The sequence below is a fragment of the Streptomyces sp. NPDC004609 genome (assembly GCF_042873655.1).
Taxonomy (GTDB): domain Bacteria; phylum Actinomycetota; class Actinomycetes; order Streptomycetales; family Streptomycetaceae; genus Streptomyces.
In genome coordinates this window covers 115343-168486 of record NZ_JBIALS010000018.1, presented here as the reverse complement: position 1 = coordinate 168486, position 53144 = coordinate 115343, and the positions used below count along the sequence as shown (strand labels likewise).

Genomic DNA, 53144 nt, shown 5'->3' with positions numbered 1-53144 from the left:
ACCGGGATCGTGCCCGTTCCGTATGCCCGCAACCCGGACCACACCCCCCAGACCGGACGACTCACCCCAGAGCGACTTCATGCCGGGACCCTGCCCTTTACGTCGTCGACTTGAGCGCCGGATTCCGCTGTTTTTCGGTCATGGCCGGATTGCAGCGTTGTCTGGATGGCGAGATTTGTGGGGTTGCGTGTAATCCCGTCTGTGGCCATGCTCATGACTTGTTCGGATCAACATTCAGATGACCAGGAGTCAATCTCGAAGATCCAGGAACGTGATTAAGTCCGCCGTGGCTGCCGGTGTCATCGTCATGGCTGCCGCAACTCCAGCGCTCGCCGGCACCGTCAACGTTGGCGGTGGCACTTGGTCTTACGGCACAAGCTGTTGCAGTATGTGGTCAAACTACAAGCACGTGACAGCGAACCACTCGTCTTCGGTCCAGGGTGATTACTGGGCCTATAGCGGCTGCACCGCGCCGGGCCTTGGGTATTGGCCTCGGTGGGGAATGACTCCAGTACGGGCCGGGCGTATTGGGAAAAGGGTTGCACGTTGTAGTCCTGCGTTTGCGAGTCCCTCGGTAGTCGCGGTCAGTTTCGCGCCTCATGCCATGCGGGCTGGCTGAGCTGGCCGGGAGCCCGGGTAGCTTCGCTGTACGGGTTCTCGGTCGCCCCCGGTCGCACCCACCTGGCCGGGCTGTTCATGATCCCCTTTTTGAGAGCTGCTTCGTTCCCCTGAGTGCCCTGATCTAGGAAACCAATGCTGCACCGAGGTATTAAGTTCGTCCACGCCGCTGTGTTGGCCTTCTCCGCGGTGCTGGCGTTTCTGTTCTTACGGGGGCTGGACGAGGACGGGGTGCTGGGAAATTCGGCTCTGATTTGGGTCTTCGAATCCGATGACTCGGTGAGCGGTGCTCAGGTCGCCCAAGCGATAGCGTCGTTTTCGGACGACCACGGAGTTACGGTGGCTCGTGAGGTGCCCGATATCAGAGCCCCCGACAGTCGTCGGCATCTTTATCTGGCCACGGGTAATCGGCGGTCCGGTGCGGGGGCGTGGTTGGACGAGGGCTATCAGGCGTTCAGCCGGAATTACGCGACGGACGTGCACCCGATCGCCGAGCTTGGACAGCGTGATCCTCGGGGCCAGTACTATGTGTTCGGGGCACCTGCTGCTGCCGATGCGCTGGTTGCCGAATTCGCCGACCTCGGCCTTCGTGCAAGCGTGTCCCACCCTCTCTCGTACACCACACTGACCGCTGCCTATACCGGTGGTGTCCTGTACTGGTCCTTCTGGGTGGTTGCTCTCGCTGCGGTGACGATGACCGGCGCGAGCGTGCTGCTCGGTGCAAAGGCATACGGGGTCCTGCGGCTGCAGGGCTTGTCCTTCGCCGACCTCCTTGTTCGTGATGTGAGGCAGCTCGCGGTGCCCTGGTCGGTAGCGGCCGGTGCTGTGACAGCCGGGACGATCGCTTTCCTCGGCTTCTACAACGGCCTTGCCTGGCTGGGGATGTTCGCCACCATAGCCGCGGGCCTCGCCGGCCTGTTCGTTCTCCTGGTACTGGCCGCCCACGCGGCCGTGCTCGCACTCACCTTCAAGGTTGACGTACTGCGTGCCCTCAAGGGAGAGCTGCCTGCCCGGGCGGCATCCGTCGGTATCTAACTGGTGCGTATCCCTGCACTGCTGCTCGCTCTCGGTATCGCCATGGACGTCGCAGCGGCGGGTCAGGACGTACTTGCGCGCCAGGATAGCCGGGAGGCCTACACCGAAGCAGGTGATGCTGTCACCATCCGCCTCAACGGCAGCCTGCACGGTGAGGCGGACCAGATGATCAAGGAGGTGGGTCCGTGGTTGCGCCGAGCCGATGAGGAAGCAGGATCGTTCTGGCTGGGCGGCGGGATCTCCAGAGCCTTGCCACGGATTCGGCGCTTCCGCCGGGTGAGGTGCTTGTCGTGAATGACACCTTCCTGGCAAAACAGCCGGTCCTCGACCCGACGGGACGGCGCTACACCCCGGTGCCCCGGGATGGCAAGGCGCCGGACAGTCACCCAGTACGGCTCATCCTCCCCGAATCCCTCGGCCGCCAGGCAGCGGCCATCACCGAAGCGATCCCCTATGTGCTGTCTTCGAGTTTCAACCGGCATACCCAGCTGGTGACGCTCCGGGCGAAGAGCGGCCAGCGGCTCTTCGCATACAACCCCGGAAACCAGGTCTACAACGCGGCCCACAGCCCGAAGGAGGATCGGTCCCTTGTACGCGATCCGGTTCTGGTCGTAGTCCCCAACGGGTCGAAGTTTCTCTCTGACGACAGGTACACCGCATTAGCCACTCAGGAAGGAGTTGTCTTTCCCAACCCCGATGACGTCCTGAGTGTCATCGAGGCTGACAAGGCGAACAAACTGCAGACCTACGTGACAGCCGTGCGCCCCGTTGCCCAGAACTTCGCCCTGAAACTGAGGGATGCTGTCAACGAGTTTCGATTGCAGCTCTTCAACCTCGTGCTGGCTGTGACCGTCCTCCTCATCGCCGGCGTCGGCGTCTGCATCATCTACTCGCGCAAGAATGCCCAGGCCATCTTCGTGCAGCACATCAGCGGTTGGAGATACGTGGTCACCCACCGCTTCATCCTGAGCGTAGAGGTGGCCCTTGCGGTTCTCCTCGCCACGCGGGTGCCTTTCGAAACATGGCTGCAGAACCAGGAGTTGGAGAAGGTCGCTGCTTCTGGTACCCCTCTTCTCCACCCTCTCGTCCACCTCACTGAACTGGATCTCGGTATCATCGCCGGGCTGGTCGCCGTCGAACTCGGCGCCGTGCTTCTCGCCCTTGCGGTTTTCCACCGTCACATCGTCAGGGAAGGGGTGACCGAGGCATGAGTCCCGCACATACGACCCTCTGCCACCCAGCAGGAGTGCTGCCGTGATCGATATCGAGAATCTGTCGAAGTCCTTCGGCTCACGGACCCTGTGGTCTGATGTCACCTTTACCGTCAGCCGCGGCGAGATGCTCGCCGTTGTCGGCCCCAGCGGATCGGGAAAGTCCACACTCCTCAACTGTCTCGGCCTGCTCGCCAGGCCGAGCGCGGGAGCGATTCGTTATGAGGGCAAGGACATCACCCGATGTGGCCGACGTGAGATCCGTGGATTCCGCCGCGACGTTCTCGGCTACCTCTTCCAGAACTACGCCCTGATCGAGAACGCGACCGTCGCCGAAAACCTGAAGGTGGTCGCCAAACCCCGGCGGTTCTCGCGCGGCGAGGCCGACACGGCAATCGCCGAGGCTCTCGAACGCGTTGGCCTGGGAGGGCGGGAGAAGGAGAAGATCTACCACCTCAGTGGTGGAGAACAGCAGCGTGTGGCCCTCGCCCGGCTCATGGTCAAGCAGCCGGCCCTCGTGCTCGCGGACGAGCCGACCGGTGCCCTCGACGACGCCAACACCACCATGGTCGTCGATATCCTCCGTGAGATGAGCGAGGCCGGATGTGCCGTGGTCATCGCCACCCACAGCGGCTACGTCCGCGACCGATGTGACGCCGTCCTCGTCGTAGAAGGTCCTCCCTCGTCGACTCTCCGTAGGGGCCGACGTGCACCGGCCGGCACCGCGAGAAGCTGAGCGGTGTCGTCCGTGTCGGCCAGGTCACCGGTCTGCGTGAGCGATGCGTGAGTGATGACTGAGCACCGCGACCTGGGGTTTTCCGCCCGCGATCGCGGCAAGTCCGCACGGCCGGAGCGGGCGTCCGGGACGGCCGGAGCGGCAACCTCTGAGCAGGGGCCGCGCACGATCACGGCCGAGGTTTGTGTCGCTGCCCCCATGGTGCGGGAGCGGGGCTGCCTCCGCCCCTCCTGGTGGGGGTCACCCCTCGCCGGCCGCCCCTATGGCCTGCGTCACTCCGCGCTCTCCACCTGGCTGAACGCCGGGGTCGACCCGACGGAGGTCGCGGAAAGGGCCGGCAACAGCGTGGAGGTCCTCCTGGCCCGCTACGCGAAGTGCCTGTACGGCAGAAGCGAGGTCGCCAACCAGCGCATCGAGGGCCTGCTGGTGGAGTACCGGTAGCCGAGGCCGCCGCACCAGCCCCGGACATCGTCCTGGGCTGCGCCATTGTCCGGGCTCCGGCCTGCGGAAACGGCAAGATCATCGCGTACGAAAGCGTCACACGGTCTGGCCGACCGCTGCTCTTCCCTGCCTCTGGCTGCCCCGACATGCAAACTGCCCGATCAGCGTTTTGGCTGGTCGGGCAGTCTTTCGGGCACCTGAACTGCGGTGCCCCCGGCAGGATTCGAACCTGCGCACACGGCTCCGGAGGCCGTTGCTCTATCCCCTGAGCTACGGGGGCGCACTGTCGCCGTCCGGAGGTGACCTCGGCGGTGACGGGTAGAACACTACCAGCATCGGGAGGGTCGCCATGAACAGGTATTTCGGGTCGGGGAGGGGTGCGGGGGCGGCGGGGCGAGGGGCGCGGGAGGGTGGACTCGTGTCGCTCGCGAGGGGTGGAAGTGGGGAAAAGCCGGACGCGGTGCCTGGTGCCCACCTACTCTCGAGTTGTGTCAGGTGCGTCCGGCCGTGTGCTCGTTGTCGATGACAACCGGGTCATCCGGCAGTTGATCAGGGTCAACCTTGAACTTGAGGGCTTCGAGGTCGTGACCGCGGCCGATGGTGCCGAGTGCCTGGAGGTCGTGGAGCGGGTGCGGCCCGATGTGGTCACGTTGGACGTGGTCATGCCACGGTTGGACGGGCTGCGGACCGCCGCGCGGCTGCGGGCGGACCCGGAGACCAGTCATCTGCCGGTGGCGATCATCAGCGCGTGTACGCAGTACGAGGTGGAGAGCGGCCTCACCGCGGGTGTGGACGCGTTTCTCGCGAAGCCCTTCGAGCCGGCCGATCTCGTGCGGCTGGTACGGCAGTTGATGCGCAGGGAGGGGCCGCCGTCGTTAGACGGCCGGCACGGGGCCGGGCGGGCGGGAAGCACACGGGGCTGACCGCATCGCGAAACCGGTTCGCTCTGCGCCCCCTTTCCTCCCCTACGCTTGTCCCGTGACCCCCGCCGAGCTCTCCCGTACCGTGCTGCACGCCGTGTGCCGTGCGGTGGAGGACGGTGCGCTGGTGGCGCCCGTGCCGGAGGGCGTCAAGGTCGAGCGGCCCCGGCCCGGGGGCTGCGGGGACTATGCCACCAATGTCGCCCTGCGGCTCGCCGCCGCGGCCGGGCAGCCGCCCCGCGCCGTCGCCGAGACCCTGCGGGACCGCATCGCCCGGGAACCGGGTATCGCCGCCATCGAGATCACCGGGCCCGGGTTCCTCAACATCACCCTGGAGGAAGGGCTCCAGCAGGCGCTCGTCCGGCGGGTACGGGAGCAGGGCCTCCGGTACGGGTACCGGCCCGCCGCCCTCCCGGTACGCGACACCAGCGCAACCTCCGCCCTCCCGGCACGGGACACCCGCGCTGTACGGGACACCCGCGCACCCTCCGCCGACGCGGCTCCCGCCCCCGGGGACCGCGCCCGGGTCTGGGCCGACACCGTCCGGCGGATCCGCCTCAGTCAGGGCCTGGACACCGACGGGGCTCCCGTACCCCCTCCGGCTCCTGCCGCCCCCGGTGCACCGGCCACGGCCCCCGCCCCCGGCGAACAGGGCACCCCCGCGCCGCCCGCCGCCACCCGGAAGGCCACCGGCGGCGGTCCCCTCGCCGATGCCGTTCGCTGGGCCTTCCTCTCCGCCGCCGCGCACGACCGGCCCCGGGGCACGGAGCGGCTGTTGCGGCAGCACGAGAGCAATCCGCTCTTCACCGTCCGGTACGCCTACTCCCGCAGCCGCGCGCTCACGCGCGGGGCCGCCCGGCTGGGGTTCGACGGGGAGCCGCTGGAGTATGTGGAGACCCGGCTCACCGGCCTCGTCGCCGACTACCCGGGGATCCTCGCCTCCGCCGCCCGGCTCGGGGCGCCCGACCGGCTCGCCAGGCATCTGGAGAGCACCGCCGACGCCCTGCTCGGCTTCCAGCACACGGTGCTGCCGTCGGGCGAGGAGAAACCCACGGCCGCCCACCGCTCACGGCTGGCCGTCGCCGAGGCAGCCGGAACGGTGCTCGCCGGTGGCCTGTCCCTGCTCGGCATCAGCGCACCCGCACATCTGTGAGCACGTGAGAGAGACACCATGAGCCGTTCCGCACACCCCGCCGGGCCCCGCCACGCCGACGTCTATCCCGAGGGGCACTACTCCGCGCCGCCGGCCGACCTCAATCTGCTGGACGGGAAGGTGTGGGCCCGTACGGTCGGCCGCAACGACGACGGGGTCGTCACCGTCGGCGGGGTCGAAGTGACCCGGCTGGCCGAGGAGTTCGGCACCCCCGCCTACCTCCTCGACGAGGAGGACTTCCGGGCGCGCTGCCGCGCCTGGGCTGACGCGTTCGGCAGGGACGCCGATGTGTTCTACGCGGGCAAGGCGTTCCTCAGCAAGGCCGTCGTGCGGTGGCTGCACGAGGAGGGACTCAACCTCGACGTGTGCTCCGGGGGCGAGCTGTCCACCGCGCTCGCCGCCGGAATGCCGCCCGAGCGCATCGCCTTCCACGGGAACAACAAGTCGCCCGAGGAGATCGAGCGGGCGATCCGCGCCGGGGTGGGACGGATCGTGCTCGACTCCTTCCAGGAGATCGTGCGGGTCGCGCACATCGCCGAGGGGCTCGGCAGGCGCCAGCGCGTCCAGATCCGGGTCACGGTGGGGGTGGAGGCGCACACCCACGAGTTCATCGCCACCGCGCACGAGGACCAGAAGTTCGGGATTCCGCTCGCCGGGGGACAGGCGGCCGAGGCCGTGCGCAGGGCGCTCACCCTCGACGGGCTGGAGCTGATCGGCATCCACTCCCACATCGGCTCGCAGATCTTCGACACCTCCGGCTTCGAGGTGGCGGCCCACCGGGTCGTCGGCCTGCTGAAGACGATCCGCGACGAGCACGGCGTCGAACTGCCCGAGATCGACCTCGGCGGTGGCCTCGGGATCGCGTACACCCCGGACGACGACCCGAGCGAGCCGCACCACATCGCGAAGGCGCTCACCGAGATCGTCACCCGCGAGTGCGACGCGGCCGGGCTGCGCACCCCCCGGATCTCCGTCGAGCCGGGCCGCGCCATCGTCGGGCCGACGGCGTTCACGCTGTACGAGGTGGGCACGCTCAAGCCGCTGGAGGGGCTGCGGACGTATGTGAGCGTCGACGGCGGTATGTCGGACAACATCCGTACCGCGCTGTACGACGCCGAGTACAGCGTCGCGCTGGTCTCCCGCACCTCCGACGCGCCGCCGATGCTCGCGCGGGTCGTCGGCAAGCACTGCGAGAGCGGTGACATCGTGGTGAAGGACGCGTTCCTGCCCGCCGACCTCGCGCCGGGTGATCTGATCGCGGTGCCGGCGACCGGTGCGTACTGCCGGTCGATGGCCAGCAACTACAACCATGTACCGAGGCCGCCCGTCGTGGCGGTGCGCGACGGCGGGGCGCGGGTGATCGTCCGGCGCGAGACGGAGGAAGATCTCCTGCGTCTTGACGTCGGTTAGTTGAGATAGATGTCTCGAATGCCGGACGGGGGATAGAAACTGCCGTCCGGTGAGTGAGACTGGTCCACACCGTAGTAGTGATGAGAAGCGAGGTCGGATGATGCGTACGCGTCCGCTGAAGGTGGCGCTGCTGGGCTGTGGAGTGGTCGGCTCAGAGGTGGCTCGCATCATGACGACGCACGCCGAGGACCTCGCGGCACGGATCGGCGCACCCGTGGAACTGGCGGGGGTGGCCGTCCGCCGCCCCTCCAAGGTGCGGGAGGGGATCGACCCGGCGCTGATCACCACCGACGCCACCGCCCTCGTCAAACGCGGTGACATCGACATCGTCGTCGAGGTCATCGGCGGCATCGAGCCCGCCCGTACGCTGATCACCACCGCGTTCGAGCACGGCGCCTCCGTCGTCTCCGCCAACAAGGCGCTGCTCGCCGAGGACGGCGCGACGCTGTACGCCGCCGCCGAGCAGCACGGCCGGGACCTCTACTTCGAGGCCGCGGTCGCCGGGGCGATCCCGCTGATCAGGCCCCTGCGCGAGTCCCTGGCGGGCGACAAGGTCAACCGGGTGCTCGGCATCGTCAACGGCACGACCAACTTCATCCTCGACCGCATGGAGCGCTCCGGCGCGGGCTACTCCGAGGCGCTCGACGAGGCCACCGCGCTCGGGTACGCGGAGGCCGACCCGACCGCCGACGTGGAGGGCTTCGACGCCGCCGCCAAGGCCGCCATCCTCGCGGGGATCGCGTTCCACACCCGCGTACGCCTGGACGACGTGTACCGCGAGGGCCTGACCGAGGTCACCTCCGCCGACATGGCCTCCGCGAAACGCATGGGCTGCACCGTCAAGCTGCTCGCGATCTGCGAACGGGCCGCCGACGGGCAGTCCGTCACCGCGCGGGTGCACCCCGCGATGATCCCGCTCAGCCATCCGCTCGCCTCCGTGCGCGAGGCGTACAACGCCGTCTTCGTGGAGTCGGAGGCCGCGGGTCAGCTGATGTTCTACGGACCGGGTGCGGGCGGTGCGCCGACCGCGTCCGCGGTCCTCGGCGATCTGGTCGCCGTCGGCCGCAACAAGCTCGCCGGGGCCACGGGTCCCGGCGAGTCCGCGTACACCCAGCTGCCCGTGAGCCCCATGGGCGATGTCGTGACGCGCTACCACATCAGCCTCGACGTGGCCGACAAGCCGGGTGTGCTCGCCCAGGTCGCGACGGTCTTCGCCGAGCACGGGGTGTCGATCGACACCGTCCGCCAGCAGGGGAAGGACGGCGAGGCTTCGCTCGTCGTCGTCACCCACCGCGCGCCGGACGCGGCCCTCTCCGGGACCGTCGAGGCGCTGCGCCAGCTCGACACCGTGCGTGGTGTCGCCAGCATCATGCGTGTTGAAGGGGAGTAATCAGCAATGACCCACCAGTGGCGCGGCATCATCGAGGAGTACCGGGACCGGCTCCCGGTAACCGACACGACCGCGGTTGTCACGCTCCGTGAGGGGGGTACGCCGCTCGTTCCGGCCCAGGTTCTCTCCGAGCGCACGGGCTGCGAGGTGCACCTCAAGGTCGAGGGCGCCAACCCCACCGGGTCCTTCAAGGACCGCGGCATGACGATGGCGATCACCCGCGCCAAGGAGGAGGGCGCGCAGGCGGTCATCTGCGCCTCCACGGGCAACACCTCCGCGTCGGCCGCCGCCTATGCCGTACGGGCCGGAATGGTCTGCGCGGTGCTGGTGCCGCAGGGAAAGATCGCGCTCGGGAAGATGGGCCAGGCGCTCGTCTACGGCTCGAAGATTCTCCAGGTCGACGGAAACTTCGACGACTGCCTGAATCTGGCCAGGAATTTGTCCGAGAATTATCCGGTGGCGCTGGTCAATTCGGTCAATCCGTACCGTATCGAGGGCCAGAAGACGGCCTCCTTTGAAATCGTCGACGCACTCGGCGACGCCCCCGACATCCATGTGCTGCCGGTCGGCAACGCCGGCAACATCACGGCGTACTGGCGGGGGTACAAGGAGTACGCGGCGGACGGGATCTCCACCCGCACCCCGCGGATGTGGGGCTTCCAGGCGTCCGGTTCCGCGCCGATCGTCCGGGGCGAGGTCGTCAAGGACCCCTCCACCATCGCCACCGCGATCCGGATCGGCAACCCGGCCTCCTGGAAGCAGGCGCTGGCGGCACGCGACGAGTCCGGCGGCTTCATCGACGAGGTGACGGACCGTGAGATCCTGCGCGCCTACCGGCTGTTGGCCTCCCAGGAGGGTGTCTTCGTGGAGCCCGCGTCCGCGGCGTCCGTGGCCGGTCTGCTGAAGGCCGCCGAGGCCGGCAAGGTCGACCCGGGCCAGCGGATCGTCTGCACGGTGACCGGGAACGGCCTCAAGGACCCGGACTGGGCCGTCGCCGGGGCACCGCAGCCCGTCACGGTCCCGGTGGACGCGCCGACGGCCGCGGAGCGCCTCGGACTCGTCTGAGCACCCGGGCCGCCCGGATCCGTACGCCCGGCGTCGTACGGCCAGGACCGGCCCCGCGACCCGCCACCGCGTGCGACGCGGCGGCGGACCGGGGAACAGACGCACGCCCCCTACCCCGGCGGAAAGTGTGCCAAGCCGGGCATCGGCGCACGTAGAGGCACAGGAGGCTCGCGACACGCATCGTGCGCCTCCTGTGCGCCCTATGTCGCCACAGAACCTTCCTTCGATAGGCTGTACAGAACCCGCCCCGCCGCATGCATATGCCGCGGTGTAGTTGCCGTTACGGCCCACGGGTGTTCATCCTCTCGAATCCCACAGTCCAGAGTCAGAACCAAGGAGTGTCATCGAGCGATGGCCGGTCCAGCGTTCCGCGCCGCCGCCGTCCGGGTGCGCGTGCCTGCCACCAGCGCAAACCTCGGCCCCGGCTTCGACGCCCTCGGGCTGTCCCTGGGGCTGTACGACGATGTCGTCGTACGGGTCGCGGACGCCGGGCTGCACATCGACATCGCGGGCGAGGGCGCCTCGACACTGCCCCGCGACGAGAGCCATCTGCTCGTACGCTCGCTGCGTACGGCCTTCGACCTGCTCGGCGGGCAGCCGCGCGGCCTTGAGGTCGTCTGCGCCAACCGCATCCCGCACGGGCGCGGTCTGGGCTCGTCGTCGGCCGCGATCTGCGCCGGCATCGTCGCCGCCCGCGCCGTGACGATAGGGGGCGACGCCCGGCTCGACGACACCGCCCTGCTGGAGCTGGCCACCGAGATCGAGGGCCACCCCGACAATGTCGCCGCCTGTCTGCTCGGCGGCTTCACCCTCGCCTGGACCGACGGGGGAGCGGCGCGCGCGATCAGGATGGAGCCCGCCGATTCCGTCGTTCCGGTGGTTTTCGTCCCCGAGAAGCCGGTGCTCACCGAGACGGCCCGCGGACTGCTGCCGCGTACCGTTCCCCATGTGGACGCCGCCGCGAACGCCGGTCGCGCCGCCTTGCTCGTCGAGGCTCTGACCAGGCGTCCCGAGCTGTTGCTGCCCGCCACGGAGGACCGGCTCCACCAGGAGTACCGCGCCCCGGCGATGCCGCAGAGCGTGGACCTTGTCAACCGATTGCGCGCCGACGGCGTCCCAGCGGTCATCTCCGGTGCCGGCCCCACGGTGCTGGCACTGGCCGAGAGCAGTGAGGCCGAAAAAGTCGCACGACTCGCCGGGGAGGGATGGGCGGCCAACCGGCTCGCCTTCGACGCGGTGGGCGCGAGTGTCCTGCCGCTCGTGCCGCCCGGCTCGGGTACGCCCGGCGCGGGAACGCACGAGGGGGAGCCGGGCTCCGGGTGAGCCGTGTACGGAGTGGGCCGCCTTCACGGGGATTCACCGACATTGCCCGTGAATCGCGGTGAATCGCAGTGACACGAGATTGCCGGTGAAGGAGAGGGGGAATGTTTGTTGGAGCCGGTAGTGTTAACCTCAAGTCTGCAACCGAAGCCTTTGTGGCTCGGAGCTTCGCGTCCCGAATCGGGACCACCATTCTTCCGGGAGCCTCCCAAACTGCCTGAGCAGCCTGCCTGAGCAGTTTCGAGCACGCTCCGGAACCGGCACGACACCTCCCGCTCCGTCTAGGAGTGGGCCGAGCAGGGGGATCTCGGGCCGGGCTTGTATGTATCTGCCTCTCCGCCGTACCCAGACCCGGCGGGGACCACCGCCCCGGCACGGTCACACACCAGGACCGCCGTCGGACAGCACAACCGGTCGCCGAGCCAGATGGCCGACGCCCGCTCCAGGGAAGGACCCTTCGTGAGCGACACCACCGATCTGATGGGCGTGACTGCCGACAACAGCGTCGACACCCCCGCGCCCGCCGCAGGTGCTGCCTCCGGCACCACCTCACGGCGCCGCCGTTCCGGCACCGGCCTCGACGGCATGGTCCTGGCCGAGCTGCAGCAGGTCGCGTCCGGCCTCGGCATCAGGGGCACCGCGCGTATGCGCAAGAGCCAGCTGATCGAGGTCATCAAGGAGGCGCAGGCCGGCGGCGGAGCCACCACCACGGCCAAGTCCGCCGAGGCCAAGGCCCCGGCGGCCAAGAGCGCCGAGGCCGAGACCAAGCCGAAGCGCCGTGCCACCTCCAAGACGCGTACGGGCGACGCGTCCGCCGCCTCGGACGCCGCCCCCGCGGCCGAGAAGGCCGTGGCCCAGCAGCAGATCGACATTCCCGGCCAGCCGGCCAGCGACGACCAGCCGGCCACGGAGCGCCGCCGTCGCCGCGCCACCGCGCAGGCGGGCAGCCCCGAGCCCCAGGCCGAGGCAGCCGTCGATGTGAAGGACACCAAGGCCGAGGACCGGCCGGACGCCAAGGCGGAGACCGCCGTCGCCCCCTCCGCGCAGCCGCAGGACGGCGAGGGCCGCCGTGAGCGCGGCCAGCGCGGTGACCGGGCCGAGCGCGGCGACCGCCGGGACCGCGGCGAGCGCGGCGACCGGCAGCGCGACCGCGGCCGCGGCAAGGGCGACGACCAGCAGCAGGGTGGCCAGCGCCAGCAGCAGGGCGGCCAGCAGCAGCGCCAGGGCGGCGGCAGCCAGCAGCAGCAGGACGACTTCGACGACGACGGAGGCGGCCGCCGCGGCCGCCGCGGGCGCTACCGCGACCGCCGTGGCCGCCGGGGCCGTGAGGACTTCGCGACTGGTGAGCCGCAGGTCTCCGAGGACGACGTTCTGATCCCCGTCGCGGGCATCCTGGACATCCTCGACAACTACGCGTTCATCCGTACGTCCGGCTACCTCCCGGGCCCCAACGACGTGTACGTCTCCCTCGCCCAGGTCCGCAAGAACGGCCTGCGCAAGGGCGATCACGTCACCGGCGCGGTCCGGCAGCCGAAGGAGGGCGAGCGCCGCGAGAAGTTCAACGCGCTGGTCCGGCTGGACTCCGTCAACGGCATGGCACCCGAATCGGGCCGCGGGCGGCCGGAGTTCAACAAGCTGACCCCGCTCTACCCGCAGGACCGGCTCCGCCTGGAGACCGACCCGGGCGTGCTGACCACCCGGATCATCGACCTCGTCTCGCCCATCGGCAAGGGCCAGCGCGGTCTGATCGTGGCCCCGCCGAAGACCGGCAAGACCATGATCCTCCAGGCCATCGCCAACGCGATCACGGTCAACAGCCCCGAGTGCCATCTGATGGTCGTCCTCGTCGACGAGCGTCCGGAAGAGGTCACCGACATGCAGCGGTCGGTGAAGGGCGAGGTCATCTCCTCGACCTTCGACCGCCCGGCCGAGGACCACACCACCGTCGCCGAGCTGGCCATCGAGCGCGCCAAGCGCCTCGTCGAGCTGGGTCACGACGTGGTCGTCCTGCTGGACTCCATCACCCGCCTGGGACGTGCGTACAACCTCGCGGCCCCCGCCTCCGGACGCATCCTGTCCGGTGGTGTCGACTCGACCGCGCTCTACCCGCCGAAGCGCTTCTTCGGCGCCGCGCGCAACATCGAGGACGGCGGCTCGCTGACCATCCTGGCCACCGCGCTGGTCGACACCGGCTCGCGCATGGACGAGGTGATCTTCGAGGAGTTCAAGGGCACCGGCAACATGGAGCTCAAGCTCGACCGCAAGCTCTCCGACAAGCGCATCTTCCCGGCGGTGGACGTGGACGCGTCCAGCACCCGCAAGGAGGAGATCCTGCTCGGCAGCGAGGAGCTGGGCATCGTCTGGAAGCTGCGCCGGGTGCTGCACGCGCTCGACCAGCAGCAGGCGATCGAGCTGCTGCTGGACAAGATGAAGCAGACGAAGTCGAACGCCGAGTTCCTGCTCCAGATCCAGAAGACCACGCCGTCCGTGGGCCCCAACGGCGACTGACGAACGGCAGCGGCCCGCAGGGTCCGCCGCTACGCACTGTGCCCCGCCACCCCACCGGATGGCGGGGCACAGCCGTGTCCGCCCCCGTGAGAGTTTCCGGCACCGCGCAGGGCTCCCACCGCTCCCCGAAGCCCCAGGTGGGCCTTGTGGGCACGGCCCGGGGCCACCGGGGAAGCCTGCCCCGCCCCCCATTGACTTCTCACGGAGTTCTCACGCCCGGGTGCAACCCTTTGCGGCGCGGACACGTCCTACCAATGGCGGAACAAAAATCGACATTACAGACAATGCGCATCTGATCAACGGCGAGGAGTAACGCAGGCCGACGAGAAAGAAACCGAACGGGACCCGAGGAGAGCATGGCCGAGCAGAGCAGTGATGGGGGCCGAATACGTGTCGGCCGGCGGCGAAGCCAGCGCTCCAGGGGACGCAGAGCGGCCGTCGTGGTCGCGTGGTCGGTGGTCGCACTCCTGCTGATCGGCGGATCCGGACTCGGTTACGTGTACTTCAAGCTCAACGGCAACCTCCAGGGCGTCGACATCAACGCGCAGCTCGGAAAGGACCGCCCCGGGAACATCGACAACGGCTCCATGGACATCCTCGTACTCGGCTCCGACTCTCGCTCCGGAGCCAATGCCGAGTACGGCACCGACGAGGGCGGCGCGCGCTCTGACACCGCGATGGTCGTCCACGTCCACGAAGGTCACCGCACGGCCAGTGTGGTCTCCATACCCCGCGACACCCTGATAGACCGCCCGCAGTGCACCGCCGGTGACGGCACCGCGGTCCCGGGCGAGCATCGCGCCATGTTCAACACCGCGTACGAGGTCGGCGGGCCGGCCTGCGCCGTGAAGACCGTCGAGAAGATGTCCGGCATCCGCATGGACCACTACCTCGAAGTCGGCTTCAGCGGATTCAAGAAGCTCATCGACGAACTGGGCGGAGTGGAGATCACCACCACCCGCCCGATCAAGGACCCCGACAGCCATCTCGACCTCGCGCCCGGCACCCACACCCTCGACGGTGAGCAGTCACTCGGTCTCGTACGGACCCGCAAGAGCGTCGGCGACGGCAGCGACCTCGGGCGGATACAGCTCCAGCAGGCGTTCATCAAGGCGTTCATCGCCCAGGTCAAGGAGATCGGCGTGCTCTCCGACCCCGGCAGACTCCTGGACGTCGCCGACACCGCGACCAAGGCGATCACACCCGACTCCGGGCTGGACTCGGTGACGGAGCTGATGGGCTTCGCACGGAGCCTCGGTGGCCTCGGACCCGAGGACCTGCAGATGGTCACCCTCCCGGTGGTGTACGACCCCGTGGACCCCAACCGTGTCGTGCCGCTGGAGCCCGCGTCCCGGCAGGTGTGGGCCGCGCTGGCGCAGGACCGGCCGATCCCGGCCGCCGCGCTCAAGGACTCCGCGGGGGACAAGGGCGACGCGGGCACCGTCGTCCGGGGCAGCACCGCCGCGGCGAACGGCCCCGCCCACGAGCGGGCGGGGCACGCCCCGGGAACGCCGGGAACACCCGGAGCGGACGGCGCGGCGCGGGTGCCGCGGACACCGGGAGTGGATCGGGCGGCGGGGGAATAGTTCCGCCACGACCCCGGTTTTGGGAGATACGGCCGGTCCTGGCAGACTGGTACGTCGGCTCCGGTTCACGTGCGGGCAATCCGCCCGCGCGACCCGGCGCCCTCCCGAAACTAGGAGACACCTTGAAGCGCGACATCCACCCCCAGTACTTCGAGACCCAGGTCAGCTGTACCTGCGGTGCCTCGTTCACGACTCGCAGCACCATCGAGACCGGCACGATCCGTGCCGAGGTCTGCTCCGAGTGCCACCCGTTCTACACGGGCAAGCAGAAGATCCTCGACACCGGTGGCCGCGTGGCCCGCTTCGAGGCCCGCTTCGGCAAGGCTGCCGGCTCCGCCAAGAAGTAGCGAGCCAACTGCGCCGGTCCCCGGCCGCCCCACCTGCGGCGGCCGGGACCGGCGCTTTGCCGTCCCGCACCACCTTCGTAGAAACCAGGAGCCCCCGATGTTCGAGGCGGTCGAGGAACTGATCGGCGAGCACGCCGATCTGGAGAAGAAGCTCGCCGACCCTGCCGTCCACGCCGACCAGGCGAACGCGCGGAGGCTGGGCAAGCGTTACGCCGAGCTGACCCCGATCATCGGCACCTACCGCTCCTGGAAGCAGACCGGGGACGACATCCAGACGGCGCGCGAACTGTCCGCCGACGACCCCGACTTCGCGGCCGAGGTCAAGGAGCTGGAGAAGCAGCGCGAGGAGCTGACGGAGAAGCTGCGGCTGCTGCTCGTACCGCGCGACCCCAGCGACGACAAGGACGTCATCCTCGAAGTCAAGGCCGGTGCCGGCGGCGACGAGTCCGCCCTCTTCGCCGGCGATCTGCTGCGGATGTATCTGCGCTACGCCGAGCGCGTCGGCTGGAAGACCGAGATCATCGACTCCACCGAGTCCGAGCTGGGCGGCTACAAGGACGTCCAGGTCGCGGTCAAGACCAAGGGCGGCCAGGGCGCCACCGAGCCCGGCCAGGGTGTGTGGGCGCGGATGAAGTACGAGGGCGGGGTGCACCGCGTCCAGCGGGTGCCCGCCACCGAGTCCCAGGGCCGTATCCACACCTCCGCCGCGGGCGTGCTCGTCACCCCCGAGGCCGAGGAGATCGATGTGGAGATCAACCCCAACGACCTCCGCATCGACGTCTACCGCTCCTCCGGGCCCGGCGGCCAGTCCGTCAACACCACCGACTCCGCGGTGCGCATCACCCATCTGCCCACCGGTGTCGTCGCCTCCTGCCAGAACGAGAAGAGCCAGCTCCAGAACAAGGAGCAGGCGATGCGTATCCTGCGCTCCAGGCTGCTCGCCGCCGCGCAGGAGGAGGCCGAGAGCAAGGCCGCGGACGTGCGCCGCAGCCAGGTTCGTACCGTCGACCGCTCCGAGAAGATCCGTACCTACAACTTCCCGGAGAACCGCATCTCGGACCACCGGGTCGGTTTCAAGGCGTACAACCTGGACCAGGTGCTCGACGGTGACCTCGACGCCGTGATCCAGGCGTGCGTGGACGCCGACTCCGCCGCCAAGCTCGCCGCCGCGCAGTAGACGCGTGTGACCTTCCCAACGAACCGGGTGGAGGACGACCAGTGAACCTGCTGCTTGCCGAGGTGGCCCAGGCCACCCAGCGGCTGGCCGACGCGGGCGTGCCGTCGCCGCGCTTCGACGCGGAGGAGCTGGCCGCGTTCGTGCACGGTGTGAAGCGGGGGGAGCTGCACAACGTCAAGGACGAGGACTTCGACGCCCGCTACTGGGAAGCCGTCGCCCGCCGCGAGGCCCGGGAGCCGCTCCAGCACATCACCGGCCGTGCCTTCTTCCGCTATCTGGAACTCCAGGTCGGGCCCGGTGTCTTCGTGCCCCGCCCGGAGACCGAGTCCGTTGTCGGCTGGGCCATAGACGCCGTACGCGCCATGGACGTCGTCGAACCGCTGATCGTCGACCTGTGTACGGGTTCGGGGGCCATCGCCCTCGCCATGGCCCAGGAGGTCCCGCGCTCGCGCGTCCACGCCGTCGAACTCTCCGACGACGCGCTGATCTGGGCCCGCAAGAACGCGGAGGGCTCCCGCGTCACCATCCACCAGGGCAACGCGCTCACCGCGCTCCCCGAGCTGGACGGCCAGGTCGACCTGGTCATCTCCAACCCGCCGTACATCCCGCTCACCGAGTGGGAGTACGTGGCCCCCGAGGCCCGTGACCACGACCCCCAGATGGCGCTCTTCTCCGGCGAGGACGGCCTCGACACCATCCGCGGCATCGAGCGCACCGCCCACCGCCTGCTGCGCCCCGGCGGCCTCGTCGTCATCGAGCACGCCGACACCCAGGGCGGCCAGGTTCCGTGGATCTTCAACGAGGAAGCCGGCTGGACGGACGCGGCCGACCACCCCGACCTCAACAAGCGCCCCCGCTTCGCGACGGCACGCAAGGCGACCCCGTGACGACCCCGCCGTTCTCCCCGGAGACCCCACCCCCACACCACCCCCACCCTCCCGCGGGTGCCGCAGGCCAGAACCCCCCCAGCCCGGGGCCCCCGGCTACGGCGTCCCCGCACACCGTGGCGGTTGTCGGGTCGGGGATTCCCGGGTGTGCCGCGCGTGGGCTGAAGGCGCGCGCGTGTGCGGAAGGGGCGTACGTGCGGTGGCCGGGGGTTCCCGGGTGTTTCGCGCGTGAGCCGAAGAGGCGCGCGGGTACCGAAAGGGAGAACGCGCGGAGGCCGCGAGGAACGAGTGGTCGAGCACGATCGACCGTCGGTGCACGCTTGAGCGCCTCGGAGGCGAACCGAGCGCCAAGTCAAAGACGCGCACGATCGACCGTCGGTACACGCTTGAGCGCCTCGGAGGCGAACCGAGCGCCAACAAACACAGAGGAGGCTCCCTGATGGCCCGGCGATACGACTGCAACGACGCTACGGACCGTAAGAGCGGCCTGCGCGAGGCCGCGTCCGCCGTCCGCCGGGGTGAGCTGGTCGTTCTGCCCACCGACACCGTGTACGGGCTCGGTGCGGACGCCTTCAGTTCCGAGGCCGTCGCCGATCTGCTGGCCGCCAAGGGCCGGGGACGCAATATGCCCACCCCTGTCCTCATCGGCTCTCCCAACACTCTCCACGGCCTGGTCACGGACTTCTCCGAGCAGGCGTGGGAACTCGTCGACGCCTTCTGGCCGGGGGCGCTCACCCTGGTTGCCCGGCACCAGCCGTCGCTCCAGTGGGACCTCGGCGACACCCGTGGCACAGTCGCGATCCGGATGCCGCTGCACCCGGTCGCGATCGAGCTGCTCACCGAGGTCGGCCCCATGGCGGTGTCCTCGGCGAACCTCACGGGGCACGCCGCGCCCGAGGACTGCGACGCCGCGCAGGAGATGCTGGGCGACTCGGTCTCGGTGTATCTCGACGGCGGTCCGACGCCCGGCATCGTGCCGTCCTCGATCGTCGACGTCACCGGTACGATGCCCGTTCTGCTGCGTGCGGGCGCCCTCGACGCGGACGAGCTGCGCAAAGTCGTACCCGACCTTGAGGTGGCCCCTTGATCGCCCCTGAGGGGCGTGGCATAGGTGAGGCCGACACCGGCGACACGTTCAGAATCCTCCATGTCAGCACCGGCAACGTCTGCCGCTCGCCCATCACCGAGCGGCTGACGCGCCATGCCCTGAGCGATCGCCTCGGTGATCTGATGACCAGCGGGCTGATCGTGGAGAGCGCGGGGACCTGGGGGCACGAGGGTGCGCCGATGGAGGCCAACGCGGAGGTCGTCCTCGCGGACTTCGGGGCGGACGCGAGCGGGTTCGTGGGCCGGGAGCTGCTCGACGAGCATGTGATCCGCGCGGATCTGGTTCTCACCGCGACGCGGGACCACCGGGCGCAGGTCATCTCCATGGGCCACTCGGCGGGGCTGCGGACCTTCACCCTCAAGGAGTTCACCCGCCTGGTGCGGGCGATCGACCCGGCCACGCTGCCGGATCCGCGGGACGAGGGCATGGTCGAGCGGGCGCGGGCGCTGGTGAGGGCGGCGGCTGCGCTGCGGGGGTGGCTGTTGGCGCCCAGCCCGGACGCGGACGAGGTGTACGACCCGTACGGTGCGCCGATCACGTTCTTCCGCTCGATCGGCGACGAGATCAATCAGGCGCTCGACCCGGTTGTCACCGCGCTCACGGGTATCCCGACGCGTTTCTGCCCCTGACCCCGCGGCTCGGGTCCGTCCCCAACCACCGGACGGACCGCGCGGACCGGCTCCGACGTACCGTGACGACTGGCTGCGACTGACCAGGGCGGACCGGCTCCGACATACCGCGACGACCGACCGGCTGCCACTGACCAGGACGGACCGGCTGGCGACTCACCAGGACCGACCGGCTCCCACTGACCAGGACGTACCGGCTCCGACGGGGCGGCGTAACCCGGGTGGCGCGGGGACCGGGCGGTGGGGTGCGCGGCGGCCTACATTGGAGGGGCAGCCCGACCCTCCGCGCCCGGAGCCCCCCATGGCCCCCATGCCCACGCACCTCAGCACCGCCCCCACCCCCCTCGACGACCTCCGCCGTCAGGACCCCGAGATCGCGGATGTGATCCTCGGCGAGATCAGGCGCCAGAGCGACACCCTCCAGCTCATCGCCGCGGAGAACTTCACCTCGCCCGCCGTGCTCGCCGCCCTCGGATCGCCGCTCGCCAACAAGTACGCCGAGGGCTATCCCGGCGCCCGGCACCACGGTGGCTGCGAGTTCGCCGACGCCGCCGAGCGCATCGCGGTCAACCGCGCCAAGGCGCTGTTCGGCGCCGAGCACGCCAATGTGCAGCCGCACTCCGGTTCCTCCGCCGTGCTCGCCGCCTACGCGGCACTGCTGCGGCCGGGCGACACCGTTCTCGCGATGGGTCTCGCGTACGGCGGCCATCTCACCCACGGGTCGCCCGCGAACTTCTCCGGCCGCTGGTTCGACTTCATCGGCTACGGCGTGGACGCGGAGACCGGGCTCATCGACTACGACCAGGTGCGCGCGCTCGCCCGCCGGAACCGCCCGAAGGCGATCGTGTGCGGTTCGATCTCCTATCCGCGCCACCCGGACTACGCCCTGTTCCGGGAGATCGCCGACGAGGTCGGCGCCTATCTGATCGCGGACGCCGCCCACCCGATGGGCCTGATCGCGGGCGGCGCTGCGCCCAGCCCGGTCCCGTACGCGGATGTGGTGTGCGCCACAACACACAAGGTGCTGCGCGGACCGCGCGGCGGACTGATCCTCTGCGGTGACTGGCTGGCCGAGCGCGTCGACCGGGCGGTGTTCCCGTTCACCCAGGGCGGCGCCCAGATGCACACCATCGCCGCCAAGGCGGTCGCTTTCGGCGAGGCGGGGACCCCGGCGTTCACGGCGTACGCCCACCAGGTCGTCGCCAATGCGCGGGTGCTGGCGGCAGGCCTGGAGGCGGAGGGCTTCGCGGTGCTCACCGGTGGCACGGACACCCATCTGATCAGCGCCGATCCCGCTCCGCTCGGCCTGGACGGCAGGACCGCGCGGGGCCGTCTGGCGGCGGCGGGGCTGGTCCTGGACACCTGCGCCCTGCCGTACGGCGACGGGCGGGGGATCCGGCTGGGCACGGCCGCGCTCACCACCCAGGGCATGGGGGAGCGGGAGATGGCGCGGATCGCCCGGCTGTTCACCACCGCGATCAGCGATGAGGGCGCGGCCGCCGGTACGGTACGTACCGAAGTGAGCGGGCTGACGGGTAGATTTCCGCCTTGTACGGGGTAGCCGAGAGCGGAGCGCAACCGTCATCGGCCCCCGGATGTCCTCAACCATGCGGCCACCACGGCTAGGGTGTGGGGCTGAGATGGCCGGCGATTCCTGTGGGGCAGCCCGTGCGTGATTATCTGCTGACGCTCTGTGTCACGGCCGCGGTGACCTATCTGCTGACGGGTCCCGTGCGGAAGTTCGCCATCGCGACCGGAGCGATGCCGGAGATCCGCGCCCGTGACGTACACCGAGAACCGACACCGCGGCTCGGTGGCATCGCCATGTTCTTCGGGCTGTGCGCGGGGCTGCTGGTCGCGGACCATCTGCAGAATCTGAACAGTGTCTTCGAGCTGTCCAACGAACCCCGCGCGCTGCTCTCCGGTGCCGCCCTGATCTGGATCATCGGCGTCCTGGACGACAAGTTCGAGATCGACGCCCTGATCAAGCTCGGCGGCCAGATGATCGCCGCGGGCGTGATGGTCATGCAGGGTCTGACGATCCTGTGGATCCCCGTGCCGGGTGTCGGCATGGTCTCGCTGACCGACTGGCAGGGCACCCTGCTGACCGTGGCCCTGGTGGTGATCACCATCAACGCGGTGAACTTCGTCGACGGTCTGGACGGTCTGGCCGCGGGCATGGTCTGCATCGCGGCCGCCGCGTTCTTCCTGTACTCGTACCGCATCTGGTTCGGGTACACGATCGAGGCCGCCGCCCCCGCGACCCTCTTCACCGCGATCCTGATGGGCATGTGCCTGGGCTTTCTGCCGCACAACATGCATCCCGCGCGGATCTTCATGGGCGACTCGGGGTCGATGCTGATCGGCCTGGTGCTCGCCGCGGCGGCGATCTCGGTGACCGGCCAGGTCGACATGGACGCGCTGAAGCTCTTCGAGGGCGGCACCCGCGAGGTGACCCACGCGGCGCTGCCGGTCTTCATCCCGCTGCTGCTGCCGCTGACGATCATCGCGATCCCGGTGGCGGACCTGGTGCTGGCGATCGTGCGCCGCACGTGGAACGGGCAGTCGCCGTTCGCGGCCGACCGCGGCCATCTGCACCACCGGCTGCTGGAGATCGGGCACTCGCACAGCCGCGCGGTCCTGATCATGTACTTCTGGTCGGCGCTGATCGCCTTCGGGGTCGTCGGGTACTCGGTGCACTCGGCGTCGCTGGTGATCGTGATGGTCGTCGTGGGGCTGAGCGCGGTCGGCCTCGCGCTTCTGCTGCTGCCGCGCTTCACCCCGCGGGCGCCCCGCTGGGCCGAGGCATTCGTCCCGCCCCGCTACCGCCGCCGCAGGGCCCGGGCCGGCCGGTCCGGCACCCTGCCCGCGTACGGGGCCGGAAAGGCCTCTCCGGAGCCCGCCGGGGGCACCCCGCAGCCGGCGGCGGGTGCCGGGGCGTCCGGCACGTCAGGGGCGTCCCAGGAGCCGGGGGAGCAGCCGGTGAGGTTCCCCGCGGGTGTCAACGGAGCGACCGCGCTGAGCGCCCGTTCGCGCTTTTCCGACCGGAGGAAGGCCGGAACGCGTGGGTGACACACTCCACATTCCGTCCCGATACCAGACAAGCCGCCGCTGAATCATGCGCACACGCGCGCGTTAGCTCTCCTGTGTGAGAGTTGGCACACCATTGGGTAAAGACCTCTTCAAATAGCTTGTGATACGATTCACGAGAACCGGCGACAGAGCCGAAAGACCGTAGTGCGACGGTCTGTTGGCCCCGAGGACCCGACTCGGATCCGGATTACGCTCGTCCATGACGACACCATTGCCCCCATCAGCAATCGGAGCTGCCGCCATGCCGTCCAATGACGCACGCACCCTCCTGAACACCGCCGTACCCACCGTTGCCGCCGGCGTGATCGCCATCGCGGTCAGCGCGGTCGTCGCCGGTGGCAAGGGGGCGCTCGGGGCGGTCTTCGGCACGCTGGTGGTCGTCCTCTTCATGGGGATCGGCCTCGTCGTGCTCCAGCGCACCGCCAAGAAGTACCCGCACCTGTTCCAGGCCATGGGGCTGATGCTCTACATGGCGCAGCTGCTGCTGCTCTTCGTCTTCCTGTCCGTCTTCAAGGACACCACCTTCTTCGATTCGAAGGTCTTCGCGCTCACGCTGCTGGCGACGACCATCGTGTGGGTCGCCGCGCAGGCCCGCGCCTACATGAAGGCCAAGATCCTCTACGTGGAACCAGACGGTGCGAACGGTGACAAGACGCAGAAGGCGGGGTCGTCGGCGTGAAAGGTAGGGGCGGGATAAATGGCCTTTCGTGTTCCTGCTATCGTCCGGTGCCAACTGCGGCAATGCGGGCGCGGGCATCTGAGCTGACGCCTGCTCATCCGCGAGGCTCACTGCCCGCCAGCCGCCCCCACATCCGTAACACCAGTCCCGTGCCGAACCGCGGCTGCGCGCCGCGCCGACACAACGAGGTTGCCGTACCTATGCGCCACGCTGAAGGAGCCCGCGGTGAGTGCTGACCCCCAGATGCTCGCCTTTGAAGCGGACTGTCAGATCTTCTCTGAGTCCAAATGTGGATTCCCAGCCCCAGGGCTCCACACCTTCATGTACGAGCCCCTCTTCACCGTCGGTGGGTTCGAGTTCGACAAGCCCATGCTGCTCGCCTTCGTGAGCACGTTCATCGTGGTCGGCTTCTTCTGGGCCGCCTTCAACAGGCCCAAGGTGGTGCCGGGCAAGCTCCAGCTGGTCGGCGAGGCCGGTTACGACTTCGTCCGCCGCGGTGTGGTCTACGAGATCATCGGCAAGAGGGACGGCGAGAAGTACGTCCCCCTGATGGTGTCGCTGTTCTTCTTCATCTGGATCATGAACCTGTGGTCGATCATCCCGATCGCCCAGTTCCCGGTGACGTCGCTGATCGCCTACCCGGCGGTCCTCGCGCTCATCGTGTACATCGTCTGGCTCAGCATCACCTTCAAGAGGCACGGCTTCGTCGGTGGCTGGAAGAACATCACCGGCTACAACAAGGAGCTCGGCCCGATCCTTCCGCTGGTCGTGGTGCTGGAGTTCTTCTCGAACCTGCTGATCCGGCCCTTCACCCACGCGGTCCGGCTGTTCGCGAACATGTTCGCCGGCCACCTCCTGATCGTGATGTTCTCCCTCGCCACCTACTACCTCCTGAACGGCATCGGCGTCCTGTACGCCGGCACCTCGTTCATCCTGGTCATGGCGATGATCGTCTTCGAGCTGTTCATCCAGGCCGTCCAGGCGTACGTCTTCGTCCTGCTGGCCTCCAGCTACATCCAGGGCGCGCTCGCCGAGCACCACTGAGCCTCACTCCCTCCGCACCACAACCCACTCCCAGACGTCCGGTGGCCAACCCCCACCGGGTCCTTGAAAGAGAAGGAAGAACCGGCATGTCCGCTCTCCAGACCCTCGCCGCCGTCGAAGGAAACGTCGCCTCCATCGGTTACGGTCTCGCCGCGATCGGCCCCGGCGTCGGCGTCGGCATCATCTTCGGTAACGGCACCCAGGCCCTCGCCCGTCAGCCCGAGGCTGCCGGTCTGATCCGTACCAACCAGATCATGGGTTTCGCCTTCTGTGAGGCGCTCGCCCTCATCGGCATCGTCATGGGCTTCGTCTACTAGGACGCGGTCCGGACAGCCCAACTCTTTTCACGGAAGGCACTGATGTGAGCGCTCTGTTCAATATTGCGGCAGCGGGGCAGGAGCAGCCCCCGCTCATCCCGCATCCCGACGAGCTCGTCATCGGCCTGATCGCGTTCGCCATCGTCTTCTTCTTCCTCGCCAGGAAGCTCCTCCCGAACATCAACAAGGTTCTGGAAGAGCGCCGGGAGGCCATCGAGGGCGGCATCGAGAAGGCCGACGCGGCGAAGACCGAGGCCGAGAGCGTACTGGAGCAGTACAAGGCCCAGCTCGCCGAAGCCCGTCACGAGGCCGCTCGGCTGCGCCAGGAGGCGACCGAGCAGGGCACCGTGATCATCCAGGAGATGAGGGCGGAAGGCCAGCGGCAGCGTGAGGAGATCGTCGCTGCCGGTCACGCCCAGATCGAGGCCGACCGCAAGGCCGCGGCCGCCGCGCTCCGCCAGGACGTCGGCAAGCTCGCGACCGAACTGGCCGGCAAGCTCGTGGGCGAGTCCCTTGAGGACCACGCGCGCCAGAGCCGGACGATCGACCGCTTCCTCGACGAACTCGAAGGCAGCACGTCGAAGGCCGAGGTCGGCCGGTGAACGGAGCGAGCCGCGAGGCACTGGCCGTCGCACGGGAGTCCCTCGACGCGCTGACGGACAACACGTCCGCCGACGCGGCGAAGCTCGCCGACGAGCTGGCCTCTGTCACCGCTCTGCTCGACCGCGAGGTGTCCCTGCGTCGGGTCCTGACCGACCCGGCGCAGTCCGGGGAGGCCAAGGCCGAGCTGGCCGGACGCCTCCTGCGCGGTCAGGTGGGCGGGGAGAGCGTCGACCTCGTCTCCGGCATGGTCCGCTCCCGCTGGTCCAGGTCGCGCGACCTGGTCGACGCGGCCGAGGAGCTGGCGGCCGTCGCCGACCTCACCGCGGCCCAGAAGGCGGGCGCGCTGGACGACGTCGAGGACGAGCTGTTCCGGTTCGGCCGGATCGCGGACTCGAACCCGCGGCTCCGGGCGGCGCTGACCGACAAGTCCGCGACGGCCGCCGCCAAGGGCGAGCTGGTGCGCAGCCTGCTGGGCGGCCGGGCCCACCCGGTCACCGAGCGACTGGTCGTCCGTCTCGTCACCGCGCCCCGGGGACGTAGCCTGGAACAGGGACTCCAGTCCCTGTCCAAGCTCGCCGCGGCGCGCAGGGACCGGATGGTGGCGGTCGTCACCTCGGCGGTACCGCTCACCGACCAGCAGAAGCAGCGCCTCGGTGCGGTGCTGGCGAAGCTGTACGGTCACGCGATGCATCTGAACCTGGACGTGGACCCCGAGGTCCTCGGCGGGCTCTCGGTGCGCGTCGGTGACGAGATCATCGACGGGACCGTCGCGGACCGCCTCGGTGAGGCGAGCCGCCGGATGGCCGGCTGACAGCCGCCACCAACTGAACAGCACGACAGCAGTACGAGCGGCCCGGTTGGGCCGTGCAGAAATTGCAGAAGATTCCTGGGGGTCGGCCCCCAGACCCCCAGTAAGAAACTTCGGGCCCAACAAGGAGAGCAGGGAACCCAGATGGCGGAGCTCACGATCCGGCCGGAGGAGATCCGGGACGCGCTGGAGAACTTTGTCCAGTCGTACAAGCCGGACGCGGCCTCGCGCGAGGAGGTCGGTACGGTCAGCGTGGCCGGCGACGGTATCGCGAAGGTCGAGGGTCTGCCCTCGGCCATGGCGAACGAGCTGCTGAAGTTCGAGGACGGAACCCTCGGTCTCGCCCTCAACCTCGAAGAGCGCGAGATCGGTGCGGTCGTCCTCGGCGAGTTCAGCGGCATCGAGGAAGGCCAGCCGGTCACCCGTACCGGCGAGGTGTTGTCCGTCGCCGTCGGCGAGGGCTACCTCGGCCGCGTCGTCGACCCACTCGGCAACCCGATCGACGGCCTCGGCGAGATCGAGACCGAGGGCCGCCGCGCCCTCGAACTTCAGGCCCCAGGCGTCATGGTCCGCAAGTCGGTGCACGAGCCCATGCAGACCGGCTACAAGGCCGTCGACGCCATGGTGCCGATCGGCCGCGGCCAGCGTCAGCTGATCATCGGCGACCGCCAGACCGGCAAGACCGCCCTGGCCGTCGACACGATCATCAACCAGCGCGACAACTGGCGCTCCGGCGACGTCAACAAGCAGGTGCGCTGCATCTACGTCGCCATCGGCCAGAAGGGCTCCACCATCGCGTCCGTGCGCGGCGCGCTGGAGGAGGCCGGCGCCCTGGAGTACACGACCATCGTCGCCGCCCCGGCGTCCGACCCGGCGGGCTTCAAGTACCTCGCGCCCTACACCGGCTCGGCCATCGGCCAGCACTGGATGTACCAGGGCAAGCACGTCCTGATCATCTTCGACGACCTGTCGAAGCAGGCCGACGCCTACCGCGCCGTGTCGCTGCTGCTGCGCCGCCCGCCGGGCCGTGAGGCGTACCCCGGCGACGTCTTCTACCTGCACTCGCGTCTGCTGGAGCGCTGCGCCAAGCTCTCCGACGACATGGGCGCCGGTTCGATGACCGGTCTGCCGATCGTCGAGACCAAGGCCAACGACGTCTCGGCGTTCATCCCGACCAACGTCATCTCCATCACCGACGGCCAGTGCTTCCTGGAGTCCGACCTGTTCAACGCCGGCCAGCGGCCGGCCCTGAACGTCGGTATCTCCGTCTCCCGCGTCGGTGGCTCCGCCCAGCACAAGGCCATGCGGCAGGTCTCCGGACGACTGCGCGTGGACCTCGCCCAGTTCCGTGAGCTGGAGGCCTTCGCCGCCTTCGGTTCCGACCTGGACGCGGCCTCCAAGGCGCAGATGGAGCGCGGCAAGCGCATGGTCGAGCTGCTGAAGCAGGCCCAGTACCAGCCGATGCCGATCGAGGAGCAGGTCGTCTCCGTCTGGGCCGGCACCACCGGCAAGATGGACGACGTCCCGGTCCAGGACATCCGCCGCTTCGAGGCCGAGCTGCTGGAGCACCTGCGCCGTGAGCGCAAGGAGCTGCTGACCAGCATCGCCGAGGGCGCGAAGATGTCGGACGACACGATCACCGCCATCGGCGACGCGATCGCCGCCTTCAAGCGTCAGTTCGAGACCTCGGACGGCAAGCTGCTGGGCGAAGACGTGCCGGTCAGCACCACCAAGTGACGACGGAAGGGACCTGACTCATGGGAGCCCAGCTCCGGGTCTACAAGCGTCGCATCAAATCCGTCACCGCGACCAAGAAGATCACCAAGGCGATGGAGATGATCGCCGCCTCGCGCATCGTCAAGGCGCAGCGCCAGGTAGCGGCCTCCACTCCGTACGCCACCGAGCTCACCCGCGCGGTGACGGCGGTGGCGACCGGGTCGAACACCAACCACCCCCTCACCACCGAGGCGGAGAACCCGGTCCGGGCGGCGGTCCTGCTCATCACGAGCGACCGCGGTCTGGCCGGCGGCTACTCCGCCAACGCCATCAAGGCGGCGGAGCGGCTCACCGAGCGGCTCCGGGGCGAGGGCAAGGAGGTCGACGCGTACATCGTCGGCCGCAAGGGTGTTTCGTACTACGGCTTCCGTGAGCGCACGGTCACGCAGTCGTGGACGGGCTTCACGGACAGCCCGACCTACGCGGACGCCAAGAAGGTGGCGGACCCGCTGATCGCGGCGGTCCAGAAGGACTCGGCCGAGGGCGGTGTGGACGAGCTCCACATCGTGTTCACCGAGTTCATCTCGATGCTGACGCAGACGCCGGTGGCCAACCGGCTGCTGCCGCTCAGCCTGGACGCTGCGACATCAGCGGCTACCGCCGCGGGCGCCGAGCGGAGCGGGACCAAGGGCGAGATCCTGCCCCTGTTCGACTTCGAGCCGTCGGCGGAGGACGTCCTCGACGCCCTGCTGCCGCGCTATGTCGAGAGCCGTATCTACAACGCGCTGCTCCAGGCCGCCGCTTCCAAGCACGCGGCCACCCGCCGCGCGATGAAGTCGGCGACCGACAATGCCGGGGAGCTGATCAAGAGCCTCACCCGGCTTGCCAACGCGGCCCGCCAGGCCGAAATCACCCAGGAAATCAGCGAGATCGTCGGTGGCTCCAGTGCCCTGGCCGACGCGACCGCGGGGAGTGACAAGTAATGACGACCTCTGTTGAGACGGCCGCTGCCACGGGCCGCGTTGCCCGGGTCATCGGCCCGGTCGTCGACGTGGAGTTCCCCGTCGACGCGATGCCGGAGATCTACAACGCGCTGCACGTCGAGGTGGCCGACCCCTCCGAGGAGGGGGCGAAGAAGACCCTGACCCTGGAGGTCGCGCAGCACCTCGGTGAGGGTGTGGTCCGCGCGATCTCGATGCAGCCCACTGACGGTCTGGTCCGCCAGGCCCCGGTGACCGACACGGGCAACGGCATCACCGTCCCGGTCGGCGACTTCACCAAGGGCAAGGTGTTCAACACCCTCGGTGAGGTGCTGAACCTCCCCGAGGAGAACGCCAACGTCGGCGAGCGCTGGGCGATCCACCGCAAGGCGCCCAGCTTCGATCAGCTTGAGTCCAAGACCGAGATGTTCGAGACCGGCCTGAAGGTCGTCGACCTGCTGACCCCGTATGTCAAGGGCGGCAAGATCGGTCTGTTCGGTGGTGCCGGCGTCGGCAAGACCGTGCTGATCCAGGAAATGATCATGCGTGTCGCCAACCTCCACGAGGGCGTCTCCGTCTTCGCTGGCGTCGGCGAGCGCACCCGTGAGGGCAACGACCTCATCGACGAGATGGAGGAGTCCGGCGTCCTCGACAAGACGGCGCTGGTCTTCGGCCAGATGGACGAGCCCCCGGGCACCCGTCTGCGCGTCGCCCTGGCCGGTCTGACCATGGCGGAGTACTTCCGCGATGTGCAGAAGCAGGACGTGCTCTTCTTCATCGACAACATCTTCCGGTACACCCAGGCCGGCTCCGAGGTGTCCACCCTGCTCGGCCGGATGCCCTCCGCGGTGGGTTACCAGCCGAACCTGGCGGACGAGATGGGTCTCCTCCAGGAGCGCATCACCTCGACGCGTGGTCACTCGATCACCTCCATGCAGGCGATCTACGTCCCCGCGGACGACCTGACCGACCCGGCCCCGGCCACCACCTTCGCCCACCTCGACGCGACGACGGTTCTCTCCCGTCCGATCTCCGAGAAGGGCATCTACCCGGCCGTGGACCCGCTGGACTCCACGTCCCGCATCCTGGACCCGCGCTACATCGCGCAGGAGCACTACGACGCCGCCACGCGCGTCAAGGGGATCCTGCAGAAGTACAAGGACCTCCAGGACATCATCGCGATCCTCGGTATCGACGAGCTGGGCGAGGAGGACAAGCTCGTCGTCCACCGTGCCCGCCGGGTCGAGCGCTTCCTGTCCCAGAACACCCACGCCGCCAAGCAGTTCACCGGCGTGGACGGCTCGGACGTGCCGCTCGACGAGTCGATCTCCGCGTTCAACGCGATCTGCAACGGCGAGTACGACCACTTCCCCGAGCAGGCGTTCTTCATGTGCGGTGGCATTGAGGACCTCAAGGCCAAGGCCAAGGAGCTCGGCGTCTCCTGATTCGCCGGGTGATCGGGGGCGGGTTCGTCCCGCCCCCCGGTCACCGTCACCGTCCGGGGGACGCCCCCTGGATTCCGGCCGTATCACCCCGGCCGGGGCGGGGTCCGGCGTTTCGGCGCCCGGAGCCCTACTAGACTTATGACCCAACACCCGGCGGAACAGCCGGGTGGTGACCCGAGGAGCCACCCTTGGCTGCTGAGCTGCATGTCGAGCTGGTCGCCGCCGACCGCCAGGTCTGGTCCGGCGAGGCCACCCTGGTCGTCGCGCGCACCACGTCCGGCGACATCGGTGTCATGCCCGGTCACCAGCCGCTGCTCGGTGTGCTGGAGTCGGGCCCGGTGACCATCCGTACCAGCACCCCCGAGGGTGCCGGGACGATCGTCGCCGCCGTGCACGGCGGATTCATCTCCTTCGCCGACAACAAGCTGTCGCTGCTGGCGGAGATCGCCGAGCTGGCGGACGAGATCGATGCCCAGCGCGCCGAGCGTGCGCTGGAGCGTGCCAAGTCGGATTCGGACGCCGCCGCCGAGCGCCGTGCCGATGTCCGTCTGCGCGCGGTGGCGGTGCGCTGACACCGCCGACAGTCGTCGCCCTCAGCCGCGGCCCGGACTGGAACCTCCAGACCGTGCCGCGGCTGAGGCAATGCAGGTGCATGGTGGATCGCGATTCGGTACGAGGATGATGCGAGGAGGTCGGTGGAGATGTTCCTCGCTGTGCTGGTGAGCGTCCTGGTCGTCGTCACACTGGTGGGGATCGGGCTGTTCGTCTTCGGCCTCCGCCGACGGCTGATCCAGCGCTCCGGCGGCACCTTCGACTGCTCGCTGCGGTGGAACGTCCCGGAGACCGAGATCCCGGGCTCCGCCGGGGCCGCGCCTCCCACCGGCAAGGGCTGGGTGTACGGCGTGGCCCGCTACAGCGGCGACCGGATCATGTGGTTCCGGGTGTTCTCGTACGCCCCGAGGCCGCGCAGGATCCTGGAGCGCTCGGCGATCGAGGTCCTCGCCCGCCGTACTCCCGAGGGCGAGGAGGAGCTGGCGCTGCTCTCCGACGCGGTCGTGCTCGGCTGTCTCCACCAGGGGACCCGCCTGGAGCTGGCGATGAGCGAGGACGCGCTGACGGGCTTCCTGGCGTGGCTGGAGGCGGCGCCTCCCGGCCAGCGGGTGAATGTGGCGTAGGCCCTTCGCGTACGGCCGCCCGGCCGGCCCCTGTCCGTACGGGAGACTGTCCCGGCCCACCTCCCTGCCGGCGAAGGCGAACGACCTCCACGCGCTCGCTCCTGGGATGCGCTTTTCGGCCCTCTCCACGCGGTGGAGCGAGGCCGGGCTCCGTGCCCACGGGGCTGTGGCGGGCTCGCTGCGGCTCTCCGTGGGGTCGGGCGCGGGGGCGAGTCTCCGGCCGGGTCCGTGCCACCGGGGCCCCGGGGCGCCTGTGGTCGGCGGCCGGGTGGTCCGGGGAGCCGTACCGGGACCGTGAGCTGGACCGGGGCCGGTACGGCGGCTGGGTGCATACGGAAGGGGCCGGGGAGATCGATCTCCCCGGCCCCGCGTGCTCTGGAGTGACTACTGGAGCCCGGAATTCACCGCGCCGACCAGTTCACCGTTGCTGGTGTCACCGCTGAACTCCCAGAAGAACGCGCCTCCCAGGCCCTGGCTCTTCGCCCAGCTCATCTTCGAGCCGATCGTCGCCGGGGTGTCGTAGCCCCACCAGTTGGCGCCGCACTTGGCATAGGCGGTGCCGCCCACGGTGCCGGTGGCCGGGCAGGTGTTCTTGAGGACCTTGTAGTCCTCGAAGCCCGGCTCATAGGTGCCCTGGGCCGGGCCGGTGGCGGTGCCGCCCGGAGTGGCCTGGGTGACCCCGGTCCATCCCCGGCCGTAGAAACCGATGCCGAGTAGGAGCTTGTTCGCGGGCACACCCTTGGCCTTGTACTTGGCGATGGCCTCGGCCGAGTTGAAGCCCGACTGAGGGATACCGGTGTACGCGGTCAGGGGAGAGTGCGGAGCTGTCGGTCCCTGCGCCGCCCAGGCACCGAAGAAGTCGTACGTCATCACGTTGTACCAGTTGAGGTACTGGGCCGCGCCACCGTAGTCCGCGGCGTCGATCTTGCCCCCGGCCGAGGCATCCGCGGTGACGGCGGCGGTGACCAGGTAGTTCGGGCCGAACTTCGTGCGGAATGCCTGCGCCATGTTCTTCATCACGGCGGGGCCGCTGCTGTCGCAGGTCAGACCACACGCATTCGGGTACTCCCAGTCCAGATCGATGCCATCGAAAACATCTGCCCACCGGGGGTCCTCGACCAGGTCGTAGCAGGACTGCGCGAACGCGGCAGGGTTCTGCATGGCCTGGGTGAAGCCGCCGGACCAGGTCCAGCCGCCGAAGGAGTAGAGGATCTTGATGTGCGGGAACTGCTTCTTCAGCTTGCGCAGCTGGTTGAAGTTGCCGCGCAGCTGCTGGTCCCAGGTGTCGGCGACGCCGTCCACCGACTGGTCGGCGGTGTACGCCTTCTCGTAGTCGGCCCAGGAGTCACCGATGGTGCAGCGGCCGCCCTGGACATTGCCGAAGGCGTAGTTGATGTGGGTGATCTTGGCCGCCGTGCCGGAGGTGACCAGGTTCTTCACATGGTAGTTGCGGCCGTAGACGCCCCAGTTGGTGAAGTAACCCATCTTGATCTTGTTGGGGTCGACGATGATGTCGCCGAGGGTGCGGACGGGGGTGGTTCCGCTGTCCGGGCCGACCTGGTTGGCGTTGTCACGCGCCCGGATCAGATAGGTGTAGTCCGTGGCCTTGGTCAGCCCGGTGTCGGTGTACGTGAGACCGGTGACCGTGGCGACGACCTGGCCGTCGCGGACGACGTCGTAGTTCAGGATGCCCTTGTCGTCCTGGGCCGCGGTCCAGGTCAGCTTCGCCTGGGTCTCGGTGATGCCGCTGGCCACCGGGGTTCCGGGGGCTCCCGGCGGGAGGTCTCCGGGCGGGCCGCCGTCACAGGACGCGTTGTTGAGCGAACAGTTGGACGGGGCGCCCGGACCGATGCCGTTGAAGCCGAAGGTGACCGAGGCTCCCGGAGCCAGGGAACCGGCCCAGGGCTTGTTCTTGGCGGTCCAGCGCGTACCGACATTGGTCACGTCCGCGTCCCAGGCGGAGGTGACCTTGGTGTCGGCGGGAAAGTCCCACTGGAGGGTCCAGCCGTTGATCGTGGTGGTGCCGGTGTTCTTGATCGTCCACTTGCCCTCGAAGCCGCTGCCCCAGTCGGAGCCCTTGGTGTAGGTCGCGGTCGCCGAGGTCGCGGCCTGGGCCGGGGTGGCGAGGCCGACCATCGCGGCCAGGGGAAGAATGAGCGCGGTCAGCACCGCGACGATCTTCGACCTGGTGGTGATTCTCGATCTGAAGCCGTGCAGTGGTGGGGGTTGAGTGCTCACGGGTGCTCCTTGTGGAGGTCCGGACAGTGGGGTAGGACCGTTCACTGCGCACTCTGCGTGGCTCACCGCAGCGTGTGTTGCGGTGAGAGTAGGAAGGTCTGGACCAATCGTCAATAGGTCCAGACCAAAGGCGACGGCCGGGGGAAGAAACGCGGGTCAGATACCCAACTCCTGTGCCAGAACGGCGGCTTGCACCCGGCTGCGCAGCTCCAGCTTCCCCAGCAGACGGCTCACATGCGTCTTCACGGTCGCCTCCGCCATGTGCAGGCGATCGGCGATCTCGGCGTTCGACAGCCCCTCGCCGAGGCAGGAGAGCACCTCGCGCTCACGGCGGGTCAGCGCGTCGAGGATCGAGGGGTCGGGCGCGCCGGGGGAGCGAACCGGCCGCTGCGTCGCGAACTCGGCGATCAGCCGGCGGGTCACGGCCGGGGCGATCAGGCCCTCGCCGCGCGCCACCGTGCGGACCGCGTCCAGCAGGTCCCGGGCGTCGGTGTTCTTCAGCAGAAAGCCCGCGGCGCCCGCGCGCAGCGAACCGAAGACGTACTCGTCCAGATCGAAGGTGGTCAGGATCAGGACATCGGCGAGCTGTTCGGAGACGATCAGCCGGGTCGCCGAGACCCCGTCCAGCAACGGCATCTGAATGTCCATCAGGACCAGGTCCGGCCGGAGTTCACGGGCCAGGCGCACGGCCTCCTCGCCGTCGGCGGCCTCGGCGACGACCTCCATGTCGGCCGCGCTGCGCAGGATGAGGACCAGCCCGGCACGTACCGCGCTCTGGTCCTCGGCCACCAGCACGCGCACACGCCGGTGCTCCCTTCCCTCGTCCGTCTCGTCGGTGCGGGGCTCACCGGTCATGCGGATGGCTCCTTGTCGTCCCGTACGGGCAGAACCGCCCGCACCCGCCAGATCTTCTCCGGTCCCCCGGCGGGTCCCTCCACGGGGCCCGCCTCGAAGTCTCCGTCCAGCAGGGCGACGCGCTCGCGCATACCGACCAGGCCCGCGCCGGAGCCGGGCGCGCGGGGGCCCGTGCGGGAGCCGAAGGGGCTGGTGACCGTCACGGTCAGGTTCCGGCCGGGGGCATGGGTGAGGGTGATGCGGACCTCGCCCGACCCGGCGTGCTTGAGCGCGTTGGTGAGGGACTCCTGCACGATCCGGTACACCGCCAGCTCGACCGGTGCCGGGACGGCGGGTCTGCCCCCGGGGGCGGCTCCCGGACCGGTGACCGTGCCGGCCGGGGCTCCCGCCGGGGCCTCGGCGCCGGTCCCGGCCGCCTTCGCCGGTGACGGCCCGCAGCGGTCGTCGAGGGTGAAGGTGAGCCCGCTCGGGGCTCCGTTGGTACGGGCCTGCTCGACCAGCGCGGCGAGGCCCGCGAGTGTGGGGCGGGCGGAGGGTTCCCGGTCGTCGCTGTTGTCCCGGAGCAGCCCGATCAACCGACGCATTTCAGCCAGTCCCGCGACGCTGTTCTCGCGGATCACCCCGAGCGCCGTCCGGGTGGTCCCGGGGTCGTCCAGGGAGAGCGCCGCGGTGGAGTGGATCGCGATCGCGGAGAGATGGTTGGCCACCATGTCGTGCAGCTCCCGGGCCATCCGGGACCGCTCGGCCGTCACCGCCTGGGCCCGGTCCATCTCGGCCAGCAGCGCGGTCTGCTCGGCGCGCAGCCTCGCCGCCTCGGCGGCCTCCCGGTGGTTGCGGATGATCGCGCCGGTCGTGGCCGGGCCGAAGGTGAGGAGCCCGATGAACACACCGAACAACAGTCCGACCGGCTCGCGGGTGTACGCCAGCAGGCCCGCGGTCGCGGAGACCGTGATGATCCCGGTGATCACGGGGATCATCCGGGCGGCCTTCGGGGACCCGTACACCACGGCGGCGTACACCCCGTCGGTGAACAGGATGATCGTCACCAGGTTGCCGACGGTGAACCGGTCGGCGGTCAGCGCGACGGTGGCGACCGCGAGGGTGGTCAGCGGAAGGGACCGGCGGAACACCGTCTGGCAGCAGATCACCGTGAGCGGCACCAGGGCCGCCCAGGCGGGGAAGATCTGCTCCCCCCGCTGGGTGTAGAGCTCCAGGGACCACAGCAGTGCACCGCCGAGCAGCCCGACGACAGCGATGTGGACATCGTCACGGTGGGGGCGGGGAACGGTCACCGTCCCATCAAACACGCAGGCGGGCCCCGACCGCCTCCTCGGCTGGAGTGAGCCGCGAGTACATCGAAGGATGCAGGGCCACTTCGTCACCCGTGACGACGAACGGCGGCCCGGCGGCCGGGAAGCTGGAAGCGGTGAAAGGAGGAGGCTGTGATCGTCGCACTGATCGTGACCTGCGAGATCGGGTTCTGGGTGCTGCTGGCCGCGGGGCTCGGATCGCGCTATCTGCTGAAGAAGCCACGGCTGGGCATGGCGCTGCTGCTGTGCGAGCCCGTGCTGGAGGTCGTCCTGCTCATCGTGACCGCGATCGATCTGAAGAACGGGGCGCAGCCCAGCTGGCAGCACGGTCTGGCCGCGCTCTACATCGGCTACACCGTCGGCCACGGTCACCGCACGGTCATGTGGCTCGACGGTATCGCGGCCCATCGTTTCGGCGGCGCGCCGCCGCCGGTGAAGCCGCCGCAGTACGGCATGCAGCGCGCATGGCACGAGACCAAGGTCTGGTTCGGCACGCTGATCGGCGCGGTGGTGGCGACCGGGCTGCTGTGGCTCTCGATCCTGTACGTCGACGACCCGGGGCGCAGCGGTTCGCTGGAGAGCTGGATCGGCCAGGCATGGAAGTTCGCGGCCATTCACGGGCTGATCGTGCTGGCGTACGTGGTGTGGCCGAAGAAGGAGCCCGCGGGGGAGAAGCACGCACAGGAGCGGGTCGGCGTCCGGCGGGACTGATGTGCGGCGCGCGGGACCGATGTGCGGCGGTCCGGGGGCCGCGCTCTGGGTTTCCGGCCGCGGCCCGAGCCGGTGCGCGGCCGGGCAGCGGGCTCCGAGCCCGCGCGGCCGTACCGCCACCGCCCTCGGCCCCGTCCCCGGGCCGGGGTTAGGGCGTTTCTGTTGGATCTTGCTGGGCTCGCGTGCCCTGGTACAGCGTCTTGCCGCGTTGGCGTCGGTCGCCCATGGCCCCCTGTGCCCTGCGGGCACGGGGGTACCCCCACCGCAGTGGCTTCCCCCTCCGCCTTGCGATCCACGGCAGCAGACCCCGCTCACTGACCCAGCCTGATCCATCAGAGGCGCCCTATGGGCACCATCGGGCCGGTCACGGGACGAGCAGCCGGGGGCACGGCCCGACCCGTCCGGCGGTCGGGGACGGAGGACGCGGGGGAGGCGGCCACGGTACGCGGGTGGCCACCCGCCCCGGACGGATCGCGGGCGGTCACGGTGCGCGGGCGGTCACCCGGCCCCGTACCGAGCAGGCGCGGTCACGCCACGCCCGGGGCCACCCGCCCCGGGCGGAGCAAACCCCCTCAGCGCTCCCCGCCCGGGATCCACAGCACATCGCCCAGCTCCTTGTTGGCCGTCCGCGCCAGGATGAACACCAGGTCGGAGAGCCGGTTCAGATACGTGGCCGTGAGGGGGTTCATCGTCTCGCCGTGGACCTCCAGCGCAGCCCAGGTCGAGCGCTCCGCCCGCCGTACGACGGTGCAGACGTGGTGCAGCAGCGCGGCGCCCGGTGTGCCGCCCGGGAGGATGAAGCTGCGGAGCTTCTCCAACTGCTCCAGGAAGCGGTCGCAGTCCTTCTCCAGCCGGTCGATGTAGAACTGCTCGACCCGCAGCGGCGGATGCGCGGGGTTCTCCACGACCGGGGTCGAGAGGTCCGCGCCCACGTCGAAGAGGTCGTTCTGGACCCGGGTGAGGACCTGGACGACATCCTCCGGTAGCCGCCCCAGCGCGATCGCCGTGCCGAGCACGGCGTTCGCCTCGTTGGTGTCGGCGTAGGCGGCGATCCGCAGATCCGTCTTGGGGACCCTGCTCATGTCGCCCAGCGACGTCGTGCCCCGGTCGCCGGTCCGGGTGTAGATGCGCGTCAGATTGACCATGGTGCCAGCCTAGTTACGCACTGGCCCTGCGGAAGACACGTGTGCCCACCGTCACGGCGAGCGCCGCGAAGCCCAGGGCGACCAGCACCCCGTACAGCATCGACGCCGTCGCGTAGGCGCCCGTGTACGCGTCCCGCGTCGCGTCCACCAGATAGCGCAGCGGCATGACGTGCGAGAGCGCGTCGAGCCATCCGGGTCCGAGGGTCATCGGCAGCATCAGCCCGGACAGCAGCATTGCGGGCATGGTGACCGCGTTGATCACCGGGCCGAACTCCTGCGGGGCGCGGACGCGGAGCGCCAGCGCGTACGACAGGGAGGCCAGGGAGACGGTCAGCAGACCGACGAACGCGAAGCCGATCAGGATCCCGCCGAGGGGAGCCCGCAGCCCCATCGCCAGCGCGGTGAGCACCAGCAGTACGGCCTGGAAGACGAGGAGGGCCGCGTCGCGCAGCACCCGGCCCAGCAGCAGCGCGAGCCGGCTGACGGGGGTCACCCGCATCCGCTCCACGACGCCCTGGCTGTTCTCGATGATGACCGCGATCCCGGAGAAGGACGCGCCGAAGAGCGCGAGCTGAAGGAGCAGGCCCGGCACCAGGACCTGCCAGGAGTCGCCTCGGGAGTCCAGCGGCAGCCCGGTGAGCAGCGGCCCGAAGAAGAGGAGGTAGAGCAGCGGCATGAGTGCGCCGAAGAGGAGATGGAAGCGGGAGCGCAGGGCCTGCCGGGCGTAGCGCCCGAAGACCAGTCCGGTGTCGTGCAGCAGCATGGGAACTCCTGATACGGGCCTGTCCGGCCGGGACGGGCCGGAACGGCCCTGGACGGGCGGGAACGGCGCCCTGGGCGGACAGAGAAGAGGGGGGCCTAGACCGACAGGGGAGAGGGGTCGGCGGTGGCGGGGCCGCGCCCCGTGATCGCGAGGAACGCCTCCTGGAGCGGCGCGTCGGCCGATCCCGTGTGCTCCAGCTTCAGCGCGGCCGGGGTGCCGTCGGCGGCGACCAGGCCCTTGTCGATGACGACGAGCCGGTCGGCGAGCGCGTCGGCCTCGTCGAGGTAGTGCGTGGTGAGCAGGACGGTCGTGCCGTGCTCGTCGCGCAGCCGCCGCACCAGCTTCCACAGGTCGGCCCGGCTGCCGGGGTCGAGTCCCGTGGTGGGCTCGTCGAGGAAGAGCACATCGGGCCGGTGGGTGAGCGCCATCGCGATGTCGAGCCTGCGCCGCTGGCCGCCGGAGAGGGCCGCGACCCGGCGCTCCAGCAGATCGCCGAGGCCGAGTTCCTCCGCCAGCTCCTCCGCCCGCGCCACTGCCTCGGCCCTGGGCAGCCGGTAGAGCCGTCCCTGGGTGACCAGCTCCTCCCGCACGGTGATCTGGGGGTCGAGCCCGCCGGACTGGGCGACGTACCCGGTCCGCTTCCGTACGCCCCCGGGGTCGCGCGCCAGATCGCATCCGGCGACCGTGGCCGCGCCGCCCGTCGGGGGCAGCAGCGTGGTGAGCATCCGCAGGGTGGTCGTCTTGCCCGCCCCGTTCGGGCCGAGCAGGCCGACGATCTCGCCGCCGCCGACCCGAAGGTCGATGCCCCGCACCGCCTCCACCGGGCCCTGCTTGGTCTGGAAGGTCCGGGCGAGCCCGGCCGTACTGATGATTGCCATGACCTCAGAAAACCAGAGCAACTGAAAAATTGCAACGACACCAAAAATTCAGCGGACACAAATATTTGCATCGGTCCAGGAAAGCTACGATGAGCCCATGACCGAGGCACAGCGGGAGCGCGAACGCGAGGGACTGAGAGAGCGCAAGAAGCGGCAGACGCGGCAGCTCATCTCCGACACGGCCACCGGCCTCTTCGTGGAGCGCGGCTTCGACGCGGTCACCATCGCCGAGGTCGCCGAAGCCGCCGACGTGTCGGTCAACACCGTCTACAACTACTTCGCCACCAAGGAAGAGCTCTTCCTCGACCGAGGCGACGACCTGGTGGAACAGCTCTCCCGCTGGGTGCGGGGCCGGGACGCGGGGGAGTCCGCCGCCGCGGCCGTCCTGCGCGAGCTGCGCGCCGAGGTCGAGTCGGTGTCGCCGCGCGTGGGGCTGGCGGCGGGCCATGAACGCTTCCTGCTGGTCGTCCAGGACGCGGCCACGCTGCGCGCCGGGCTCGCCCGGCTCCAGCAGCGGGCGGTCGAACGGCTGGAGCAGACCCTGCGCGAGGCGACCGCCGCCGCCCCGGGCGATCCGCTGCCCGCCCTGGTGGCCGGACAGATCGACTGGATCCACCAGTCCGTGACCGAGGCCGTCCGCCGCGGGATGATGGCGGGCCGCCGGCCCGAGGACGTCTCCCGAGACACGCTCGGCGTCGTCGACGAGATCGAGAGCCTTCTCGGGGAACGGCTCCTCAACTACGCCGTGCGCACCTCCGAATGAGCGGCGCGGGTGTGATGTCCGTCATCTGAGACGTGACGCGCATCTCTTCACCGCCACATGGCCCCCCACGAGCGCTAACCTCCGCCCCAGGGCGCAATGTAAACGGATGTTAAGGGGTGCCGAAGTGGCCGGGAAGCTCGCCGTCATCGGGGCCGGACTCATGGGGTCCGGCATCGCGCAGGTCTCGGCCCGGGCGGGCTGGGACGTCGTCCTGCGCGATGTCACCGACGAGGCCCTGACCCGTGGCAAGGACGGCATCAGATCGTCGTACGACAGGTTCGTGTCCAAGGGCACCCTCGAAGCCGCCGACGCCGAGGCCTCGTTGGCGCGCATCACCACCACGACCGACCTGGACGCGGTCGCCGACGCGGACATCGTCGTCGAGGCGGTCTTCGAGAAGCTGGAGATCAAGCACGAGATCTTCCGTGCGCTCGACAGGCTCGTCCGCGACGACACCGTGCTGGCCTCCAACACCTCCGCCATCCCGATCACCAAGATCGCGGCCGTGACGGAGCGTCCGGAGCGGGTCATCGGCGCCCACTTCTTCTCGCCCGTGCCGATGATGCGGCTGTGCGAACTCGTCCGCGGCTACAAGACGAGCGACAAGACCCTCGCCACCACACGGGAGTTCGCCGAGTCGGTCGGCAAGACGTGCATCGTCGTCAACCGCGATGTCGCGGGTTTTGTCACCACCCGGCTCATCTCGGCGCTCGTCGTCGAGGCGGCCCGGCTGTACGAGTCGGGCGTCGCGTCCGCCGAGGACATCGACATCGCCTGCAAGCTGGGCTTCGGCCATGCCATGGGACCGCTCGCCACGGCCGACCTGACCGGTGTCGACATCCTGCTGCACGCCACCGAGAACATCTACACGGAGTGCCAGGACGAGAAGTTCGCCCCGCCGGAGCTGATGCGCCGGATGGTGGACGCCGGTGACATCGGCCGCAAGAGCGGGCAGGGCTTCTACACCTACTGAGACCCGCCGGGCGGGCGGGACCGACCGCGCGCCGGCCGATCCGGGCAGCTCCGGGCCGGTGTGAGCGGGTCCCCGATGATCACCCTTCGGGGTGAATTCGGTATCGGTTCGCTTACAAGCAGCAACTGGACCGGCTCCTTTGCCGTCAGTTGTTGAAAGACAGAAGACGAAGACAGACGACAGACGACGGAAGTGCCGCCGGAGCCGTCAGGGGCGCGAGGGCGGCCGGAGACGCAAGCCACAGGGCAATGAAGCACTCTTGGGGAGCGCATATGCACATCAGGGGCGACCACACCGAGCTGGTCGTCGGGGGCCGCCTCGACGTCCGCAGCGCGGCGGACGCCCGTACGGTCCTGCACTCGGCCGTCGACGACGGGGACGGGGACCTGGTGCTCGACCTGACCGGCCTCGACTCCTGGGACGCCACCGGGCTCGGGGTCATCATGGGTGCCCACCGCAGGGCCGGCCGGTGCGGCCGCCGGCTCGTACTGCGCGGAGTGCCACCGCAGATGCAGCGACTGCTGGTGGCCACCCGGCTGCACCGCATCCTCGCGATCGAGGGCGGCCTCGCCGCCGAATCGCTTCCCCGGGTGTGAGCCTCGGGGCCGCGCGGACCTTGGCCGCACCCCCGGTCCCGGTCGCGAGCCCCGACGGCGAACCCGGCCGTGACCGCGACGGGACCGGGCTCCGGAACGTGAGCGGACGCGCGCCCGAACCCGGTCCCGCGGCGAACAGAACGGCCTGACCGGTGCGCATCCCGCCCGGAGTGAATCCGGGGCGGACCCGGAGCGGACCCGAAGACGCGGGGTGCGAACCGTACGACCTGTGGCGCGAACTGTACGACGCTCGCAATTCTCATGGGATCGTGACGTCGCGGACGGGGCGGTACCCCGCCGGTTGGGTAGTGGGTCTCCAGCGTCTAGGGTTCGGTTCCACTCGCCGCTTCGGCGCGCCCGCGCGCCGCCGGACGGCGGGTCGCCGGACACGGACCACCAAGGCGGCGGGGCATACGGAGGCATCGGGAGGGGACCTCCGCACACCCCGCTCCGCCAGGGGCTCCACCACCACTCCGGCGGGAACGAACCTGTGCGACAGCGCATCTGGGGGCTTGAACCATGGACAAGGACACTTCTGGCGAGGGCGCGGGCCGACCACGCGCCCCGCGCGACCCGGGCGCGCCGGACCTCGCCCAGTCCACGCCGGCGCCCGCCCGGACCGTGCAGCTGATCTCCGGAGACCTTCTGCTCACCGTCAATCCGGTCGACGGCAGCGAGATCGGACCCCGCCCGCCCGGTGGCGCCCACGAGGGCCGGGACTGGCCGCCGGAGCCCCGGCGGCGCACCCACGCCCAGCGCGCCGAGGCCGAACGCGCCGCGAAGCCGCCCGTACCCGCGGGACCGGCCGCGCCCCGGCTCCCGCTGCTGGAGCGCGACGAGGTCCACGAGCGTGTCACCCGGCTGCTGGGCCGCGGCCGTTCCGTACGGCTCACCGGACCCGAGGGCTCCGGGCGCACCACGCTGCTCGACCTCGTCGCCGAGGACTGCGCCGGTCTCGCACCCGACGGCGTCGTACGCCTCAACGGACTGCACCGCACCGCGACCGAGCTGCTGTACGACCTGTTCGCGGCCCTGCACAGCACACCGCGCCACCGGCTGGGCCGCGCCGAACTCCTCGCCCGGGTACGGGAGATCGGGGCCGTCGTCGTCCTCGACGACCTGGCGTTCGGCGGCCCGGCCCTGAACGACCTGCTGGCCGCGGCGCCCGAGTGCGCCTTTCTGCTCTCCGCCGCCCCCGGCCTCCCCGAGCCCGCCCCCGGCGCACGGCTCGACGAGGTCACCCTCGCCGGGCTCAGCCGCGGTGCCTCGCTGGAGCTGCTGGAGCGGGTCGTCGACCGGCCGCTCACCGAGGACGAGACCAACTGGGCCGGGGACCTGTGGTTCGAGTCCCAGGGACTGCCGCTGCGGTTCGTCCAGGCCGGCGCGCTGCTGCGGCAGTGCGACGAACTGCGCGACGACCCGGACGCCTTCGAGGACCTCTCCCCGTTCGAGGGCGCCAGGAACGCCGAGGTGCCGCTGCCGACGCTGGGACAGGGGGCCGCGCCCGCCGCGCTGCTCGCCTCCCGGCTCAGCGCCGCCGCCCGGCAGACCCTGCGCTTCGCCGTCGCCCTCGGCGGCGAGGTCCCGCACCAGGCGCATCTGCCCGCGCTCGTCGGGGACACCCACGCGGACGCGGCGCTCGGCGAGCTGCTGGGATGCGGTCTGCTCTCCGCGGCCGGAGCACGCTACCGGCTGTCCCCGGGCGCGGTGACCCAGCTGAGGGAGAAGGGGTACGGCGACGACGCGGCCGAGTCCGCCACCCACGCCCGTACCGCGGCCCGGCACTACGCCTGGTGGGCCGCGCACCCCTCGGTCACCCCCGAGCGCGTCGCGGCCGAGGCGGACGCCGTGGTCGCCGTCCTGGCGGCCCTGGTGCAGGGCAAGCGGGCCGGGCACGCCAGCGCGGCCGTCCTCCTCGCCCGCAGCGCGGCGCCCGCCCTGGCCGCCGGGCTGCACTGGGGGGCCTGGGAACGGGTGCTCCGCATCGGCTCCGAAGCCGCCCGAATAGCGGGGCAGGTCGCCGAAGAGGCGTACTTCCACCATGAGTTGGGCATCCTCGCGCTCTGCACCGGCAATCCGGACCGGGCGCGCGCCGCGCTGGAGACGTCGATCGGGATGCGCGGTGCGCTCTCCGACAAGAAGGGCACCGCCGCGAGCCGCCGGGCGCTGGCCCTCGTCACCGACCACGGGCGGGGCGCGCCGGCCTCCCCGTGGCGCTCCGGCCGGGCGGGCGGGGGCACCGCGCCCGACCCGGGCCCCGAGGAGTCGCCGGACCACATCCCGGGCGCCCCGGGGCCCTGGTCGCAGCAGGAGATCGCGCCGCCGCCCCCGGGTGAGCCCGGCGGCAGCCCGGCGGAGGGGTCCGACGAGCCCGAGCACCTGGTCTCGCGCGACGGGCCGTACGACCCGGGCGCGTACGGCGACGATCCCCACGACGACGAGGCACCCGGCGCACGCCGCCGGACCTTCCTCGGCGGGGCCCGCCGCAATCTCGTCGCCGCGGGCGCGGGGGCGCTGCTCGCCGCCGTCCTGGGCACGGTCGCGACGCTCGGGGCCGTGTCCGACGAGCGGGAGGCGCCCGCCGGCCGGGTCGGGACCGAGCAGTCGGCGACCGAGGACACCGGTGACGACGGGCTGGAGGCCGACACGCCCGCGGCCGGTGACGCCCCGCCCGGCACACCGGCCCGGGTCCCGGTGCGTACGGGCTCGTCGCCGCCGCGCTTCCTCCCGCCCCTCGCTCCGTCCCCGCCCCGGCAGGAGGAGTCGCCGCGCCCGCCGCGCCCGCCGAAGCCGGGGAAGCCGTCGCCGCCGAAGCCGGGGCAGAACACGCCGTCCTCGTCGAGCAGCCCCAAGCCGCCCTCTTCGGCCACGCCGACCGACACCTCCTCGCCGAGCCCCTCGGACTCGTCGAGTGCGCCGACGACCGTCGGTGCTCCGGTCGGCGCGAGCTCCGAGCAGGCGTCGCGGGATGTGTCCCAGGAGCCGCCGGCCGTCTGACGGTCCGGCGGCGGCACCCGGGCGTACGGCCCCGTGCCCCGTGCCGCCCTGCCGTCGTACGGCCTCCTGGGTACGGTCCCCATGCGTACGGCCCCGGGCGGCGATGCCACCCGGGGCCGTCTCACGTACTCCCGCCACCGCACCCGGCGTTCACCGGGGCGAACCGGACAACCGGGCCTGGCCGGGCCCGCCTTCGCCCGTGAGGAGGGCCGGGGCCCGGGTGCCCGGTGTCCCGGGCGAGGTCTCAGAAGAGCCGGAGCTTGTCGTCCTCGATGCCGCGCAGCGCGTCGTAGTCCAGCACCACGCATCCGATGCCGCGGTCCGTCGCCAGCACCCGCGCCTGGGGCTTGATCTCCTGCGCGGCGAACACGCCCTTCACCGGCGCGAGATGAGGATCGCGGTTCAGCAGCTCCAGATAGCGCGTCAGCTGCTCCACACCGTCGATCTCCCCACGGCGCTTGATCTCGACCGCGACCGTCGAGCCGTCGGCGTCCCGGCACAGGATGTCGACCGGGCCGATGGCCGTGGGGTATTCGCGGCGGATCAGGGTGTAGCCCTGGCCCAGGGTCTCGATCCGGTCCGCCAGCAGCTCCTGGAGGTGCGCCTCGACACCGTCCTTGATCAGGCCCGGGTCCACGCCCAGTTCGTGCGAGGAGTCATGGAGGACCTCCTCCATGGTGATGATCAGTTTTTCGCCCGCTTTGTTGATGACCGTCCAGACACTGTCGTCGCCCTCCTTGAGTGTGCAGGGAGGGGACATCCAGTTCAGCGGTTTGTACGCCCGGTCGTCCGCGTGGATGGAGACGCTGCCGTCTGCCTTCACGAGGATCAGACGGGGGGCGGAGGGCAGGTGGGCGGTGAGCCGGCCCGCGTAGTCGACGGAACAGCGGGCGATGACGAGGCGCATGGTCGGCAACGCTACTCGACGTACGCCGCCCCGCGCGATTCCCCCTGCGTCCCGCGGTCGTCACCCTCTACTGAGGCTGGCTGAGGAACTTCGGGTCGTCCCACTTGTCCCTGTTCGTTTCTGGCTGGTTGTATGCCCAATCTTCTGGTGCGGGCTCGACGGCGCGCTTAACGTGGATGCGTGAGGTTGCCGGACGCACACTCTGCGTCGCCATGCGTCCTGCGCATGTCGGCGTTTTCCGGTGCCTGTTTCCCTGCCCGTAAGGCCCCGGAGTCCGGGGTCGCGAGAGGAGAACCCATGTCGCTCGACGTCTCACCGGCGCTGTTGGAGCAGGCCGAGCGAGGCGAGGTCGACGAAGCAGCATTCGTCGACTGCGTCCGGACCTCCCTGCCCTTCGCGTGGGAGATGATCAGTTCTCTGGTGGCACAGCTGAAGGTCGACGGCGGCGAGTTCGCCGACAACCAGACGCCTCCGCCGGACGAGCAGGCACGTGGTCAGCTGCTGCGCGCGCTCGCGAGTGACGCGATTCGCGGTGCGCTGCAACGGCACTTCGGGGTGCGGCTCGCATTCCAGAACTGCCACCGCGTCGCGGTGTTCCCGCTGGATCCCTCGGTGGACGAGCGGCTCGCCCGCTTCACCTCCATCCGGGGCCAGTTGCTCAACCAGTCGTCCGAACTGCGCGACTGCTGATGTCTTGTGCCGCCGCTCCGCATCGCGGGAGGTGCGTCTGGTGCGGGGCGGCGGCGATGCGCGGGATCGTGCCGGGGCCTCGTCCCGGGGCCCGCGCCCGAGTGCTTTCCGAGCCCCCGTCCCCGGCGGTGCCGGGCCGAGCCGCCCGGCTCCGTCCGGGGTGAGAGCCGTCCGGCCGTGCCCGCCGTGCACGGCCGGCGGCGGATCTCCGCGCCGGAGAACCGCGACCGCAGGCCGGCCCGGCGGCCCCGGGCGTACGGTCGCGGCGGGCCCGTCCGGGACTCCGGCGCCTCAGGTCAGCAGGGGGACGACGTCCCGCCCCAGCCGCCGTACGTTCTCCTCGGTCGTCGTGAGGTCGCCCGAGCCCTCCGTGAGCAGCGCGAAGCGGCTGATGCCGGTCCGCTCGGCGGTGGCGGCCAGACGGTCGGCGGCGAGCCGGGGCGAGCCGACCGGGTGCAGCGAGCACAGCAGTTCCGTGTACGCCACGGGGTCGCGCATCGCCCGGTGCCGGCCGTCGACGGTGATGTGCGCGGCCAGCCCCTGCCGGAGCCAGCCCGGCATGGCCTTGAGGAGGGTCTCCCTGGCCTCGCTGCCGCGGTCCGCGAGCTGGGCCACCCCGGCCGACACATGCCCGGCCGCCGCGATGTCCTCGGGGGAGTGGCCCGCCGCCAGGGCGTGCCGCCGCCACAGCGCGACCATCTCCGCCTTGTCCTCGTCACCGCAGTGCATCCCGAGCAGCATCGGCAGCCCGCGCTCGGCGGCCAGCCGCACGCTCCCCGGAGAGGTGCAGGCGACGATGACCTCGGGCCCCTGCGGGGGGCCGCCGATCACCTCGTCGGGCCGGGGCACGACGGGGACCTCACGGAAGCGGTACCGCTCGCCGTCGGCGCCGACGGCCGGCTCCCGCAGCCAGCGCAGCAGCAGATCGAGGGACTCCGGGAACCCGCTCTCGTACGCCCGCAGGCCGGAGCCGAAGACCTCCAGATCGACCCAGGGGCCACCGCGGCCCACGCCGAGGGAGAACCTTCCCCCGCTGGTGAGATGCAGCAGTACGGCCTGCTCGCCGAGCGCCACCGGATGCGCGCTGGGCAGCACGCTCACCGCGGTGCCGACGCGGATCCTGCGGGTGCGGCCGAGCAGCAGCGCGGCGAGCGTCACCGCCGACGGGCACACGCCGTACGGCACGAAGTGGTGCTCGGCCAGCCAGACCGAATCCAGCCCTGATTCCTCGGCGACCTCGGCGGACCGCACCGCCCGGTGCAGCGCCTCCCCCTGACCCTGGCCCGGGAACTGAGCGGCCAGTACGAACGTCCCTACGCGCATCGCCTTCTGCCTCCTTGCGGCCGACGCGTGACTCCCCCTGTCGGCAATAACGCCAGACACGTGCCAAAGGCACGGGCAAAAGTGAAGTTCTTGCGATTTTCCGGTAACCGGCCCGGTGGCGGGCGCGGTCTCCCGCCGTGACGTACCTGTACCCCCGACCGCGGCCCGTAGGCTGGGACACGAAAGGAAACGTCCCCACTTGCCCCGTGAGGTGCCACGTGTCCCCCCGCCGCAACCGCCCCAAGGGCGGCGACAAGTCCTCTGCGCAGCCCGGCGAACCGGGCGACCGGTACGGCGGCTTCGGCCGTACCGAATCCTGGCAGGGGGAGGAGTGGTCGGTCCGCCATGTCGCGGGCGCAAGTGCCGCGGGCAAGCGGTACCGCTGCCCGGGGTGCGACCAGGAGATCCCGTCCGCCGTCCCGCACGTGGTGGCCTGGCCGGCGCAGGGCGGGGTGGACGACCGGCGGCACTGGCACAAGGCGTGCTGGAACGCGAAGGACCGCCGCACCACCCGGGTGCAGCGGTCCCGTAACGCGCCGAAGTACTGAGCCCGGACCGTCACCGGGCCCGTTCCGCGGGCAGGTGTCCCGGCGGCCGTCCCGCAGGGTCGGCCCCGGCTGCTACACGTCCCGTGCGTTGAGCGCCGCGTACGCGCCGCCGAGCGCGACGGCCGCGACGATGATCATGATCCACAGCGGTTCCCAGCCCTGGGGGCCGCTCTCCACCACGGAGTTGTCGTACAGGACCGAGAGCTGGCTCGGGATCGAGTACTCGAACAGGAACTCACGGACGCTGTTGAGGGACTCCGAGAACATGAACATCGCGAGCACGAGCGGCAGCAGGACCACACCGATCATCACGGTGATCGCGCCCGCCGAGTGGCGGATCAGCGAGCCCACGGCGAGCGACAGCAGTCCGAGGAACGCGATGTAGAGGCTGACGCCGATCGTCGCGCGGAACCAGGTCCCCGCGCTGGGCCAGCCGTCGCCGAGCATCGCGACCTGGAAGGCGGCGACCGTCGTCGTCGTGACGGCCGTGACGGCGAAGACGAGCAGGAAGTAGACGATCGCCTTCGCGGTCAGCACCCGGGCGCGCGAGGGGCAGGCGGTCAGCGTGGTCCTGATCATCCCGGTGCTGTACTCCGACGCTATCGTCAGCACGCCCAGGGTGATCACACAGACGCTGCCGAGCAGCACGCCGAAGAAACCGAGAATGAGGATCTCGTCGTTCTCCGGGTCCGCTTCGGAGGCGGAGACGCCCACCGCGATGAGGAGCCCGATGCCGACGAGCAGCGCGATCATGACACCGAGCGTCCACATCGTGGAGCGTACGGAACGGATCTTGGTCCACTCGGAGGCGAGCGCGTCACCGAGAGTGGCCCTGCGGATGGGGATCGGCGAGGCGTACGAGGCGGCGGGCGCGCCCGGCTGCTGGTAGGGGGTGGTCATCGGGCGTCCTCGGGCGTGGTCGGATCGGTGGGTGCGGCGGCCGGGCCGGGCGCGGGGGCCTGGGGTTGCGGACCGCCACCCGGGCCGGGCGCGGGGGGCGGGGGCGGCGGAACTACGGCCGGGCCGGGCGCGGCCGGGGTGGCGTAAGGATTCGCTCCCTGCTGCGGCGGCGGGGGCGCGTACCACCCCTGCTGCGGCACCTCCGGGATGTGCGGCCCGCCCGCCCACCCCTGTGGCGGCCCCGGCTGCATCAGACCCGACTTCTGGTCCTCCGTCGAGCGGTAGTCGACCGCGCCCTGCGTCATCCGCATGTACGCCTCCTCCAGGGACGCCTGATGCGGTGACAGCTCCCACAGCCGTACGTCCGACTCGTGCGCCAGATCGCTGATCCTCGGCAGCGGCAGCCCGGTCACCCGCAGGGCGCCGTCGGGCTCCGACAGCACCTGCCCGCCGGCCTCGGTGAGCGCGGCCGTCAGCTTCTCGCGCTGCTGCGGCTCCTCCTGCGGCGTACGCACCCGGGCGAAGTCCGCGGAGTTGGCCGAAATGAAGTCCTTGACGCTCATGTCCGAGAGCAGTTGCCCCCGCCCGATCACGATCAGATGGTCGGCGGTCAGCGCCATCTCGCTCATCAGATGCGAGGAGACGAAGACCGTGCGCCCCTCGGTGGCGAGTTGCTTCATCAGATTCCGGACCCAGAGGATGCCCTCCGGGTCGAGCCCGTTGACCGGCTCGTCGAAGAGCAGCACCTGCGGGTCGCCGAGCAGCGCCGCCGCGATCCCGAGCCGCTGCCCCATGCCGAGGGAGAACCCCTTGGACCGCTTTCGGGCGACCTCCTGGAGTCCGACGACCCCGAGCACCTCGTCGACCCGGCGCGGGGGGATCCCGGAGAGCTGCGCCAGCGACAGCAGATGATTGCGCGCGCTGCGCCCGCCGTGGACCGCCTTGGCGTCCAGCAGCGCCCCGACCTGCCGCGGCGCGTTCGGCACCGCCCGGAAGGGCAGCCCCCCGATCGTCACCGTCCCCGAGGTGGGGTTGTCGAGTCCGAGGATCATCCGCATGGTCGTCGACTTACCCGAACCATTGGGACCGAGGAACCCGGTCACGGCACCCGGCCGCACCTGAAACGAAAGGTTGTACACGGCCGTCTTGGCGCCGTAGCGCTTGGTCAGGCCGACTGCCTCGATCATTCTCCAGCCCCATCGACTTCATTGGTCGTCGGGGCCCAGGCCGTCGTGCCCTACGCCCCCCGTAAGGCTTCAGAGGATATCCGGGCCCTGACGGTTCCGGCCAAGCCGTAACGATCCCCTCACGACGGTGGCGCAGCCCCGCGTCCCGGCGGGTCAGTACAACTAGGCGTCGCGCTTCTTGATCACCAGGAAGGCGCCGACGAGGGCGGCGAGGACCCACAGGACCATGATGCCCAGGCCCTCCCAGGGGCCGTAGGGGGCCTTGGCGCTGCCCATGGCGTCGGGGACGACCTGCATGATCTTGGAGCCGGCCTGGTCGGGGAAGTAGCGGGCGGCCGTCTTGACCTTGGGGACCGCGGAGAGGATCTGGGAGACCAGGAAGAAGAAGGGCATCAGGATGCCGAGGGCCAGCATCGAGCTGCGGAGCATCGTCGCCACGGCCATGGAGAACAGCGCGATCAGACCCATGTACAGGCCGCCGCCGACGACGGCGCGCAGCACATGGTCGGCGCCCAGGGTGGTGCGGTGCTCGCCCAGGAGGGCCTGGCCGATGAAGAACGCGGCGAAGCTCGTCGCCAGGCCCACGGCCAGCGCCAGGGCGGTGGCCACCGCCATCTTGCTGAAGATGAACGTGCCGCGCTGGGGGACCGCCGCCAAAGAGGTGCGGATCATGCCGGAGCTGTACTCCGTGCCGACCACCAGCACACCGAAGACCACCATCGCCAGCTGGCCGAGAATCATCCCGGAGAAACTGGCGAACGTCGGATCGAAGCTGAGCCGTTCGCGCGCCGACAGATCGTCGAACGTCGCGTTGAACACCGCGCAGAGCGCGGCACCGATGGCGACCGTCACCAGGAACGCGCACGCCAGCGTCCAGGTCGTCGACGACACCGTACGGATCTTGGTCCACTCGGACTGGAGGACCGCGGGTACCGATGCCATGGTTCAGGCCCCCTTGCCGCTCTGATAGGTCTGGCCCCACTGGGGCACCGGTTCCGGCGCGGGCGGTGCGCTCGACGGCGCGCCCCCCGGCGTACCGTGCGCGTGGTACTCCACCGAGGCCGCCGTCATCTGCATGAACGCCTCCTCCAGCGAGGCGCGCTGCGCGCTCAGTTCATGCAGGACGAGCTGATGACGCGCCGCCAGCTCGCCCAGTTCCTCGGTGGTCGCGCCGTCGATCTCCAGCGTCCCGCCCGCCCCCGACTCGACCGCGGCGAAACCCTCCTGGTGCAGCACGTCCCGCAGCCGCTCCTGCTGCGGGGAGCGGAGCCGGACAAAACTGCGGGAGTTCTGCTGGATGAAGTCCGCCATCGAGGTGTCGGCCAGCAGCCGCCCCTGGCCGATCACGATCAAGTGGTCGGCGGTGAGGGCCATTTCGCTCATCAGATGGGACGAGACGAAGATGGTACGCCCTTCAAAGGCGAGCGCCTTCATCAGATTGCGGATCCAGTGGATGCCCTCGGGGTCGAGCCCGTTCACCGGCTCGTCGAACATCAGGATCTCCGGGTCGCCCAGCAGCGCCGAGGCGATCCCCAGCCGCTGCCCCATGCCCAGGGAGAACCCCTTCGACTTCTTCCCCGCCACCGTCGACAGACCGACGACGTCGAGGACCTCGGACACCCGGGAGGAGGGGATACGGTTCGCCTGCGCCAGACAGAGCAGATTGTTGTACGCGCTCCGCCCGCCGTGCATGGCCTTCGCGTCCAGCAGCGCGCCGATGTACTTCAGAGGCTCCTTCAGATCGCGGTAGTGCTTGCCGTCGATCCGCACGGACCCGCTGGTCGGATTGTCCAGATCGAGCATCATGCGCATCGTGGTCGACTTGCCGGCGCCGTTCGGACCCAGAAACCCGGTGATCATTCCGGGCCTGACCCGGAACGAGAGATGGTCCACGGCGACCTTGGTGCCGAAGCGCTTGGTGAGGCCCTCAAGCTCGATCATGCGGCCACGTTAAGGGTGCGCGAAGCCCCCCGCCACTTGAGCGACGGGGGGCTTCGCGCCGGGGTGGCCGACCAGGCCGGACCACCGCGTGATGAAGCGAACGGCTCAGCGGGACTGCTGGGCCGGGACACCGCGCGAGATCGGCTCGTCGTCGGCGGGCGTACCGGCCGCGGCGACCGCCGCACCCGTCAGCGTCGCCAGCATCTCGCGGACGTTCGTCAGCTGCGCGTTGATCGAGTCGCGGCGGTTGGTGAGCGCCGCCAGCTCGCGCTCCGATTCGCTGCGGATCCGGTCGGCCTTGGCGTTCGCGTCGGCCACGATGTCCTCGGCCTGGCGCTGTGCCGTCTCCACCGTCTGACGGGCACGGCGCTCCGCGTCCGTACGCAGCTTCTCCGCCTCCAGCCGCAGCTGCTCGGCGCGGTGCTCGATCTCCGCCAGGCGCTTCTCCGCCTTCGCCTGACGCGACGCCAGATCGCGCTCCGACTGCTCGCGGCGCTTGGCGAGGTTCGTCTCGAAGTCCGCCGCGGCCTGGGCCGCCTTGGCGCGGGTCTCCTCGAAGAGCGCGTCCGCCTCCTCGCGCTTGGACTGGGCGTCCTTCTGCGCCTCGGTGCGCAGCTGGGTCGCGTCGCCCTTCGCCTTCTCGACGATACGGACGCCCTCGTCCTCCGCCTTCGCCTTGCGCTCGGCGGCGAACGACTCGGCGTCGTTACGGACCTGCTGGGCCGCGGACTCGGCCAGTTCACGGTGCTGCTCGGCGGCCCGGCGGGCCTCCTCGCGCAGGTCCTTCGCCTCCTCCTCGGCGAGGCGGAGGATCTTCTCGACGCGCGCACCGAGCCCTGCGTACGACGGCTCCGCGTCGCTTACCTGGGCCTGGGCGTTCTGCGTTTCGAGGTGGAGCTCCTCAATACGCTTCTCCAGCGAGGTGATTCGGGCCAGAGCACTATCACGGTCGGCGACGAGCTTGGTAATGCGGTCGTCCACCTGACCGCGGTCGTAACCACGCCGCACGAGCTCGAAG

At 70.1% G+C, this 53144-nt stretch carries 50 protein-coding genes, 1 tRNA gene and 1 pseudogene (1 of these 52 cut by a window edge); 38 read left to right on the top strand and 14 right to left on the bottom strand.

Translation table 11 applies throughout. The features are described from left to right. Positions 1–238: 238 nt before the first annotated feature. From ACFYT4_RS19625 to ACFYT4_RS19600, 6 genes and pseudogenes are all read left to right on the top strand, one after another. Complete coding sequence (locus tag ACFYT4_RS19625) at positions 239–619, top strand: lactococcin 972 family bacteriocin (protein WP_389270097.1); 381 nt, start codon at positions 239–241, stop codon at positions 617–619. A 134-nt stretch (positions 620–753) separates the two neighbouring features. Then, positions 754–1653 (top strand): hypothetical protein, encoded by a 900-nt coding sequence (locus tag ACFYT4_RS19620; RefSeq protein ID WP_389270095.1) that lies wholly within the window; start codon positions 754–756, stop codon positions 1651–1653. Positions 1654–1656: 3 nt separating this feature from the next. Further along, a complete protein-coding gene (locus tag ACFYT4_RS19615; RefSeq protein WP_389270093.1) occupies positions 1657–1947 on the top strand; it encodes a hypothetical protein in 291 nt (96 codons plus the stop codon). Further along, a complete protein-coding gene (locus ACFYT4_RS19610; protein ID WP_389270091.1) occupies positions 1944–2864 on the top strand; it encodes a hypothetical protein in 921 nt (306 codons plus the stop codon). The genes ACFYT4_RS19615 and ACFYT4_RS19610 overlap by 4 nt, the downstream gene beginning before the upstream one ends. A 43-nt stretch (positions 2865–2907) precedes the next feature. Continuing rightward, positions 2908–3600 (top strand): ATP-binding cassette domain-containing protein, encoded by a 693-nt coding sequence (locus ACFYT4_RS19605; RefSeq protein WP_389270089.1) that lies wholly within the window; start codon positions 2908–2910, stop codon positions 3598–3600. A 234-nt stretch (positions 3601–3834) separates the two neighbouring features. Further along, a pseudogene (locus tag ACFYT4_RS19600) lies at positions 3835–4041 on the top strand (site-specific integrase); the annotation flags it as partial. A gap of 208 nt (positions 4042–4249) precedes the next feature. Here ACFYT4_RS19600 and ACFYT4_RS19595 read toward each other — a convergent pair. Continuing rightward, positions 4250–4321: transfer RNA gene (locus tag ACFYT4_RS19595), tRNA-Arg, on the bottom strand. Positions 4322–4481: 160 nt separating this feature from the next. Here ACFYT4_RS19595 and ACFYT4_RS19590 point away from each other — a divergent pair. The 25 genes from ACFYT4_RS19590 (at position 4482) to ACFYT4_RS19470 (ending at position 31401) form a co-directional block, all read left to right on the top strand. Next, positions 4482–4964 (top strand): response regulator, encoded by a 483-nt coding sequence (locus tag ACFYT4_RS19590; RefSeq protein ID WP_389270087.1) that lies wholly within the window; start codon positions 4482–4484, stop codon positions 4962–4964. A gap of 55 nt (positions 4965–5019) precedes the next feature. Then, on the top strand, positions 5020–6114 hold the full coding sequence (gene nrtL / locus ACFYT4_RS19585) for an ArgS-related anticodon-binding protein NrtL (protein ID WP_389270085.1): 1095 nt from the start codon (positions 5020–5022) through the stop codon (positions 6112–6114). An 18-nt stretch (positions 6115–6132) separates the two neighbouring features. Beyond that, positions 6133–7524 carry a diaminopimelate decarboxylase gene (gene lysA, locus ACFYT4_RS19580; RefSeq protein ID WP_389270083.1) on the top strand — a complete coding sequence of 464 codons (1392 nt, stop codon included), beginning with the start codon at positions 6133–6135 and terminating at the stop codon, positions 7522–7524. 100 nt (positions 7525–7624) lie between these two features. Next, positions 7625–8914: a homoserine dehydrogenase gene (locus ACFYT4_RS19575; RefSeq protein WP_389270115.1), complete on the top strand. Its 1290-nt coding sequence runs from the start codon at positions 7625–7627 to the stop codon at positions 8912–8914. A gap of 6 nt (positions 8915–8920) precedes the next feature. Further along, a complete protein-coding gene (gene thrC, locus ACFYT4_RS19570) occupies positions 8921–9979 on the top strand; it encodes a threonine synthase (RefSeq protein WP_389270081.1) in 1059 nt (352 codons plus the stop codon). A 351-nt stretch (positions 9980–10330) separates the two neighbouring features. Continuing rightward, a complete protein-coding gene (gene thrB / locus ACFYT4_RS19565) occupies positions 10331–11302 on the top strand; it encodes a homoserine kinase (protein ID WP_389270079.1) in 972 nt (323 codons plus the stop codon). A 456-nt stretch (positions 11303–11758) separates the two neighbouring features. Further along, positions 11759–13807, top strand: coding sequence for a transcription termination factor Rho (gene rho, locus ACFYT4_RS19560; protein ID WP_389270077.1), 2049 nt, complete (start codon positions 11759–11761; stop codon positions 13805–13807). A 356-nt stretch (positions 13808–14163) separates the two neighbouring features. Then, complete coding sequence (locus tag ACFYT4_RS19555) at positions 14164–15393, top strand: LCP family protein (protein ID WP_389270075.1); 1230 nt, start codon at positions 14164–14166, stop codon at positions 15391–15393. Positions 15394–15515: 122 nt separating this feature from the next. Continuing rightward, positions 15516–15740, top strand: coding sequence for a 50S ribosomal protein L31 (gene rpmE, locus ACFYT4_RS19550; RefSeq protein WP_389270073.1), 225 nt, complete (start codon positions 15516–15518; stop codon positions 15738–15740). 97 nt (positions 15741–15837) lie between these two features. After that, the gene (gene prfA / locus ACFYT4_RS19545) at positions 15838–16917 is read left to right on the top strand and encodes a peptide chain release factor 1 (RefSeq protein ID WP_389270071.1); all 1080 of its coding nucleotides are present in this window, start codon (positions 15838–15840) and stop codon (positions 16915–16917) included. 41 nt (positions 16918–16958) lie between these two features. Further along, positions 16959–17804, top strand: coding sequence for a peptide chain release factor N(5)-glutamine methyltransferase (prmC, locus tag ACFYT4_RS19540; RefSeq protein ID WP_389270069.1), 846 nt, complete (start codon positions 16959–16961; stop codon positions 17802–17804). A 439-nt stretch (positions 17805–18243) separates the two neighbouring features. Next, positions 18244–18891, top strand: coding sequence for an L-threonylcarbamoyladenylate synthase (locus ACFYT4_RS19535; protein WP_389270067.1), 648 nt, complete (start codon positions 18244–18246; stop codon positions 18889–18891). Continuing rightward, positions 18888–19541, top strand: coding sequence for a protein-tyrosine-phosphatase (locus ACFYT4_RS19530; RefSeq protein ID WP_389270065.1), 654 nt, complete (start codon positions 18888–18890; stop codon positions 19539–19541). The genes ACFYT4_RS19535 and ACFYT4_RS19530 overlap by 4 nt, the downstream gene beginning before the upstream one ends. A 310-nt stretch (positions 19542–19851) precedes the next feature. Then, positions 19852–21102, top strand: coding sequence for a serine hydroxymethyltransferase (gene glyA, locus ACFYT4_RS19525; protein ID WP_389270063.1), 1251 nt, complete (start codon positions 19852–19854; stop codon positions 21100–21102). A 107-nt stretch (positions 21103–21209) separates the two neighbouring features. Continuing rightward, positions 21210–22613: an MraY family glycosyltransferase gene (locus ACFYT4_RS19520; RefSeq protein WP_389270061.1), complete on the top strand. Its 1404-nt coding sequence runs from the start codon at positions 21210–21212 to the stop codon at positions 22611–22613. A gap of 262 nt (positions 22614–22875) precedes the next feature. Beyond that, positions 22876–23313 (top strand): hypothetical protein, encoded by a 438-nt coding sequence (locus tag ACFYT4_RS19515; RefSeq protein ID WP_389270059.1) that lies wholly within the window; start codon positions 22876–22878, stop codon positions 23311–23313. Between the two features lie 225 nt (positions 23314–23538). Further along, positions 23539–24357 carry a F0F1 ATP synthase subunit A gene (gene atpB / locus ACFYT4_RS19510; protein WP_389270057.1) on the top strand — a complete coding sequence of 273 codons (819 nt, stop codon included), beginning with the start codon at positions 23539–23541 and terminating at the stop codon, positions 24355–24357. Between the two features lie 86 nt (positions 24358–24443). Next, positions 24444–24674: an ATP synthase F0 subunit C gene (gene atpE, locus ACFYT4_RS19505; protein ID WP_137993321.1), complete on the top strand. Its 231-nt coding sequence runs from the start codon at positions 24444–24446 to the stop codon at positions 24672–24674. A gap of 44 nt (positions 24675–24718) precedes the next feature. Next, the gene (locus tag ACFYT4_RS19500; protein WP_389270055.1) at positions 24719–25276 is read left to right on the top strand and encodes a F0F1 ATP synthase subunit B; all 558 of its coding nucleotides are present in this window, start codon (positions 24719–24721) and stop codon (positions 25274–25276) included. Beyond that, positions 25273–26088 (top strand): F0F1 ATP synthase subunit delta, encoded by an 816-nt coding sequence (locus tag ACFYT4_RS19495; protein ID WP_389270053.1) that lies wholly within the window; start codon positions 25273–25275, stop codon positions 26086–26088. Before ACFYT4_RS19500 ends, ACFYT4_RS19495 begins: the two co-directional genes overlap by 4 nt. A 141-nt stretch (positions 26089–26229) precedes the next feature. Next, the gene (atpA, locus tag ACFYT4_RS19490; RefSeq protein ID WP_389270051.1) at positions 26230–27822 is read left to right on the top strand and encodes a F0F1 ATP synthase subunit alpha; all 1593 of its coding nucleotides are present in this window, start codon (positions 26230–26232) and stop codon (positions 27820–27822) included. 20 nt (positions 27823–27842) lie between these two features. Beyond that, a complete protein-coding gene (locus ACFYT4_RS19485) occupies positions 27843–28784 on the top strand; it encodes a F0F1 ATP synthase subunit gamma (RefSeq protein WP_389270049.1) in 942 nt (313 codons plus the stop codon). Next, positions 28784–30226 (top strand): F0F1 ATP synthase subunit beta, encoded by a 1443-nt coding sequence (atpD, locus tag ACFYT4_RS19480; RefSeq protein ID WP_389270047.1) that lies wholly within the window; start codon positions 28784–28786, stop codon positions 30224–30226. The genes ACFYT4_RS19485 and atpD overlap by 1 nt, the downstream gene beginning before the upstream one ends. A 188-nt stretch (positions 30227–30414) precedes the next feature. Beyond that, complete coding sequence (locus tag ACFYT4_RS19475) at positions 30415–30798, top strand: F0F1 ATP synthase subunit epsilon (RefSeq protein WP_389270045.1); 384 nt, start codon at positions 30415–30417, stop codon at positions 30796–30798. A gap of 129 nt (positions 30799–30927) precedes the next feature. Beyond that, positions 30928–31401: a DUF2550 domain-containing protein gene (locus ACFYT4_RS19470; protein WP_389270043.1), complete on the top strand. Its 474-nt coding sequence runs from the start codon at positions 30928–30930 to the stop codon at positions 31399–31401. A gap of 384 nt (positions 31402–31785) precedes the next feature. Here ACFYT4_RS19470 and ACFYT4_RS19465 read toward each other — a convergent pair whose 3' ends face one another. The 3 genes from ACFYT4_RS19465 to ACFYT4_RS19455 all read right to left on the bottom strand — a co-directional run bounded on the left by ACFYT4_RS19465 (position 31786) and on the right by ACFYT4_RS19455 (position 35786). Further along, positions 31786–33537: a glycosyl hydrolase family 18 protein gene (locus ACFYT4_RS19465; protein WP_389270113.1), complete on the bottom strand. Its 1752-nt coding sequence runs from the start codon at positions 33535–33537 to the stop codon at positions 31786–31788. Positions 33538–33795: 258 nt separating this feature from the next. Further along, a complete protein-coding gene (locus ACFYT4_RS19460) occupies positions 33796–34494 on the bottom strand; it encodes a response regulator (RefSeq protein WP_389270041.1) in 699 nt (232 codons plus the stop codon). After that, positions 34491–35786 carry a sensor histidine kinase gene (locus ACFYT4_RS19455; protein WP_389270039.1) on the bottom strand — a complete coding sequence of 432 codons (1296 nt, stop codon included), beginning with the start codon at positions 35784–35786 and terminating at the stop codon, positions 34491–34493. Before ACFYT4_RS19455 ends, ACFYT4_RS19460 begins: the two co-directional genes overlap by 4 nt. A gap of 150 nt (positions 35787–35936) precedes the next feature. On the opposite strand from ACFYT4_RS19455, the gene ACFYT4_RS19450 reads away from it, so the two are divergent. Then, complete coding sequence (locus ACFYT4_RS19450; protein WP_389270037.1) at positions 35937–36515, top strand: hypothetical protein; 579 nt, start codon at positions 35937–35939, stop codon at positions 36513–36515. Positions 36516–37087: 572 nt separating this feature from the next. On the opposite strand, the gene ACFYT4_RS19445 is transcribed toward ACFYT4_RS19450, so the two are convergent. The 3 genes from ACFYT4_RS19445 to ACFYT4_RS19435 all read right to left on the bottom strand — a co-directional run bounded on the left by ACFYT4_RS19445 (position 37088) and on the right by ACFYT4_RS19435 (position 39301). Further along, positions 37088–37660 carry a cob(I)yrinic acid a,c-diamide adenosyltransferase gene (locus tag ACFYT4_RS19445; RefSeq protein WP_389270035.1) on the bottom strand — a complete coding sequence of 191 codons (573 nt, stop codon included), beginning with the start codon at positions 37658–37660 and terminating at the stop codon, positions 37088–37090. A gap of 13 nt (positions 37661–37673) precedes the next feature. After that, positions 37674–38423 carry an ABC transporter permease gene (locus tag ACFYT4_RS19440; RefSeq protein WP_389270033.1) on the bottom strand — a complete coding sequence of 250 codons (750 nt, stop codon included), beginning with the start codon at positions 38421–38423 and terminating at the stop codon, positions 37674–37676. 95 nt (positions 38424–38518) lie between these two features. Then, positions 38519–39301 (bottom strand): ABC transporter ATP-binding protein, encoded by a 783-nt coding sequence (locus ACFYT4_RS19435; protein WP_389270031.1) that lies wholly within the window; start codon positions 39299–39301, stop codon positions 38519–38521. Positions 39302–39398: 97 nt separating this feature from the next. Between ACFYT4_RS19435 and ACFYT4_RS19430 the strand changes: the two genes are divergently transcribed. The 4 genes from ACFYT4_RS19430 (at position 39399) to ACFYT4_RS19415 (ending at position 44630) form a co-directional block, all read left to right on the top strand. Beyond that, a complete protein-coding gene (locus ACFYT4_RS19430; protein ID WP_389270029.1) occupies positions 39399–40064 on the top strand; it encodes a TetR/AcrR family transcriptional regulator in 666 nt (221 codons plus the stop codon). Between the two features lie 124 nt (positions 40065–40188). After that, on the top strand, positions 40189–41037 hold the full coding sequence (locus tag ACFYT4_RS19425) for a 3-hydroxyacyl-CoA dehydrogenase family protein (protein WP_389270111.1): 849 nt from the start codon (positions 40189–40191) through the stop codon (positions 41035–41037). Between the two features lie 272 nt (positions 41038–41309). Beyond that, the gene (locus tag ACFYT4_RS19420; protein ID WP_361147689.1) at positions 41310–41633 is read left to right on the top strand and encodes an STAS domain-containing protein; all 324 of its coding nucleotides are present in this window, start codon (positions 41310–41312) and stop codon (positions 41631–41633) included. A 519-nt stretch (positions 41634–42152) separates the two neighbouring features. Then, positions 42153–44630: an ATP-binding protein gene (locus ACFYT4_RS19415; RefSeq protein ID WP_389270026.1), complete on the top strand. Its 2478-nt coding sequence runs from the start codon at positions 42153–42155 to the stop codon at positions 44628–44630. Positions 44631–44874: 244 nt separating this feature from the next. On the opposite strand, the gene nucS is transcribed toward ACFYT4_RS19415, so the two are convergent. Beyond that, on the bottom strand, positions 44875–45537 hold the full coding sequence (gene nucS, locus ACFYT4_RS19410; protein ID WP_389270024.1) for an endonuclease NucS: 663 nt from the start codon (positions 45535–45537) through the stop codon (positions 44875–44877). A gap of 297 nt (positions 45538–45834) precedes the next feature. On the opposite strand from nucS, the gene ACFYT4_RS19405 reads away from it, so the two are divergent. Then, the gene (locus ACFYT4_RS19405) at positions 45835–46227 is read left to right on the top strand and encodes an SCO5389 family protein (protein ID WP_389270022.1); all 393 of its coding nucleotides are present in this window, start codon (positions 45835–45837) and stop codon (positions 46225–46227) included. Positions 46228–46518: 291 nt separating this feature from the next. Here ACFYT4_RS19405 and ACFYT4_RS19400 read toward each other — a convergent pair whose 3' ends face one another. Beyond that, positions 46519–47550 carry an LLM class flavin-dependent oxidoreductase gene (locus ACFYT4_RS19400; protein ID WP_389270020.1) on the bottom strand — a complete coding sequence of 344 codons (1032 nt, stop codon included), beginning with the start codon at positions 47548–47550 and terminating at the stop codon, positions 46519–46521. Between the two features lie 218 nt (positions 47551–47768). On the opposite strand from ACFYT4_RS19400, the gene ACFYT4_RS19395 reads away from it, so the two are divergent. Further along, on the top strand, positions 47769–48098 hold the full coding sequence (locus ACFYT4_RS19395) for an ATP/GTP-binding protein (protein WP_389270018.1): 330 nt from the start codon (positions 47769–47771) through the stop codon (positions 48096–48098). A 72-nt stretch (positions 48099–48170) separates the two neighbouring features. Here ACFYT4_RS19395 and ACFYT4_RS19390 read toward each other — a convergent pair whose 3' ends face one another. The 5 genes from ACFYT4_RS19390 to ACFYT4_RS19370 form a co-directional block, all read right to left on the bottom strand. Next, positions 48171–48998 (bottom strand): ABC transporter permease, encoded by an 828-nt coding sequence (locus ACFYT4_RS19390; protein WP_389270016.1) that lies wholly within the window; start codon positions 48996–48998, stop codon positions 48171–48173. After that, positions 48995–50185: an ABC transporter ATP-binding protein gene (locus ACFYT4_RS19385; RefSeq protein WP_389270014.1), complete on the bottom strand. Its 1191-nt coding sequence runs from the start codon at positions 50183–50185 to the stop codon at positions 48995–48997. The genes ACFYT4_RS19390 and ACFYT4_RS19385 overlap by 4 nt, the downstream gene beginning before the upstream one ends. 162 nt (positions 50186–50347) lie before the next feature. Next, a complete protein-coding gene (locus ACFYT4_RS19380) occupies positions 50348–51127 on the bottom strand; it encodes an ABC transporter permease (RefSeq protein ID WP_389270012.1) in 780 nt (259 codons plus the stop codon). Positions 51128–51130: 3 nt separating this feature from the next. Continuing rightward, a complete protein-coding gene (locus ACFYT4_RS19375) occupies positions 51131–52126 on the bottom strand; it encodes an ABC transporter ATP-binding protein (RefSeq protein WP_389270010.1) in 996 nt (331 codons plus the stop codon). Between the two features lie 105 nt (positions 52127–52231). Beyond that, positions 52232–53144 carry the 3' portion of a cellulose-binding protein gene (locus ACFYT4_RS19370; RefSeq protein WP_389270008.1) on the bottom strand. 26 nt of this gene lie beyond the right edge of the window, so the window shows 913 of its 939 coding nt (coding positions 27–939); its start codon lies off the right edge, out of view — the gene reads right to left on this strand; the stop codon is at positions 52232–52234.

Coding starts and splice junctions, on each gene's coding strand:
- ACFYT4_RS19625 (WP_389270097.1), top strand. CDS start 239: ATGACCAGGAGTCAATCTCGAAGATCCAGGAACGTGATTAAGTCCGCC.
- ACFYT4_RS19620 (WP_389270095.1), top strand. CDS start 754: ATGCTGCACCGAGGTATTAAGTTCGTCCACGCCGCTGTGTTGGCCTTC.
- lysA (WP_389270083.1), top strand. CDS start 6,133: ATGAGCCGTTCCGCACACCCCGCCGGGCCCCGCCACGCCGACGTCTAT.
- ACFYT4_RS19575 (WP_389270115.1), top strand. CDS start 7,625: ATGCGTACGCGTCCGCTGAAGGTGGCGCTGCTGGGCTGTGGAGTGGTC.
- thrC (WP_389270081.1), top strand. CDS start 8,921: ATGACCCACCAGTGGCGCGGCATCATCGAGGAGTACCGGGACCGGCTC.
- thrB (WP_389270079.1), top strand. CDS start 10,331: ATGGCCGGTCCAGCGTTCCGCGCCGCCGCCGTCCGGGTGCGCGTGCCT.
- ACFYT4_RS19555 (WP_389270075.1), top strand. CDS start 14,164: ATGGCCGAGCAGAGCAGTGATGGGGGCCGAATACGTGTCGGCCGGCGG.
- prfA (WP_389270071.1), top strand. CDS start 15,838: ATGTTCGAGGCGGTCGAGGAACTGATCGGCGAGCACGCCGATCTGGAG.
- ACFYT4_RS19535 (WP_389270067.1), top strand. CDS start 18,244: ATGGCCCGGCGATACGACTGCAACGACGCTACGGACCGTAAGAGCGGC.
- glyA (WP_389270063.1), top strand. CDS start 19,852: ATGCCCACGCACCTCAGCACCGCCCCCACCCCCCTCGACGACCTCCGC.
- ACFYT4_RS19515 (WP_389270059.1), top strand. CDS start 22,876: ATGCCGTCCAATGACGCACGCACCCTCCTGAACACCGCCGTACCCACC.
- atpE (WP_137993321.1), top strand. CDS start 24,444: ATGTCCGCTCTCCAGACCCTCGCCGCCGTCGAAGGAAACGTCGCCTCC.
- atpA (WP_389270051.1), top strand. CDS start 26,230: ATGGCGGAGCTCACGATCCGGCCGGAGGAGATCCGGGACGCGCTGGAG.
- ACFYT4_RS19485 (WP_389270049.1), top strand. CDS start 27,843: ATGGGAGCCCAGCTCCGGGTCTACAAGCGTCGCATCAAATCCGTCACC.
- atpD (WP_389270047.1), top strand. CDS start 28,784: ATGACGACCTCTGTTGAGACGGCCGCTGCCACGGGCCGCGTTGCCCGG.
- ACFYT4_RS19470 (WP_389270043.1), top strand. CDS start 30,928: ATGTTCCTCGCTGTGCTGGTGAGCGTCCTGGTCGTCGTCACACTGGTG.
- ACFYT4_RS19465 (WP_389270113.1), bottom strand. CDS start 33,537: ATGGTCGGCCTCGCCACCCCGGCCCAGGCCGCGACCTCGGCGACCGCG.
- ACFYT4_RS19460 (WP_389270041.1), bottom strand. CDS start 34,494: ATGACCGGTGAGCCCCGCACCGACGAGACGGACGAGGGAAGGGAGCAC.
- ACFYT4_RS19445 (WP_389270035.1), bottom strand. CDS start 37,660: ATGGTCAATCTGACGCGCATCTACACCCGGACCGGCGACCGGGGCACG.
- ACFYT4_RS19440 (WP_389270033.1), bottom strand. CDS start 38,423: ATGCTGCTGCACGACACCGGACTGGTCTTCGGGCGCTACGCCCGGCAG.
- ACFYT4_RS19435 (WP_389270031.1), bottom strand. CDS start 39,301: ATGGCAATCATCAGTACGGCCGGGCTCGCCCGGACCTTCCAGACCAAG.
- ACFYT4_RS19430 (WP_389270029.1), top strand. CDS start 39,399: ATGACCGAGGCACAGCGGGAGCGCGAACGCGAGGGACTGAGAGAGCGC.
- ACFYT4_RS19420 (WP_361147689.1), top strand. CDS start 41,310: ATGCACATCAGGGGCGACCACACCGAGCTGGTCGTCGGGGGCCGCCTC.
- ACFYT4_RS19415 (WP_389270026.1), top strand. CDS start 42,153: ATGGACAAGGACACTTCTGGCGAGGGCGCGGGCCGACCACGCGCCCCG.
- nucS (WP_389270024.1), bottom strand. CDS start 45,537: ATGCGCCTCGTCATCGCCCGCTGTTCCGTCGACTACGCGGGCCGGCTC.
- ACFYT4_RS19405 (WP_389270022.1), top strand. CDS start 45,835: ATGTCGCTCGACGTCTCACCGGCGCTGTTGGAGCAGGCCGAGCGAGGC.
- ACFYT4_RS19400 (WP_389270020.1), bottom strand. CDS start 47,550: ATGCGCGTAGGGACGTTCGTACTGGCCGCTCAGTTCCCGGGCCAGGGT.
- ACFYT4_RS19390 (WP_389270016.1), bottom strand. CDS start 48,998: ATGACCACCCCCTACCAGCAGCCGGGCGCGCCCGCCGCCTCGTACGCC.
- ACFYT4_RS19385 (WP_389270014.1), bottom strand. CDS start 50,185: ATGATCGAGGCAGTCGGCCTGACCAAGCGCTACGGCGCCAAGACGGCC.
- ACFYT4_RS19380 (WP_389270012.1), bottom strand. CDS start 51,127: ATGGCATCGGTACCCGCGGTCCTCCAGTCCGAGTGGACCAAGATCCGT.
- ACFYT4_RS19375 (WP_389270010.1), bottom strand. CDS start 52,126: ATGATCGAGCTTGAGGGCCTCACCAAGCGCTTCGGCACCAAGGTCGCC.